The sequence below is a fragment of the Vibrio sp. HENC-03 genome (assembly GCF_000305755.2).
GTDB classification, from domain to species: Bacteria; Pseudomonadota; Gammaproteobacteria; order Enterobacterales; family Vibrionaceae; genus Vibrio; species Vibrio owensii.
Map to the genome: position 1 here is coordinate 1 of NZ_JH976131.1, position 57671 is coordinate 57671.

Here is a 57671-nt window from a genome sequence, read left to right on the forward strand (position 1 = left end):
AATTGACTGTGCTGAGTCTTTCGACTCAATGGTCACTTCGTTTCATTGAAACCTAATTTGATACCGCTTTCCGTTAAGAAAGAAACATCTAATTGGATTATCATCAACGAGTGCCCACACAGATTGATAGGTTCTTATTTTTAAAGAGCACACTCTGAAGTTCTCTTCAAAGTGGACGGCCATTTTAGCGAGATAACTTATCGTGTCAAACACTTTTTTAAGTTATTTCTCTGTGAGTTACTTTCTAACTCACTGACCTTGTTATCTCGACTTCGCTTTCTTTGCTTTCCCGTGACAACGGAGGCGCATTATAGGGAGTTCGTTTAGGAACACAACCCTATTTTTCAAAAAAACTTATCTTTTTGGTTCGTTCGTATAGAAAACAATCAAAACCCGATAAAAGTGCATCAAAAAGGGGGCTACCGCCCCCTAAACCTTGAACTTCGTCTCACTTTTCGCTGCATTAGTGAAATTATTGGTGAGCAATAATTTGGTCATTGTTCACAATCAGCTGTACTTTCTTATCTGGTAATATTTGACCAGCTAAGATTGATTTCGCTAGTGGGTTTTCGACATTTTGTTGAATGGCACGTTTTAAAGGACGCGCACCATAGACAGGATCGAAACCAACTTGAGCAATCAAATCGAGTGCTTTCTCGGACACCTCTAACTGGTAGCCTTTTTCTTCTAGGCGTTTCGCTAGACGATCTAGCTGAATAGAAGCAATCGACTTAATGTGCTCTTGACCAAGAGGATGGAAGACCACGCTTTCATCAACACGGTTTAAAAACTCTGGGCGGAAGTGTTTACTGACCACATCCATCACTTCATTCTTAATACCTTGGTAATCCAGAGTAGCAAAGTTCTCTTGGATGCGAGCTGAACCTAAGTTCGATGTCATGATCACTACAGTATTACGGAAATCAACCGTTCTACCCTGTCCATCAGTTAGTCGACCATCATCCAATACTTGCAGCAGAATATTGAACACATCTGGATGTGCCTTCTCTACTTCATCTAATAGGATGACAGAATAAGGTTTACGGCGAACCGCTTCTGTTAGATAACCACCCTCTTCATAACCAACGTAACCCGGAGGCGCACCAACTAGTCTTGCCACAGAGTGTTTCTCCATGAACTCTGACATGTCGATGCGTACCATTGCGTCTTCGCTATCGAACATAAAGCTCGCGAGTGTCTTACACAATTCCGTTTTGCCCACACCTGTTGGACCTAAGAATAAGAAGGAACCAATCGGTTTGTTCGGATCCGATAAGCCAGCTCGGCTACGACGAATTGCATTTGATACCACTTCAACCGCTTCCGCTTGACCAATCACGCGTTTGTGCAGTACCTCTTCCATGCGGAGCAGTTTTTCTTTTTCTGCTTCGAGCATTTTAGAAACGGGGATACCCGTTTGCTTAGAGAGTACTTCTGCAATCTCATTGTCCGTCACCTTGTTACGCAGCAGCGTCATCTCTTGCATTTCAGCTTGAGTAGCAAGATCGAGCTGTTTTTCAAGTTCAGGAATACGGCCATATTGCAGTTCCGACATGCGGTTTAGATCACCAGCTCGGCGTGCAAAATCCATATCCATTCGGGCTTGCTCTAACTCACTTTTAATATGTTGAGTGCCAGATAGTGCGGCTTTTTCAGCATTCCACACTTCTTCCAGCTCTGCATATTCACGTTCTTTCTCGTTCAACTCGTCGTTAAGCACGTCCAAGCGCTTTTCACTTGCTTCATCATGCTCGTTACTCAGTGCTTGCTGTTCGATCTTAAGTTGGATGATTTTACGTTCGAGTTTATCTAGAGATTCTGGCTTAGAGTCGATCTGTAGACGAATACTAGAAGCGGCTTCATCAATAAGGTCGATTGCTTTATCAGGCAATTGACGATCCGAAACATAGCGATGCGACAAACTTGCGGCAGCCACAATCGCTGGGTCGGTAATCTCTACGTGGTGGTGAAGCTCATAACGCTCTTTCAAACCACGAAGAATGGCAATCGTGTCTTCTACTGTTGGCTCATCCACTAGCACTTTTTGGAAACGACGCTCAAGTGCAGCATCTTTCTCTATATATTGGCGGTATTCGTCCAATGTAGTCGCGCCCACACAGTGGAGTTCACCACGGGCCAATGCTGGTTTTAGCATATTACCGGCATCCATAGAGCCCTCGCCCTTGCCCGCGCCAACCATGGTATGAAGCTCATCAATGAATAGAATGACGTTGCCTTCTTCTTTGGCTAGTTCATTCAATACCGACTTCAAACGCTCTTCAAATTCACCACGGTATTTTGCACCTGCAACAAGTGCGCCCATATCTAACGAAAGTACGCGGCGGCCACGTAGCCCCTCTGGTACTTCATTATTAATGATGCGCTGAGCCAAACCTTCAACGATAGCGGTTTTACCCACACCTGGTTCACCAATGATCACAGGGTTATTTTTAGTACGGCGCTGCAATACTTGGATGGTGCGGCGGATTTCATCATCACGGCCGATAACCGGATCCAACTTACCCTGCTCTGCACGTTCGGTAAGGTCTATGGTGAACTTTTCCAATGCTTGGCGTAGCTCTTCCGCGTTCGGGTCATTAACCTTTTGACCACCTCTGATCTTTTCGATCGCTTGGCTAACTTTTTGCTCGGTCAAGCCCATCTCTTTTAGTAGCTGACCAAGTGGGCCACGGTCTTCTAATGCTGCAAGCAAAAAGACTTCGGAAGAGATGTAGGAGTCCTGACGCTTTTGAGCCACTTTGTCGCACAAATTGAAAAGTGTACCCATAGAGCTAGACAGCTGAACATCACCGCCGATGCCACTGACTTTAGGCAGTCGGTCTAACATTTCGCTCAATTTAGAGCGTAGATGAGTTACGTCGACATCTAACATGGTTAGTAGTGGACGAATTGGGCTACCGTTCTGATCAAGCAATGCCACCATTAGGTGCACTGGTTCGATATATTGATGATCGCGCCCTAACGCTAGTGACTGAGCATCAGAGATAGCGATTTGAAACTTACTTGTGAATCTATCAAGACGCATATCTTTCTTCCTAACCTCAACTTAAGGAAATTCTTTTGACAGTTAGAAAGATGGATACGCAGAGAGGGAATTTCAAGGGAGTGAATTAATAAAGATAGCTTTGCAAAAATGAAGCTATGCATCTCAACACTTTTGCGTTGTAGTGATCAGTCCTCAATCCAAATAAAAGTAGCTTGTCGACCTGTCACACCATCACGGCGGTAGGAATAAAAGTCATTTTTGTCTTGGAAAGTACACAGGCCAGAGTCAAATACTTGAGTGACACCAAGTTTGTTGAGACGTTGAGTTGCAAGCTTAGACATATCCGCCAACCACTTACCTTCAACATTACGAGGTGTAAAGGCTTGATGAGCTTGTGAATCAAAATCCACAAAGGCTTGCAGAACATCTTCACCGACTTCAAATGCTTGAGGGCCAATTGCAGGACCAAGCCACGCCATTACCTCACCAGAAAACAACTCTAGTGCATTTTCAACGATACCATTTGCTAAGCCGCGCCAACCAGCATGAACAGCTGCTACTTGGGTACCTTGCGTATTGGTTAATAAAACAGGCAAACAATCCGCTGTCATGGCCGAACAAACAACCTGACTTGAAGAGGTAAAGACACCATCCGCATTCAGTACTTGCTTTGTAGGAGCGCTTGCTTGAGCTACAACAGTAGAATGGGTTTGGTTCAACCAGATTGGCGCACTAGGCATCTTTGCTTGCTGCGCCAACCAGTCACGGTTCTTTTCTACGATGGACAAGTCATCCCCAACATGCGCACCCAAATTTAGCCCTTGGTAAGGCGTCGCCGAAAAGCCGCCGACTCTGGTAGAGGCGAAGGCTTTAACGTTTTTTGGTGCTGGCCAGTTAGGAATAATTGTCTTCATATTAGAACTCGTCAGGTAGACCGAACTCTTCGGTATCTTTACGCAGCGCTTCTGTCATTTCTACCATGTCGTCAGGTACAGGAGCGTGGAACTCTAGCTCTTCACCAGTAACAGGGTGTTCAAAACGAAGCATTACCGCGTGCAGAGCTTGGCGGTCAAAGCCACGGATCATTTCCGTTAGCTCTTGTGATGCGCCAGTTGGGATGCGAGCACGACCACCGTAAGCAGTGTCACCTAATAGTGGATGCTGTAGGTAAGACATGTGTACACGGATTTGGTGTGTACGGCCCGTTTCTAGACGCAAGCGAATACGAGTATGCTCACGGAAATGTTCTGCCACACGGTAGTGAGTAACAGCATGTTTACCCATTGGGGCAACCGCCATTAGCGTACGTTTAGTAGAGTGACGACCAATTGGTTTATCTACTTTACCGCCCGCCGTCATACGACCGATTGCAATCGCTTCATACTCACGAGTGATGTTACGTTTTTGCAGCGCGCGTACTAGACGAGTTTGTGCTGGTACGGTTTTCGCTACCACCATTAGGCCTGTTGTATCTTTATCTAGACGATGCACAATACCTGCGCGAGGTACTTCGGCGATGTCTGGGTAATGATGCAACAATGCGTTTAATACAGTGCCATCTGGCGTACCCGCACCTGGGTGTACTACAAAATCACGAGGCTTGTTGATTACGATGATGTCTTCATCTTCGTAGACGATATCTAGAGGGATATCTTGTGCTTCCCAGCGTTCTTCATCTTCCAGCTCGGCTTGCAAGGTAATTTCCTCGCCACCCATTACTTTGGTGCGAGGTTTAGTGACAACTTCACCATTCACTTGTACTTTCCCTGCAAGCAACCACTCTTTCAAGCGAGAGCGAGAGAAGTCCGCGAATAATTCGGCGATAGCTTGGTCTAAACGTTGACCTAATTGGCTATCTTTTACGGTGTTGGTTAAAACAATCTGCTGAGCCATATCGAACTTTTTTAAAAACTGTGAGACTAATGCTCACGACTGTGGAAAAATAGACTATTACGTCATTGTATCTGTTACTGGAAAGAAAGTAACGGCAGCTTAAGAAATATTTAGATTCAAGGAACAGACTCCTGATATGAAACATCAGACTTTAACAGGCCTTTTAGCGGTATCCCTTCTGTTTGGCTGTGCAAGCAAAGAAGAAATCGTTCCTGATGTGCCACCTTCTGAACTGTATGCAGACGCGCAAACTTCTCTGCAAAGTGGTAACTGGCTTTCTGCCATCGAGAAATTAGAAGCTTTGGATTCGCGTTACCCGTTTGGTGCCTACTCTGAGCAGGTACAACTTGACCTTATCTACGCGTACTACAAAAACGATGACCTAGCACTAGGTCTGGCAACGATCTCTCGCTTTATGCGTTTGAACCCAACTCACGAAAAAATGGACTGGGTTTTATACATGCGCGGTTTGAGCCACATGGCACAAGACCGTAACTTCATGCATGACCTGTTCAACGTAGACCGTAGTGACCGTGACCCAGAGCCAGTAAAGAAAGCATTTGATGATTTCAAAAAGCTGCTCGATCGTTACCCGAATAGCCCTTATGCGGAAGACTCGCAAAAACGCATGGTGGCATTGAAGAACCGCCTTGCTGATTACGATCTTGCAACCGCAGACTTCTACTTACGTCGTGAAGCATGGATTGCAGCAATCAACCGTGCGCAAGAGCTACAAAAAGCGTTTCCTGATACAGAAGCCGCTCGTAAGTCACTTGAGATTCAGCTAGAAGCTTACAAGCAGTTGAAACTGGATGATTCAGTTGCCAGAACTGAAGAGCTGATAAAGCTCAACCCAGTTAACTAATCTTAAGCCGCCACAGTCCCACACTGTGGCGGTTTTGTTTTATTCCGCATTAATTTTTGTTTTATCCTTTCTCGTTATCACATTCACTTCCTTGATGATTTTTTAAGCGACACATATGCTTAAAGTTCTCCTTCACCATCAACATGGATGTGAACGTGACACTATCAAAGTTATGGACGGGACTGTTGATCCTACTCTCCGCGTCGAGTTTTGCTCTCGAGCTATCTCCTCTTAGACAGCCGCCTTACACGGGTGATCTCGATGTCATTAAAGAAAAAAACGTCTTGCGTGTGTTGGTATCTGCCGATTTGGGTTTCTATTACATAGAGGGAGGAGAACCAAAAGGGATTGGCGCCGAGTTGCTTGCGCATTTTGAGAGAGATTTACGCAAACTCAAACCTAAGATCAATATTCAAATCATTCCTGTATCTCGTGATGAGCTGCTTCCCTCCCTTGAACAAGGGTTAGGAGATTTGGTTGTTGCGAATCTCACCATTACCGACGCACGTAAGAAGTTGGTTGATTTTAGTGATCCTGCCATCACGGGCATTGAAGAATGGGTAATCACTAATAAGAAAACACCAGTGATGACCAAGCTTGATCAGCTAAGCGGCAAGGAAATATGGGTACGTGCCAGTTCAAGTTACTTCGAGAGCATTCAGGCTCTAAACAAACAACTTAATAAGAAAGGCTTACCACCTGTTGTTGTGCATTTCATAGAAGAAACACTACAAGACTACGAATTGGTAGGAATGCTCAACAATGGCTATGTCAAAGCCATCGTTCTTGATAGCCACAAAGCTAAGTTGTGGATGAGCTTTATGGACGATATCCGTGCTCATACCAAAATCCCAATCCGTAAAGGCGGTGAGATCGCCTGGGCAATGCGTCACGACAGCCCCGAGCTAATGAAAGTAGTGAACAAATTCATTCGCACAGCCAAATCTGGCACCTTACTTGGTAACGTCATTTACGGTAAGTACATCGACAACACCAATTGGTTAAACAAGGCATTGAACCCGAAAAAGATTGCTCAGCTTGAAAAGCTCTCTGCTCTGTTTTCTAAATATGGGGAGAAGTACGACTTTGATTATCTGCTGATCGCTGCAGTGGCTTATCAAGAGTCGGGGTTCGATAACAACTTAGCGTCTAGCCGTGGCGCTGTCGGTATCATGCAAATCTTACCAAGCACAGCGAGTGACCCGAACGTAAACATAAAAAACATTCGTAACTTGGAAAACAATGTTCATGCAGGCGTGAAATACATGGCGTTCCTGCGCCGCTACTACTTCAGTGATGAAGCAATCAGCAAAGAGAACAAACTCTACTTAACACTCGCAGCATACAATGCCGGGCCAGGAAACGTTGAAAGAATGCGTAAGCGCGCGACTCAACAAGGCTACGATCCCAATGTTTGGTTTAACAACGTTGAGGTGGTGACGCGTAGGAGCTTGGGGGAAACGGTGAGATATGTGACCAATGTGAATCGCTACTACGTGATTTACAAGCAACTAGAGAGCCTTGATCTCGCGAAAACGCTGGATAACGTTTTACTTGTTCCAGACGATCCCGTTTTTATGACGCCGCTGAGACGAGTCAGTCAAACCCCATAAACAGAGAAACTCTAAATAGAAAACCAAAAACGCCGCTCAACGAATTAAGCGGCGTTTTTGAATCTAACTTACTGTGCACTTTAAGAGTGATCTGATTCACACCTTTGTTCTGGTTAATTTTTAACTAACTAGAATTACAGGCCGTATAACTCCCCTAAAAACGGGTTAGTTTTCAGCTCAGTACTCTACCCAATCTAATGATTTCGAATCCGATAACAAGCAATTTTCACATAAATCTCAGCAGTTCTTGAGTGAGATCACATTCATTTTCCATCTCCAAAAAGCCGCCCAAAATAGTGATCTAAATCACATTCTTTTATCCTCAAAGCGGTAATCTGAATTCAACCCATGAGGGATGAAACAGAGGAAAAACATTTATGACAATGAACATCACTGGTAAAAACATCGAAATCACCTCTGCAATCCGTGCTCATATTGAGAGCAAATTTAAAAAGCTGGAGAAATGGCAAGTAGACATCATTGGATGCCAAGCAACTTTCAGTGAGGAACCAAACAAACAGAAGAAATTCGAAGCCGTTATCAAAGTTCCTAAAGGCCAGCTAATCGCCTCAGCAACTCACGAAGATCTTTACGCAGCTATCAATGAAGTGGAGCAAAAACTAGAACGACAACTGAATAAGCTGACCCACAAACCTGAAGCTCGACGTGCGAATAAGCCTGAGCTAGTGGAAGAAGAAGAGTAAACCGTCCAGATTGAGGAAGTAGCGCCGAAAGGCGCTATTTTTTTGCTTGACGCTCCCCGCCTGCTTGCTTATTGTGTTTAAACACTCACAAATTAAGCACTATTTATGCATTCAACAAACCTGTTTCTTTTTGACTTCTTTTTCCTTCCATAGTTGGAGGGGCTAACTCGTTTGTGAAAGAAAAGTCAAAAACAAACAGAAAGCCTCCCAAATCGGGGGGCTTTTTTTATAAGGAAAGAATTGATGACTGACCAACCTATTTCCCTGGAAGAAATTCGTTTACGTTTGAATGAGCTGGATGACGAGCTGCTAAGCCTGTTGTCAGAACGCCGCAAGCTCAGTATTGAAGTCGCTAAAAGCAAAGTTCAAACGTCGAAACCTGTTCGTGATGCAGTCCGTGAACAACAACTTCTAGTAAAACTGATCACCAACGGCCGTGATAAATACGAACTCGACGCTCAGTACATCACCAAACTTTTCCACACCATCATTGAAGATTCTGTTCTTCTTCAACAAAGCTACTTGCAGAACCTAGTTAATCCACAGCAAAGTCGCAAGCCTCTTGCTCGCGTTGCTTTCCTTGGTGCCAAGGGCTCTTATTCGCACCTTGCTAGCCGCGAATACTTCAGCCGTAAGAATACAGAACTGATTGAACTCAATTGTGAACACTTCAAAGAAGTGACTCAGACGGTGGAATCTGGTCATGCAGACTACGGCGTACTTCCAATTGAAAACACTAGCTCTGGCTCGATCAACGAAGTTTACGACCTACTGCAACACACAACGCTGTACATCGTTGGCGAACTGACTCAACCAATTGAGCATTGCCTCGTAGCAACCAAAGACATTCGTCTTGAGAACATCAAAACACTTTACTCACATCCGCAACCACACCAGCAATGCAGCGAGTTCTTAAGCCGCATGAAAGGCGTGAAGCTAGAGTCCTGCGCAAGCACTGCAGATGCGATGCAAAAGGTACAAGAGCTTAACCGTGACGACGTTGCGGCAATTGGTAATGCTTCAAGCGGTAAACTTTACGGCTTACAAGCCATTCAAGGCAACATCGCAAACCAAACAGAAAACCACACTCGCTTTATCGTTGTCGCACGTAAACCTGTAGAAGTATCGACGCAGATTCCGGCGAAGACCACATTGATCATGTCAACGTCGCAGCAAGCTGGCTCTCTGGTTCAGACACTCTTGGTTCTTCAGCGTTACGACATCAACATGACCAAACTAGAATCACGTCCAATTATGGGCAATCCATGGGAAGAGATGTTCTACGTAGACCTTGAATCTCACCTAGGTTCTAGCGAGATGCAGCAAGCGATTGATGAGCTAACTAAGATCACTAAGCACTTGAAAGTGTTAGGTTGTTACCCAAGCGAGAATGTAAAGCCCACTCAAGTAAAGCTGAGCTAAAGGACTATTGTAAGTAAAAAGAACATGGTAGGTAAAAAGATCATGGCAACCCAAAAAGTCGTTATCGCGTCCCTAAACCCAGCGAAAATCAAGGCTGTAGAGAGTGCTTTTCAAAGCGCTTTCTCAGAGCAAAGTTTTGAGTTTGTTGGTGTCAGTGTTCCAAGTGAAGTGGCAGACCAACCGATGTCTAATGATGAAACGCATCTTGGCGCATTGAACCGAGTTCGTAACGCCAAAGCAGAAATGCCAAATGCGGATTTCTATGTCGGTTTAGAGGCAGGAATTGAAGGCAAAGTCACATTTGCTTGGATGGTGATTGAGTCTGACACGCATCGTGGGGAGTCTCGCTCTGCTAGCTTGATGCTACCACCAGAAGTGCTCCAAAAACTTGAACATGCCAATGAGCTTGGCGATGTGATGGATGAGGTATTTGGTACCGACAACATCAAACAGAAAGGTGGCGCAATTGGTCTACTGACTCAAAACCAACTGACGCGCAGTTCGGTCTATCATCAAGCGTTGATTCTGGCGTTGATTCCTTTTACCAACCCTGAACATTTCCCGGCGAATCTATAACTGCACGGGGCTTATCACGAGCTTTAAAGCTCATAGCAGCGAATAGCACACATTAAAAAGGGCGAAGATTCCGCCCTTTTTGCTGCCTGTAACTCAGAGAGTTCAACTCAAAGATTATTGAGCCCCCTGCTCTAGCAATGTCTTGAGTTTGTCTTTGTCCGCATCAGATTTCGACTTTAACTCATTCGAACCACGAGTGATGGTGGCAATTCCCACTCCAAGCATTTGACTGATTTGACGCTGAGACAGCTCACCTTTGAGCAACTCATTCAGAATGTTGACGCGTGCGGTGAGCGATTCTCTTTCATCCGGCGTCATTAACATGGTCAACAACATCTCGTGTTGCTGGTTATCCACGCTAGAACGGATCAGTTCGACAATCTGTTGCCAGTCTTTGTACTCAGGTTCGTGTGACATCAAGTTACCTCACTCAATACTTGGTATTGATCTCATTTGGGGTCAAGAACGAACCATCTACACCTAAAAGGTCGCGGTAGTAAGTTTCAAACATCAAAATGTTCTGCACATAACCACGCGTCTCTTTAAATGAAATTGCTTCAATAAAGGAATAAGCGTCGACTTTTCCTTGTGTTCGATCTCGCCACATTTTTACTCGGTTAGGTCCTGCATTATAAGCAGCGAGCGCGAAAATACGATTATTATCGTAATCCTCCATCAAACCTTGTAGATAGTGGCTACCAATCTCGATGTTCTTGCCCACGTTGTAAAGGTCTTGCGTACCTTGATACTTGAGCTTGTACTTGTTCGCCGTGTACTTAGCCGTCGCAGGCATAATTTGCATTAGGCCACGAGCACCAACAGGCGAACGCGCCTCGGAATCCAATGCACTTTCTTGTCGAGCGAGGGACATCATCGTAATCGGGTCGATGTTGTGTTTCTCAGCGTAGAAGTTAAACCACCAGCGATGCGCCACCGGGAAACGTAATGGGATGTTATCCCACATCTCCGCCTGAATACTCGCAATCACGGTGAGGTTGTGCCAACGCTTAGAAGCAGCATAAGCGGCAAGTTGCGTTTTCTCTTCTTTGCTCACACGACGAAGCAAATGGGTCCATTCACTCTTCGCTGCGGCAATTTTGTCGGTCGCGATAAGCTCTTCAATACGTGCCAAAGATTTCTGGTATGGCTGAACGGCTTTCTTGTCTAACTTAACGGAACTTGATGGGTACTTAATTGACTGACCAATCGCATTGGCCGCTGCAACGCTGTAAAAGTTACGTTGGCCGACCAATTTCGACAAACGTTGCTTACCCGCAGTTGCATCGCCTAAAGCGATTTCACTACGACCTAGCCAGTATTGCCACCGAAGCGTTGCCTGTTCCTTGTCATTTAAAACCGCAATCCATTTCTGTACGCCTTTCCAATCGCCGTTTTGAATCGACAAACGAATGCGGCTTTCAATCAAGGGTAAGTTCTTACTCGACTTCGTTTTATCATCACGCCAATTTGCTAATGAGTCCGACTCAGTACGAATCAAACGGATCGCAATGTAGTCAGCCAGAGCTTGCGCTTTCTCAGGGGAGAGCTTTTGACCTTTCACAACTGCAGCATACGCATCTTGCGCTTGCTTGGTATTTTTACGAGCCAACTTCTCTAACGCATATTCACTCTGAGCGCGATTGAAGTCATTAGCAGGTTGTTTCTTAGCAAATGCAGCGACCGTTTCTGGTTTATCAAACAGCGCTTTCATTGCTTTAGCTTGCTGCTTCGCTTTGGCTGATTCTGGCAGTTTTTGCAGGTAACTCATTAAGCCACCATTACGAGCATCAAACGCCAGCAGCATACGCTGAAGAATCAGCTCATCGGTGCGCTCACCCGCTTTGTCCCACGCTGAGAACAATGGATCACACTCGTCGGCGATACTTTTGCCGCGCAGCCACATGTGCTCTGCGCCTTTAAAGGCAGCAACTTGTTTACCCTGCTCTAATTGAGCGACATAAAAAATACACTGGTAACGCTCACCACTTGGCTCCACTTTTTGGAACTCGGTAATGGTTTTCCAATCTTTCTGACGATAAAGGTTATCTAAGTAAGGGGCGCGAATTCGACGTGAGAATGGAAAAGCCTCGTGGTCATTAATAAATTCGTCTACCTGTTGTGGAGACTTACTCGATAATTGCCTCAGAAACACCCGGTAATCCACATAAGGTGTCAGTGGATAGTCGGCGATTTTAGAACGGATAGATAAGTAACCATCAATGTCGTTCTTATCTAATAAATCCTGAGCTTGCTCATAGACTTGGCGCTGTTTTTCAAGGCTCAGCGCAGCGTTTGCTGACACGCTTACCGCACATAAAGCGGCTGCGTAGCATACTCTTTTAGCCAATTCAGATACGTTGAATCTCATGTGCGTCATTTTCCCCAGACGTTTATCGCTTCACTTCTTACCACTGGTGAATACAAGGCGCGGTAAGTCATAAAGCATATGCATCTATTTACACCGTATTAAGTTCTTATTGTAAAGCGACTTGATGTAATAAATGTTGTACTCGTAAAACTTTAGAACCCTTCAAAGCAAATAGATTCCCGACAATTCATCCATCCCGATGAAGAGTGGGTATTTGAATTAAAGGTGAACAAGAAAAGTGTATACCCTAAAGTTGGGAGTTTCCGGTCAGCGATGAAGAAGAAATCACACAAGATGCTAATTTCTTGCAATCCGGTAACAAAACTCAAGGAGTTGGTATAAAATAGAGCCTTTGAATGACAGTTAATTTAGGAACGATCGGCAATGGCTGAATACGTATATACCATGTCGCGGGTGAGCAAAATTGTGCCACCTAAGCGTCAAATTCTTAAAGACATCTCTCTAAGCTTCTTCCCAGGTGCAAAAATCGGTGTTCTAGGTCTGAACGGTGCAGGTAAATCTACGCTGCTACGTATCATGGCGGGTATCGATACTGATATCGATGGTGAAGCACGCCCACAACCGGGACTAAACGTAGGTTACCTACCACAGGAACCTGTTCTGGACGAGTCAAAGACCGTTCGTGAAATCGTTGAAGAAGCCGTTGCAGATGTTGCTGGCGCACTTAAGCGCTTGGATGCGGTATACGCTGCGTATGCAGAACCAGATGCCGATTTTGATGCACTTGCAAAAGAACAGGGTGAACTAGAAGCGCTAATCCAAGCGAAAGATGGTCACAACCTAGATAACGCACTAGAACGTGCTGCTGATGCACTTCGCCTTCCTGAATGGGATCAAAAGATCCAACATTTATCAGGTGGTGAGCGTCGCCGTGTTGCTATCTGTCGTCTTCTTCTTGAAAAGCCAGACATGCTGCTACTCGACGAACCAACCAACCACTTGGATGCTGAGTCTGTTGCATGGCTAGAACGCTTCCTAGTTGATTACACTGGTACTGTAGTTGCGATTACCCACGACCGTTACTTCCTAGATAACGCAGCGGGTTGGATCCTAGAACTTGACCGTGGTGAAGGTATTCCATGGGAAGGTAACTACACGTCTTGGCTAGAGCAAAAAGATGCGCGTCTACAACAAGAAGCATCGCAAGAAAAAGCTCGTCAAAAGACCATCGAGAAAGAACTTGAGTGGGTTCGTCAAAACCCTAAAGGTCGTCAGGCGAAATCTAAAGCACGTATGGCGCGCTTTGAAGAGCTACAAAACACTGACCACCAAAAACGTAACGAAACCAACGAGCTGTTCATCCCACCAGGTGAGCGTCTAGGTGATAAAGTTATCGAAGTGAACAACCTGACTAAGTCATTCGACGGTCGTGTTCTTATCGATGACCTATCGTTCAGCATGCCTAAGGGTGCAATCGTAGGTATCATCGGTGCTAACGGTGCAGGTAAATCGACTCTATTCAAGATGCTGAGCGGCACTGAGCAGCCAGACTCAGGTACGATTGAGCTTGGTGAAACAGTGAAATTAGCGTCTGTTGAGCAGTTCCGTGACTCAATGAACGACAAGAACACGGTATTCCAAGAGATTTCTGAAGGCGCTGACATCATCAAGATCAACAACTTCGAAATCCCTGCACGTGCTTACTGTTCTCGCTTTAACTTCAAAGGCTCTGATCAACAGAAAGTTATCGGCGAGCTTTCTGGTGGTGAGCGTAACCGTGTGCACCTTGCTAAGCTGCTTAAAGCTGGCGGTAACGTACTGCTACTCGATGAGCCAACCAACGACCTTGACGTTGAAACACTACGTGCACTAGAAGAAGCACTACTAGAGTTCCCTGGCTGTGCAATGGTTATCTCGCACGACCGTTGGTTCCTAGATCGTATTGCAACGCACATCATCGACTACCGCGATGAAGGCCAAGTTAACTTCTACGAAGGTAACTACAACGAGTACATGGAATGGCTGAAGAAGACCCTTGGTCCTGAAGCAGCTGAACCACACCGCATCAAATACAAGCGCGTATCGAAGTAATTTCGGTTATAAGATGAGTGTGCGGTATATCACCTTACGCTCACCTTTGCTTGTAATTCGTACAAAGGTCGCTATCATAGCGGCCTTTGTTGTATGTGTTGCATAAATGGCTCAAATTGGCATTTTTTCAATTAAGAGCTTGACCTTTAGCAATCGTAACTCTGTGCTAGCTCGATATTTTAAGAACAAAAATTGAACAGTTTTTGTTCTGTTTGATATAGTCTTCGACTGATTTGACGACTTAATGAGAAAGCTCTATGACGGAGAGACGACGCTTTTCACGCATTATCTATCAAGTTTCAGCTTTATTGGAACAAGGTGACTTGGCATTACAAGCCACGATTCAAGATCTCTCATTACATGGCTTGTTGTTAAAAGCTGAAAATGCAAGTTCACTTGAACCGTCACGTAAGGTAGATGTTGCGTTCTCGTTTGCTCAATCAGAGCAAGTGATGCAGCTAACCGCCAACATCATATCGATTATAGATAACGAGATTAGGCTAAAGATCAACAACATAGACATCGATAGTATTAGCCAACTAAAACGATTTATAGAATTGAATGTAGGCAATAACGAGCTTCTGAATCGAGAGTTAGAGCATCTTTCAGATTTAGGGGAAGAATAAATTGAACGCCTACTTTAGTAACAATAACCATGTCTAAAAAAATCATCATGCAGATCCCGACTAAAGACGGGAATCAGCAATTTCATTTGGGTCGCCTTTCGATCCTAGCTATCTGTGCGTCAGTCGTTGCACTGCCCGCTGTTGTTGGTGGTGCTTGGTACCTGCATCAAAAGCAGATTCATGACACACAAGCACTCAATCAAACCATCGCAAAGCTAGAGAGCGAGAAAGCTGAAATCTCCGTGTTGTACGAAGAGCAGTTAGATACCAACCACTCTCTTTCTCAGTCCTTAACCGATAAAAACAACCAGATTCAATTGCTAGGCAAGCGTGTATTTGATGTTGAGTCTGTGTTGGGTTTAGCAGATGAAGAGCTGAGCACCGATGAACATGCACTGGAAGAACGCATTGATGCTGCGGCAATCGATTCTGCAGTTCGTGCGACCATGTTCCGTTTGATTCCAAACGACAGCCCAATGACTTATCAACGTATCTCCTCTCCTTTTGGCAGTCGTGTCAATCCAATCACGGGCAAACGTCATGTTCATACAGGTATAGACCTAACGTGTAAGCGTGGAGAACAGATCCTTGCGCCGGCAGACGGTGTGGTAGAAACGGTTCGTCCAGGTAACCGTGGGTATGGTAACTACCTCACGCTGCGTCACTCGTTTGGCTTTTCTAGCTCCTTTGCTCACTTGAGCAAATTCAGTGTGAAGAGTGGAGAGTTCGTCAGTAAAGGCGATGTGATTGCGAAATGTGGTAACTCTGGTAACTCAACTGGTCCGCACCTGCACTATGAAGTGCGCTTCTTAGGCCGAGCATTAAACCCACAATACTTGATGGATTGGACGCCAGAGAACTTTAACTACGCGTTCGAGAAAGAGAAGAAGGTGAAGTGGGGTCCGTTGGTTCAGTTGATTGATAACGTGGTTCGTCTGCAAATCAACCTTACTAACTCACCTTACCGTGATACCAGCATCAGCACAGTATCGAGTGAAGATAACAGTGCCACATCAACCAACTGATCATCACGAAACATACGAATAAAAAAGAGCAGCGAATAAGCTGCTCTTTTTACATTCAAAATCGATTTTTATCCACGATGGATATTGTCATTAGCCTGTTTGAGCAAGTTCTGACTTTCGTTCATGAATTGCTGCGAGTAATCACCAAACCAGTCACTCACTTGTTCGAAGCTTTCGACAAACTCAGCCTTGTCTTTACTGTCTAAAACAGACAACGCTTCACCAAAGCGTTGGTGGAAACGCTTAATCATGTCGATGTTTTCTTGTGATGAAAGAATGATGTCACCGTAGAGGTTTGGATCTTGACCAAACAGACGCCCTACCATCGCTAGCTCCAAACGGTAAATCGGCGAGCTCAGCTTTAATAGTTGTTCAATGTTCGGGTTCTCTTTGCTTAGGTGCATACCGTAAGCGAAAGAAGTGAAGTGGCGCAGCGCCTGAATCAAAGTCATGCCATGATCGTGCTCTTGCGCATCGATTTGGCACAAGCTTGCGCCCCAAATTCCAAACTGTTGCAATAGCCATTGGTATTGCTCATTACCACGACCGTCACAGTAGACAATCACCTGCTTCGCTAGGCTCGGAACATCTGGACCAAACATTGGGTGCAAACCAACAACCGGACCTTGGTGCACATTCAACATTGCTTGCAGCGGCTTAGACTTGATAGAAGTCAGGTCACAAAGAATGCAATCTTGTGGCAGGTTACCGAGCTTCTCAATCACACCTTCTGTTAGGTGAATCGGCACTGTAACTACCACCAACCCCGCATCTTTTAGGATGTCTTCGGCCTGATCCCAGTCTTTGCTGCCCAGTACTTTAACTTGGTAACCAGATAGTTTGAACATTCGACCAAACAGACCACCTAATTGACCATTACCACCAATAATGACCACTGAGCGAAGTTCTGGGTTCAAACACTTAAATCCGGAATCTTTCTCGCTGGCATAAGACTCACGCATTGTTCGACGAAGAATGTCTTCAATCAGCTGTGGAGGGATCCCCATTTTTTCAGCTTCAGCTCGTCGTGATGCCAGCATTGCGGCTTCACGATCTGGGGCATAAATTGGCAAACCGTGTTCGCTTTTTACTTCACCCACTTTCTCTACTAGCGCTAAACGCTGAGCAAGTAGCTCTAGCATTTGCTTGTCGACTGCATCAATCTGATCGCGTAATGCGTTAAGTTCAACTGCCATTGATGTTCCTTAAATCCCGTGTTGTTAGCCTTTTAGACGATTCTCTAAGAAAGGCACCAGCTCTTCGTGTGCATGACGTAATAGTGCCTCAGTTGAATCCCAATTGATACATGCGTCGGTGATAGATACGCCGTATTTCATCTCTTCAAGAGCGAGGTCAGAAGATTGGTTACCTTCATTGATATGGCTCTCAATCATCAAGCCAATAATCGACTTATTGCCTTCACGGATTTGGTGAATCACGTCTTCTGCGACCAATGGCTGACGACGGTAATCTTTACGTGAGTTTGCATGGCTACAATCCACCATCAGTGAAGCGTCAAGACCAGATTTCGCCATCTCTTGCTCACACTCGTTAACCGATACTGAATCGTAGTTAGTTTGCTTGCCGCCACGCAGAATCACGTGACCATTCGGGTTACCTTGCGTAGTCAGAAGCGCGACTTGACCTTCACGGTTAATCCCCATAAAACGGTGGCTAGAAGAAGCCGCTTGCATCGCGTTAACAGCAGTAGCCAAGCTACCATCCGTACCATTCTTAAAGCCGATTGGCATAGAAAGACCACTTGCCATCTCACGGTGTGTTTGTGACTCAGTCGTACGAGCACCGATCGCTGCCCAGCTAAAGGTATCCGCAAGGTATTGCGGGCTGATTGGGTCAAGAGCTTCTGTTGCCAGCGGGATTTCCATCTCTGCCAATTCAACCAGCAGTTCACGACCAACATGCAGACCATGTTCAATGTCGAAGCTGCCGTCTAGGTGTGGGTCATTGATTAGGCCTTTCCAACCAACTGTGGTTCGAGGCTTCTCAAAGTAAACACGCATTACAATATACAGTTGGTCGCTTAGTTGTTCTGAAAGAGCTTTTAGACGCTTAGCGTAATCCTTCGCTGCCTCTACGTCATGGATAGAACATGGTCCACATACAACGAGTAGACGATGATCTTTTTTGTGAATGATGTCAGCGATGGTTTGACGAGACTCTTGAATAAAACGACGTGCTTTTTCACTTAGAGGAAGCTTCACTTTTAGCTCCTCTGGCGTGATCAGAACTTGTTCTTCGCTGATGTTGATGTTGCTCAATTCACTTCTTTGCATAACCTTGACCTGTATATTTATGTTTACACCCAACCAATTCCTTGGTGAGGCAACTAAGCTTTATCGACAAGATAACAGGCTAAAAAAGAATTACAACCGTACACAATAAAAAACATTTAATGTAAATTTATATTTACACCTAAAGAAAAGCCGAAATGCAGAGCACTTCGGCTTTAAATGGATGTTTTAGAAAGTTTACGTCTCCCCCTGAACAAACCATTATTCAGGGGTGAGATGGCTAGCCAACCAATCGCTTCATAGCTTCAGAGGCGTCTTTCCACTCTTGCGAAAGTTTTAGCTCGCTTAGAGAAAAGCTTTGCTTCTTCAACAAGGCATCAGCTCGAGGAACAGAAGTGATTGGTAGATTATCAAGCACCTCAACTTGCGCATCGCGCTTATTGCAAACCAGCAGCATATCGCAGCCAGCGTTTAGTGCTTGTGCGCCACGCTGAGCAGGGCCACCCATGATCGCAGCTCCCTCCATGGTCAAATCATCAGAGAAGATCAAACCGTTAAAACCAAGTTGCTGGCGCAGGATTTGTTTAAGCCAATACTCAGAGCCACTAGCAGGCTGATCATCATAATTTGGGAAAATGACGTGAGCAGGCATCATCGCGTCTAAGATTCCTGCATCGATTTGCGCTTTGAAGATAGCCATGTCTTGCTCAAAGATATCGCTACGCTCATCGTACGGTGTCTCTAAGTGTGAATCAGCAATCACACCACCATGACCTGGGAAATGTTTGCCCGTCGTCGCCATACCGACACTCTTCATGCCCTGCATATACGCGGTGCTGTGACGTAAAATGGTGTCCAGATCCTCACCAAAGGCACGGCTACCAATCGCTTTACACTGGTGACCTTTATCTAGTACTGGTGCGAAGCTTAGATCGATATCATGAGCAATCAACTCAGCAGCCATCAACCAACCGCCCAGACGAGCCAGCTCTTCACTGTTTTGGTGCTTGGCGTATTCGTCTGCCGCAGGAATCAATGAGAAGCCTTCACGAAAACGCTGAACACGTCCACCTTCTTGGTCAACACCAATCAAAATCGGACGTTTCGCCGCTTTGCGGATAGATTGGGTAAGAGCTTGAAGCTGTTTGCTGTCATGGTAGTTACGCGTAAATAAAATCAAACCACCAACCGTTGGATGCTCCAAAATTTCTCTGTCTTCTGCAGTCAGTTCATAGCCTGCAACATCAACCCATAATGGTCCCATTTTTTCTCCTCAAAATCGGCTGAATATCTCGTATTCGATGAGGTTATTCGCTTCAGAATTGCTTTACAATAAGTGAATCGAAGAATTGACGGAATTGGCTGTGAATCTTAACAAACTGTATGTCGGTGTGATGTCTGGAACCAGTATGGATGGTGTAGATACCGCCCTGGTTGAAATTGAAGATAACCGTGTTCGCTTAATCGCACACGATGATTACCCAATGCCCGCTCATATTAAGCAGACGCTTTTGTCGGTTTGCACTGGGCAAGACACGAATCTAAAAGCCATTGGTGAGCTCGACCATCAACTTGGCCATCTGTTTGCCGATGCGGTTTTACAGCTACTGGATAAATCCGGCTATTCCGCAGAGCAAATCCGAGCCATTGGTAATCATGGTCAAACCGTGTTCCATCAGCCAACTGGCGACCTGCCCTTCACCACCCAACTGGGTGATGCCAACATAGTTGCAGTCAAAACTGGCATTGATACCGTGGCAGATTTTCGTCGTAAAGACATGGCGTTAGGTGGCCAAGGTGCACCGCTCGTCCCAGCTTTCCATAAAAGCATTTTTGCCATGCAAGATTCCACCACCGTGGTGCTTAACATCGGTGGAATTGCCAATATCTCGGTACTTCATCCTGAGCAAGCAGTGATCGGCTACGATACGGGTCCGGGCAACATGTTGATGGATGCATGGTGTGAACAACACACCGGACGAGGCTTCGACAAAGACGCGCGATTTGCTCTACAAGGCAACACCGATGCAGCACTACTAACTCAACTCTTAGCAGAACCTTACCTCGCTATGTCGGCGCCTAAGAGCACCGGCCGAGAGCTGTTCAATATCGATTGGCTGCATCATCAGTTAGCTGACCACAATACCTCAAAACAAGATGTGCAACGCACGCTGTGTGAATACTCGGCGAAGACCATTGCAAACGAAGTGGAGAAATTCACGTATGGCCAGCAGCCACAGCTGTTGGTGTGTGGAGGTGGGGCGAGAAACCCCCTACTGATGCAACGTTTAGCGGAACTTCTGCCGCAGTGGCAAGTCGCAACAACGGATGATAAAGGTGTCGATGGCGATTATATGGAAGCCATGGCGTTTGCTTGGCTTGCTCAGCGACATATTGACGGGCTACCAAGCAACTTACCTGAAGTAACCGGTGCGAGCCGTCTTGCTTCGCTGGGTGTGCTCTATCCTAAAAACTAAATACGTTGTGCTAGCCACAGCGAAAAAACAAATCGAAATCAGTATTCAAAAGGCTTAAACCACTATGACAAATGACGCGCTTATTGCTGCTCTTGCCCATCTAGTATCAGAAGGTCGTAACCCAGATACGATGGACATCGATTTACTGCCCTCTCTGGACATTGTTCAGCGACTTAATCAGCAAGATAAGCTCGTACCACTTGCGGTTGAGAAGGTTTTACCCGAAATCGCACTCGCGGTGGATAAGATCACCGACGCATTTAAAGTCGGCGGTCGTCTAGTTTACATGGGCGCAGGCACCAGCGGCCGTTTAGGTGTACTTGATGCATCGGAATGTCCGCCAACATTTGGCGTATCTGACAAGATGGTGGTTGGTCTGATTGCGGGTGGTCCAGAGGCGATTCTAAAAGCAAAAGAAGGTGCGGAAGATTCGCCGGTTTTAGGTGAGCAAGACCTAAAAGACATCAAATTCACAAATCTCGATGTTGTCGTCGGTATCGCTGCAAGTGGCCGAACACCTTATGTTATTGGTGGTTTGGAGTACGCCAACGAGATCGGTGCAACCACGATTGCGCTATCTTGTAATCCAGATTCGCCAATCGCCGACATAGCCGACGTCGCAATTAGCCCTGTTGTAGGCCCTGAAGCATTGACTGGCTCAACACGTTTGAAATCAGGTACCGCGCAGAAACTGGTGCTAAACATGCTAACAACCGCAAGCATGATCCGTTTGGGCAAGAGCTATCAAAACCTGATGGTTGATGTGAAAGCAACCAACAATAAACTCGTCGCACGCGCAGCGCGAATTGTGATGCAAGCGACCGATTGCAGCAAAGAACAAGCAACCGAAGTGCTTAAGCAGACGGATTATGAGGTGAAACTGGCGATCTTAATGATCCTGACCGATCTTGATATTGATTCTGCTCGTGCCCACCTACACCACCAAGACGGCTTCTTACGCAAAGCAGTGGAAAACCACCAGCCGAAATAAATCTTGAGTCCGGCAACTCAAACCTGTAGATACAAGACAAACAAAAAGGAGACCTCGTGGTCTCCTTTTTTATTTTAGATATCAAGATTTAGTCTTCATACAACCATTCATCAAACTCTTGGTTAAGCTTGTCATTTGCTTTACGTTTGATGTGATCAGGATTCGTTATGTTCTTAACGTTCTCTACTTTATTGGTGTACTTGCGAGTGGTTTGGTTTACTTCTCGCTTCACTTGGTTCTCGACATAAGTACCGTCAGTGACTTCTTTAATATTACGCTTGGTATTGTTGATGGTATTGGTAATACGATGCTTATCGTGATCGTATTTACGCTTCATCTTAATCGACTCTTTCAACACGTTGGTCGCACCAACCGTTAAGGGCAACAATGCTAATGCGACCAAAAAATACTTCTTCATGTTTTCATTTCACTTCTGATTGAATCTCAAGCCATAAGTACAGCAAAGCAATAAAATTCAAATGTCAGAAGATCAACAAGCAAAACCACAGTCTTGATTATGAAACAGATCTAGTTGCTGTATTCATTCCAGCCACGTTGCCATTCCATACGGAATTTTTGTGCCCCAGGCGTTCCCTCACATACACCTTCATAATACTGACCAGACAAGCCCATTTGGTAAGCAAAATCAGGATTACAATATTCAGTTACCCCTTCAAGGTAACCTTGGTCATAATCACCTTGCTTTACATTTCCTAACGAGCGAAGTTCTTTCATGGTACGAGAGGTATGCCCAGCGACACCATCTTGATAACCGATCTGGTACCAATCTCCGGACTGCGCCAGTTCTTCCGTTGTTGCCGCACACCCTGCTAGTAAAGCCAGCGCCAAGCCTAACGTTGCCTTTTTCATCATTCTTCCTTAACTAATTGTTTTCAAAACAAGCTTACCACTAAAGCCTGTGCTTTGCCGCTTATCTGTTGATTTCACCACTTAACTCTTGAGCTCGCCGCTCACCCTTAATAACCACCGCTTAATAGTTAATAGAACCACTCAGCCCTAAGTACGACCACTAGGCAAACGATAAAACCACTTAACCGTTATATCGACCACTCGCTTCTCTATTCGACCACTCATCCATAGAGCGAATGCACTTAGCAAAAGAGATGAATACCATACATCCTGAGCTTAAAAAATTACCCTACCTAACAAACCAAGGACAATTGCTATGATGTGGTTTCTAACCTGTGTCGCAGCCCTCATCGGCGGATACTTCATCTACGGTGCTTTCGTTGAGAAGATTTTCGGCATCAATGAGAATCGTCAAACGCCAGCTCATACTAAAACGGACGGCGTTGACTACGTTCCAATGTCAACCAAGCGTGTTTACCTTGTTCAGCTTCTGAACATCGCAGGTGTTGGTCCTATCTTTGGCCCAATCATGGGTGCCCTATACGGTCCTGCTGCAATGCTTTGGATTGTTGTCGGCTGTATCTTCGCAGGTGCGGTACACGATTACTTCTCAGGCATGCTTTCTGTTCGTAACGGCGGTGCATCAGTACCAACGATTACGGGTCGCTACCTAGGTAATGGCGCAAAACACTTTATGAACATCTTTGCCATTGTCCTATTGCTTCTTGTTGGTGTGGTATTCGTATCAGCGCCAGCAGGCATGATCACAAACCTAATCAACGACCAAACTAGCTTTAGCGTAAGCATGACAACCATGGTTGTGCTGATTTTCGCTTACTACATCATCGCGACAATTGTTCCTGTAGACAAAATCATTGGTCGTTTCTACCCATTGTTTGGTGCGCTACTGATCTTCATGTCTGTAGGCCTAATGACTGCTATTGCTTTCTCTAGCGAACACACTGTGATGGGTGACTTCCAAGTAAGCGACATGCTAACTAACTTAAACCCGAACGATATGCCTCTATGGCCTGCACTATTTATCACTATCGCATGTGGTGCTATCTCTGGCTTCCACGCAACTCAGTCTCCACTGATGGCGCGTTGTATGGAGAATGAGAAGAACGGTCGCTTCGTATTCTACGGTGCAATGATTGGTGAAGGCGTTATCGCGCTAATCTGGTGTGCTATCGCTCTGTCTTTCTTCGGTACGCTTGATGGTCTTGCAGAAGCAGTGAAAAACGGTGGTCCTGGTAACGTGGTATACAGCGCTTCATTCGGTCTACTGGGTGTATTCGGTGGTGTGATTGCTTTCCTTGGTGTTGTTATTCTGCCAATCACATCAGGTGACACAGCATTCCGCTCAAGCCGCCTGATTCTTGCTGAGTACTTCGGTATGGAACAGAAAACACTGCGTAACCGTCTTCTAATGGCTCTACCATTGTTCGTTATCGGTGGCATTCTGACTCAAGTAGACTTCGGTATCATCTGGCGCTACTTCGGCTTCGCAAACCAAACAACAGCAGTAATGATGCTTTGGACTGCATCGGCTTACCTACTACGTCACAACAAACTGCATTGGATTACGACTATCCCAGCAGTATTCATGACAACCGTGTGTGTAACTTTCATTCTAAACAACAGCACGCTAGGTTTTGGTCTGCCAATGCAAATCTCAACCATCGTAGGTATTGTGTTCTCACTAGCGGTAACGGCTTACGTTATCAAGATTTCTAAAGGCAAAGGTGAGACTGAGCTAGCAGATGACGAGAAGCCACAAGCAGCCTCAGAAACCGCATAATGAATACCTTCGCTTGCTAACCGATTCATTATCGATATCTGGATAAAACCAAGAGCCTGCCCTTCGCAGGCTCTTTTTGTTTCTCTTCGAAGATTTAATTCACTTACAATAAAAACATCATTTTTAGGTTAGGTTCGTTATGGAACTGGTCATCTCCCTTCTACAACAAATGTGTGTTTACTTAGTGCTGGCTTACATGCTGAGTAAAACGCCGATCATTCTGCCCCTGCTGAGCATCTCTTCACGCCTCAGCCATCGGCTCATTTGTTATGTGCTCTTTTCTGGCTTTTGTATCCTAGGCACCTACTTCGGCTTACAGATTAACGACGCCATCGCCAACACTCGTGCTATTGGTGCGGTAATGGGCGGATTATTTGGCGGGCCTGTTGTCGGCTTTGCGGTTGGCTTTACTGGCGGCATCCATCGCTACACCTTAGGGGGTTTTACAGACTTAGCCTGTGCTATATCGACCACAGCAGAAGGCTTAATTGGCGGTTTATTGCATGTTTACCTGATTAAACGCAACAAAGGCGCAATGCTGTTTAATCCAAGCGTGGTGTTCAGCGTGACCTTCGTAGCAGAGATCGTACAGATGATTCTGTTGCTTGCCGTTGCCAAACCATTCGACCAGGCCTATGAACTCGTTTCAGCGATTGCAGCCCCAATGATCATCGCGAACTCCGTTGGTGCCGCTCTGTTTATGAGTATCCTGCAAGATCGTAAAACCATTTTTGAAAAGTACTCAGCGACCTTTTCACGCCGAGCATTAAGCATTGCCGACCGCTCAGTTGGTATTCTCAGCACCGGCTTTAACAGCGAGAACGCCGATAAGATTGCCCGAATCATTTATGAAGAAACCAAAGTAGGCGCGGTCGCCATTACTGACCAAGAGAAGATTCTGGCTTTCGTTGGCATCGGTGATGATCACCATAGGCCAAATACTCCGATCTCATCGCAAAGCACACTCGATTCAATGGAGAAGAATGACATTATCTACCTCGATGGCAGTGAGCGCCCTTACCAATGCTCATTAGCGAAAGATTGTAAGTTGGGCTCTGCGCTGATCATTCCTTTGCGCGCAGGGAAGGAGGTAGTGGGAACCATCAAACTCTATGAGCCAAAACGCAAGCTGTTCTCTACTGCGAACATGTCAATGGCGGAAGGCATCGCTCAGCTTCTTTCCAGCCAAATCTTGTATGGCGATTATCAGCAGCAACAAACTCTATTAGCTCAGGCAGAAATCAAACTGCTGCACGCTCAAGTGAACCCACACTTTTTGTTCAATGCACTTAATACCATCAGTGCCATTACTCGTCGTAACCCTGATAAAGCACGAGAACTGATCCAAAACTTGTCGCACTTCTTCCGTAGTAACTTAAAACAGAACATCAATACGGTGACGCTGAAAGAAGAGTTAGCACATGTGGATTCTTACCTTTCTATTGAGAAAGCGCGTTTTACTGATCGATTGGAAGTCGAGATCGACATTGAACCAGAATTGCTCGATATCAAGCTACCGAGCTTTACTCTCCAGCCTTTAGTTGAGAATGCCATCAAACATGGTATTTCCAATATGCTAGAAGGTGGCAAGGTAAAGATTTACAGCCAAACACACCCGCAAGGCGCACTGATAACCGTTGAGGACAACGCAGGAAGCTACCAGCCGCCAAAAGAGAATCATTCTGGTTTAGGCATGGAAATTGTCGACAAGCGCTTATCGAATCAATTTGGGCGTGATTCAGCGCTAAAAATTACCTATCAGCAGCACCAATTTACTAAAATGAGTTTTATCATTCCCCACTCGCGATAAGCACAGTTAAAACGCATAAAGGTAATTTTGGATGTTAACCGCTCTCGTCATTGATGATGAACAGTTTGCCCGTGAAGAGCTGGCAGAACTATTGGCTGAAACGGGTCACATAGAAGTGATTGGCGATGCGTCAAACGCCATTATGGGGCTTAAGAAAATCAATGAGCTGAAACCGGATGTGGTGTTCCTAGATATCCAAATGCCTCAGGTGACGGGCATCGAGCTTCTGGGCATGTTAGATCCAGAGACCATGCCCTACGTGGTATTTGTGACCGCTTACGATCAATATGCGATTCAAGCTTTCGAGGACAATGCGTTTGATTACCTACTGAAACCCGTCGATCCATGTCGTTTGACGAAAACAGTAAAACGCCTTAATAAAGTCATGAGTCAATCCGCGCTCACTCAGCAACTGTCTGCCATCGCCCCAGAGTGCCTAGACCAGATTCCTTGCATTGGACACAACCGCATTGTGATCATGGCAACCGAAACGGTTGAGTGCGCTTACAGTGACATCAGTGGAGTACATGTACGTTCCACCAGCCAAACGGCGAGCACACAGCTCACGCTAAAAACCTTGGAAGAGAAAACCCCATTGGTACGTTGTCATCGACAGTATCTGGTTAGCATCAAAGCCATCAGCGAGATCAAGCTATTAGAAAACGGATTGGCCGAAATCATTACCAAAACAGGTTTTGAGATCCCGGTGAGCCGTCGTTACCTAAAGGTGCTCAAAGAGCTGCTAGGTATCAGTCACTAAGCGCAAATTCTGGCGAAATCGTGTAGAAATTCCCAATAAAAAAGGCGACCTTGTGGTCGCCTTTTTGGTGTTTGATTCGTCTTAATCGACCTGCTTGATTTGCAGTTCTTTTGGTACTTCGAAGAACATGTTCTCTTCACGGCCAAGCACTTCATCAACCGCTTCTGCGCCAACCAACTCTTTGATGCGATCTAAGATTTGGTTCACCAACTCTTCTGGTGCAGATGCCCCCGCCGTCACGCCAACTTTTACTTTACCCTCAAACCACTCAGGCATGATGTCTTCTGGGCAGTCTGTTAGGTAACCTGGTGTGCCTAGCTTTTCAGCCAGTTCTTTTAAACGTGTTGAGTTCGATGAGTTTTTAGAACCCACAACAACCATCACATCAACATCGGCAGAAAGCTCGCGTACCGCATCTTGACGATTTTGCGTCGCGTAGCAGATGTCGTCTTTACGTGGACCTTGAATGTCTGGGAATACACGGCGTAGCTCTTCAATTACGTCAGCGGTTTCATCAACAGACAGTGTCGTTTGGCTCACGTAGTGCAGATCCGATGGATCTTTCACGATCGCTTTTAGCTTCTCAACATCGGCTGGCGTTTCCACAAGGTACATACCGCCTGTATCACTTGAATACTGACCCATCGTGCCTTCCACTTCTGGGTGACCAGCGTGACCAATCAGTACCACTTCCATATTGCGACGACTTGCACGTGCCACTTCCATATGTACTTTGGTTACCAGCGGACAGGTCGCATCGAATACCGTTAGGTCACGAGACTTCGCTTCTTGACGAACAGCTTGAGATACACCATGAGCGGAGAAAATCACAATGTTGTTGTCTGGCACTTCGTGCAGTTCTTCAACGAAGATAGCACCACGCTGTTTTAGACCTTCAACCACAAAACGGTTATGCACCACTTCATGTCGAACATAGATAGGTGGCTGGTACATCTCTAGCGCACGCTCTACGATGCTAATCGCGCGGTCAACACCAGCACAGAAACCACGTGGGTTAGCTAACAGGATTTTCATTTCATTGCTCATGGAAGTTATCTTTTATTTGGTTCGCTATTCTACTGACAAAATTTCGACTTCGAAAGTCACGTCTTGTCCCGCGAGTGGATGGTTGAAGTCCACAGTTACTGAGTCGCCAGCAATCTCAGTAATGATGCCCGGGATTTCCATTCCATCAGGACCGCTGAATGCCATGATTGTGCCGACTTCAACTTCCGCTTCGCCAACAAATTTAGTGCGGTCCATATGGTGGATATGGTCTGGGTTTGGCATGCCAAAAGCGTCCGCCGCTTTTAGTTCAATTGCCTTTTGTTCGCCTACTTGTAAGCCTAGTAGGCATTGCTCAAAGTTCTCACTCAAGCTGCCATCGCCCATAATGAACTTAGCAGGCTTGCCCATATTATGTGTGCTGTCCGCTACAGAGCCATCTTGCATTTTGATGGTGAAGTGCAGCGTTACTGCTGAATCTTGATTTATTGTTGTCACGTTACTGCTTCCTTGTTCTTGGGTTTCCTGCGCTCTATCTGATCACGTACTGTGATTGCTTTTTATTGTACGAAGATGCGCGGATTGGGCTCCAACATAATAAAAAGCGTCGTCCGAATCAACGGACGACGCTTAGGGTTATTCGATATATCGCAAAAGATTACTTGTCAGCGTCCTTTTTGCGGAAGCCATCAAGAATGATCATTGCTGCACCAATACAGATAGTTGTATCTGCGAGGTTGAATGCTGGCCAGTGGTAATTACCCCAGAAGAAGTCTAGGTAATCAACAACAAAGCCATGAACAACACGGTCAAACACGTTGCCCACTGCACCACCAATAATCAGTGCGTAAGCGATGTTGTTCCATTTTTCTTTGGCTGGAAGCTTGCTCATCCAGTAGGTCAAAAGACCTGTCACAACAAACGCGATACCTGTGAACAACCAGCGCTGCCAACCTGCTTGATCGCTCAAGAAGCTGAATGCTGCACCGTAGTTATGAACATAAAGTAGGTTGAAGAATGGCAGCACCTCAATTCGGTTTGCCCATCCGTAGCCCATGTTGTCCATCACCACCAATTTGATGCCAATATCTGCAATAAATACCAGAATTGCTAACCAAAGCCAGCGAACTCCAGATTGCTTTAACGTCAGTGCTTTTTCACTCATTACTTTACCTACAAACAGCCCCAGTAAATACTGGGGCTGTTAATTTTAAAAAAAGTTCAGTCGTTCTAGGCAATTACGCGAATTTACGTACTTCACCTTCGCCGTCTACGTTAGACACACAACGACCACAGATCTTCTCGTGACCTTCGATTGTGCCTACGTCTGGCGTGTGGTGCCAACAACGGTCACACTTCTCGCCTTCAGCTGCTGCTACTTCAACAAACAAGCCTTCGATATCTGTCGCTTGTGCTGCATCCGTCTTCTCACCTAGAGGCTTAACTTTCGCAGCAGATGTTAGTAGAACAAAGCGCAGTTCATCTTCAAGCTTGTTGATCTTCGCCGCTAGTGCGTCATCAGCAAATAGAGTCACTTCAGCTTGTAGTGCACCACCGATGGTTTTCTCTTTACGCGCATCTTCTAGAAGTTTGTTTACTGCACCACGAACCGCTTGGATCTCAGTCCAGAATTCGTTGTTCAGCTCTTCACCTTCAGCAAGACCGAATAGGCCGTCGAACCACTCACCAGTGAATACGAACTTGTCGCGTTGACCTGGCATTTCGTTCCAGATTTCATCTGCAGTGAACGACATGATTGGTGCCATCCAACGAACTAGCGCTTCTACGATGTAGTAAAGTGCTGTCTGACAGCTACGTTGAGCATTGCCGCCACGTTTCGCTGTGTACTGACGGTCTTTAATTACGTCTAGGTAGAAAGAGCCCATTTCGATTGAACAGAATTGCATTAGACGCTGAGTTACACCGTGTGTGTTGTACTCTTCGTATGCTTTAACGATCTCTTCTTGTGCTGCTAGTGCACGACCAACCGCCCAGCGATCTAGCGCAACCATCTCTTCAACAGGAACGATGTCTGTTTCAGGGTTGAAGCCGCTTAGGTTAGCAAGGAAGAAACGCGCTGTGTTACGGATACGACGGTACGCATCTGCGCTGCGTTTTAGGATTTCATCAGAAACCGCAACTTCACCAGTGTAGTCTGTTGAAGCAACCCATAGACGAAGAATGTCAGCACCTAGCTTGTTAGTTACGTCTTTTGGCGCAACCACGTTACCGATAGATTTCGACATCTTACGACCGTGACCGTCAACCACGAAACCGTGTGTCAGTACTTGTTTGTAAGGCGCTTCGTCTTTCATCGCAATAGATGAAATTAGAGAAGACTGGAACCAACCACGGTGTTGGTCAGAACCTTCTAGGTATAGATCTGCACTGTTGCCGTTGTACTCTTCACGAGCATCAACAACAGAGAAGTGAGTCACACCTGAATCGAACCATACGTCTAGCGTATCTAGTACTTTTTCGTATTGGTCAGCGTCAGCACCTAGTAGTTCAGCTGCATCGACATCCCACCATGCTTGGATGCCTTTCTCTTCAACTAGCTTAGCGACTTTCTCGATCAGCTCTAGCGTGTTTGGATGAAGTTCTGCTGTTTCTTTATGAACAAACAGAGCAATTGGCACACCCCAAGTACGTTGACGAGAGATACACCACTCAGGGCGACCTTCGATCATGCCTTCGATACGGCTTTGACCCCACTCAGGCATCCACTCTACGTTTTTGATTGACTCTAGTGCTTTAGCACGTAGGCCAGCTTGGTCCATAGAAACGAACCATTGAGGCGTAGCACGGAAGATGATTGGAGTCTTATGACGCCAACAGTGTGGGTAGCTGTGCTCGTAAGCGTGGTGGTGTAGTAGTGCACCTTTTTCTTTCAGTACTTCTACTACCGCATCGTTCGCTTTAAATACGTGCTGACCAGCAAATAGCTCTGTATCTGGTAGGTAAACACCGTTTGAACCAACTGGGTTTGCTACTTCTAGGTTGTACTTATTACCAACCGCGAAGTCTTCTTGACCGTGACCAGGTGCAGTGTGAACAACACCAGTACCTGAATCAGTTGTAACGTGATCACCAAGGATCGCCGGTACAGTGAAATCGTAGAATGGGTGTTGGAATTGAGAAAGCTCAAGATCCGCGCCTTTAGCAAAGCCAAGGTTGTGGAAGTGCTCGATACCAGCACGGTCCATTACGTCTTTCGCCAGCTCAGCAGCAACGATGATACGCTCAGCGTTGTCGCCTTCTGTTTGGATAAGTACGTACTCTAGATCATCACGTAGACATACTGCGCGGTTTGCTGGCAGTGTCCAAGGTGTTGTTGTCCAGATAACGATAGATACGTCACCGTGACCTTCATGACCTTCTGTCAGTTCAAACTTAGACAATAGTGCCGCTTCGTCAGCCGCTTTAAAACGAACGTCGATAGATGGCGATACTTTATCTTTGTACTCAACTTCTGCTTCAGCAAGAGCTGAACCACAGTCTGTACACCAGTGAACTGGTTTAAAACCTTTCAGTAGGTGACCTTTGCTTGCGATCTTACCAAGTGCACGGATGATGTTCGCTTCAGTTGCGAAATCCATAGTGCGGTATGGCTTGTCCCACTCACCCATGATGCCAAGACGCTTGAAGCTCTCTTTTTGACCTTCAACCTGACCCGCAGCGTACTCACGACATTTCTCGCGGAACTCGGCTGCTGTCACTTTTTGACCTGGTTTGCCGACTTTCTTCTCTACCATCAATTCGATTGGTAGACCGTGGCAGTCCCAGCCTGGGATGTAAGGTGCGTCAAAACCTGAAAGTGTTTTGGATTTAATAATAATGTCTTTAAGAATCTTGTTTAGTGCGTGACCAATGTGAATGTCACCGTTCGCATAAGGAGGGCCATCGTGCAGTACGAATGACTTTTTGCCTTTTTTAGCTTTACGGATTTCACCGTAAAGATCTTCTTTGTACCAACGCTTAAGCATTTCTGGCTCACGATTAGCCAGGTTGCCGCGCATTGGAAACCCTGTTTCAGGTAAGTTCAGGGTATCTTTATACTCACTCATCGATTCTTAATTCCGTTATATTGGGCGAAAATTAGACATTATGTTGAACGGTGGAATAAACCGCTCAACGCTTAAGCTGACGCAGCCACACCCTTGCTGCTTCAGCATCCAATACGATTTGCAGTTTAAGTGCTTCAAACGACTCAAACTTTTGCTCGTCTCTAAGTTTGTGCAAAAGTTTCACTTCTAGCTGTTTACCATATAAATCAGCATGAAAGTCGAATAAGTGTACTTCTAACTGTTGGCGAACACCATTTACTGTTGGTCGTTGACCAATGTTAGCGACACCACCAATCGGCTTATCTCCTAAGCCAAGCGCTTGAACAACATAGACTCCGGAAACCGGAGAAACACAGCGCTTCAACGGAATATTTGCCGTTGGGAACCCAATGGTTCGACCTAGCTTTCTTCCGTGTGAAACACGACCGCTGATACTGTAATCTCTTCCCAGCATCTCCTGCGCGGAATGCAAATCATCACGAGCCAGTGCTTTGCGAATCGCAGTGCTACTCACTCGTAATTGCTGTAAACAAAAGCTTTGGGTACTTACGACTTCAAAGCCGTACTTTTCCCCTGCTTCTTGTAACATCGCAAAATTACCTGTTCGACCTTTGCCGAAACAGAAATCATCACCAATGACAAGAAACTTAACACCCAATCGGCCAACCAACAAGTCACGGATAAACTCTTCCGCCGTTAGGTCAGCAAAATGACGATTGAAGTTAACGCAAAGCAAGCGATCAATGTCGAGCTTACTCAGCTGAACAAATTTATCACGCAGTCGCGTTAACCTCGCAGGTGCCTTATCTCGAGCAAACAGCTCCATAGGCTGAGGTTCAAAGGTCATCACAACCGAAGGCAACGAAAGTTTCTCCGCTTGCTCAGACACTTGCTGCAATACTTGTTGATGGCCTCTATGTACGCCATCGAAATTGCCAATAGTCAGCACGCAACCATGATGGCGCGACTTGATATTGTGAATGCCTCTGATCAGTTCCATTGGATACTGCTTTATGCCTCTGTTTTTACTTTGCACTGTGTGAAACTGACGGATTATATACCAATCAACCTTATTCTGTCCCAGCTTTTAGGTCTTTTAAACGTACGCCGAGTAAAAACACAACGGCTAGGTAAACGACAGCACCAAGTCCAATCAACATTCCTAGCACGCCACTACGGTGAGCAAAGCTCCAATCCAACCACACAGACATGTCTTCAAGTTGCCATAGGATAGCCGCAACCATCGCTGCACCAGCTATCACCAAACGTATAATAAAGAAGACAGTTCGCTTAGTGATTTGGTACACACCGGCAATGTGCAAGCCGCGGTATAGCAGCGCCATGTTTACAAAAGCAGAAAGCGCCGTCGCAATAGCAAGACCAACGTAACCGTAGAAGTATGCAAAGATCGCGTTGAAGACCATATTCGTCACCATTGCAATGATGCCGTACTTCACTGGGGTTTTGGTGTCTTGACGCGAGTAGTAACCTGGCGCAAGCACTTTAATCAGCATGAAGTTAAGCAGACCTGATGCATACGCCAATAAAGAGAGAGAGGCTTGATGTACGTCTTGCGGAGAAAACTCACCGCGCATGAATAGCACCATCAACATTGGCTTCGCTAGTACCATCAAACCAAGCATTGCAGGAATACCTAGTAAGGTAACCATACGTACGCCCCAATCCATGGTGTGTGCGAAACCTTCACTGTGTGCGTCTACGTGTTTACGTGATAGTGCAGGAAGAATCACCGTGGCAATCGCGATACCAAACAGACCTAATGGGAATTCCAATAAGCGATCGGAATAGTACAACCAACTGATCGAACCGGTTTGTAGGAAACTGGCAATAAAGGTATCAAACAGTAAGTTGATTTGGCTTACCGACACACCAAACAGAGCAGGAATCATTAGGGTACGGATCTTCACCACACCCGGATCGCGCCAGCCCCATTTAGGCTTAACCATCACTCCCGCTTTAATAAGGAAGGGAATCTGGAATAGAAACTGAACAAGGCCACCTAGCAATACACCAATCGCAAGACCGATTTCTGGTTGCGACATCTGAGGCGAAATAAACCATGCCGCCAAAATGATCATCACGTTGAGGAAGACAGGCGTAAAAGAAGAGACCGCAAACTTACCTAAGGTATTGAGGATCGCACCAGAAAGCGCAACAAAAGTGATGAACCATAAATAAGGAAAGGTAATCTTGAGCATGACGCTAGCAAGTTCGAACTTCTCAGCTGCCGGGCCGCCATGCATCCAGTCTAGGAACCAACCAAAACCAAACAGCGCGGTCACTACACCGGACCCCAAAACCCCGAGTATGGTAACAATAGAAACAATCACGCCTAGCGTACCGGCCGCACGAGCAATCAACTCACGGGTTTTATCCATATCCCCTTGTGCGTGACTTTCGGTTAGTACTGGCACAAAAGCTTGAGAAAACGCGCCTTCAGCAAACAGACGGCGTAAAAAGTTAGGGATTTTATTGGCAAAGAAGAAGACGTCGGCACTCGCGCCTGCACCCATCAAGTTTGCTACTACCACATCACGAACTAAACCTAGGACGCGCGAAATTAATGTCATGGCACTGACGATCATGCCAGACTTGAGCAGTCGTTTACTCACTGTAACCTCGGAATATCACCAAAAGATAGCCAACCCTATTCCTCTAAGCCTTTGAAAGCTACAAATGGGCGTTAAAAATATATCCGTTTATTGTTAGATCTAGGCGGATAATTATTAGCAATGGTCTAAAAATGCTGTTAGAATCCCCGCCATCTTAACCGCGATGACCTTTGTTACCAAAATTTGTTTTGGTTTCGATTGGTTTTTGCACAAATCATTTGACATTTAGGCGCAAATGAGGGATAGTCCTCGCCCTTAAATTGTCATAGAAATAAGTTTTTGGGAGTTAGACCCTTGGCAAATAGTAAATCTGCTAAGAAGCGCGCTATCCAAGCTGAGAAACGTCGTCAGCACAATGCTAGCCGTCGCTCAATGATGCGTACTTACATGAAGAAAACTGTTGCTGCTATCGAAGCAGGCGACAAAGAAGCTGCAACTGCTGCATTCGCTGCAGTTACACCTATCCTAGACCGTATGGCGACTAAAGGCCTTGTTCATAAGAACAAAGCAGCACGTCATAAGTCTCGTTTCGCTGCACAAATCAAAGCTCTTTAATAGAAACTTGATTTTACAGTGAAGAAAAAACCGGCTCTTGCCGGTTTTTTTATATCTAAAATTCGTGTAGCTCGAATTCAAGACAATAAAAAAGCTGGCAATGCCAGCTTTTCTTGTATGTGACCTGTCATCACATGGCTTCTGCACAATAAAGACCATGAAGTGTTTGAATTAATGCCTTCACTTCATCACTCTTTAATGTGTAGTACACCGTTTGTGCTTCTTTTCGTGTCGCAACCAATTCATCGCGTCGAAGCCAAGCTAAGTGTTGAGACAATGCCGACTGGCTCAACTCTAGTTTTGCGCAAAGTTCTCCAACCGAAAGCTCTTGGTTATGCAGCATGCACAGGATTTGTAGGCGTCTCTCATTTGCCATTGCTTTGAGCAACACGACAGCTTTAGCGGAGTTTTTCTCCATTTCTTGTAGATTCATCTGCAGGACCTCTAGCTACAACTTACTTTCCCCAACCCTGGCCAGTTTGTTGTGTTACAAAGATTTTATAATTTCGAGTTATAATTTTGTCGATAGTAATCTATTTATTTGCGCAACGGAACGTGTTCATTCAAACATTTGGCTAAAATCTGCATCGCAAACGTTCTTTACTGCTGGGTGTTGGATCATTCGCTCAGCAAAGATGACGTAATACTCTTCTTTAAGGTCGTCTACATGACCGATCAGCTGCAAATTACGGTCATCTTCAATCTCCGACATATAAACCGTCGGTGCCAAGAAAATCACATCATCACGGTAACGAGCAAAAGCTTTCATTAGCGCTACGTCATCAAACTCACCGAGAACATCAGGTTGCAATCCTTGGCGATCAAACCATTGAAGAACTTTACGTCCCATTGCGGTTCGGCTAGCAGGAATGAGTAGTTTTTTCTTTTCAAGGATTTCAGGGAACTTCACATCGGCGATTTCAGAGGAAGCAAAAAAGCTCATACTGCTTTCGCCAAGCTTTTTACTGTACAAGCCAGGGCTTTGTGTCGAATCTACCGGGCAATCGGAAAGTATCATGTCGAGCTTATGTTGCGACAAACGTTCTAGTAGTAGCTCGTGCGTCGACTCGTAACAGCGTAAGTGAATGCTGTTATCTTCTGGAACTGTCGTCATTAATACTTTGCTAACGAGTCGCTTTGACAATGCATCGGCGACACCGACTTCAAATAGGATATTGGAATGCTGGCTATAGTTGACGATATCAAGCATCTCGTAGCTCAAACCAAACATACGATCCGCATATTTAAATACCAATTGTCCAAGCTCTGTTGGCTCAACCGTTCGCCCGTTTCGCTTGGTCAACTTCCCCTTCATACGGTCTTCAAGTGCTTTAATTTGCCCTGTAACAGTTTGCGGCGTGAGAAATAATGCATCTGCTGCTTTTGTTACTGACCCTTGTTTGCACACCATCCAGAAGTAATAAAGGTGATTGTAATTTAAATGTGACATAGCCAAGCCCTATAAAGAAGATGACACTTTTTATATCAAATGTGACAACGACAAACAATAAGTTCGACAAAACCTACATAAAACTCGAATTAAAAGAGTTTTACCGAATATATCAGTTTCACACTGTCATAAAACTTGAAGCCAAACGCACTTTTTTAATCTTCTCTTAAAACTCGTTAACAAAACAAAAGCCACATAAAATAAAATAAAATCAATAACTTATTTTGTTGTGAATTTTTCTTCACGAACAACTATTAAAAAGAATAATAAAAATTCCCCATAGAAACCGAACTGTAATATTACTGAAATATTTCATCTCTAACATCGCCCTCAGTTTCAACAACAGACCAAATAAACGAACTGAAAGGTCCACGGAGAAAATTATGATGAACCAAGCTACTTCTACAGCAGCACCAATCTCGAGCACGACTCGCTGGTTACGCTGGGCTAACTTGGCATTCATGTTGTATCTGCTTCTTCTAGCAGTATCTATGGTTGGTAGCGGCTTCAAATGGGCAACTGGCGATCAAGCTAAAGTACTCTTTGAATTTGCGTCTCACCCAGTCGCAGGTCTAATGATCGGTTTGGTGGCTACGGCACTGATCCAATCTTCAAGTACCGTAACTTCTATTATTGTAGGTTTGGTTGCAGGTGGTCTACCTGTAGAAACCGCTATTCCTATGGTAATGGGTGCTAACATCGGTACAACCGTAACAAACACACTTGTTTCGCTTGGCCACGTACGTTGTAAAGAAGAATTCAAACGTGCATTCGCTAGCGCAACAATCCACGACTTCTTCAACCTACTTGCGGTACTGATCTTCCTACCATTGGAAATGATGTTCGGCATCCTAGAGAAAATTTCTCACTGGTTGGTATCACCTCTACTAAAAACAGGTGATATGAGCATGGGTGGTTTTGACTTCATCAAGCCAATCACTAAACCTGTAGTAAGCGCGATCAAAGAGCCTCTATCTACATTTGGTGACACAATGGGTGGTGTAGCACTGATCGCTCTAGGTATCGGTACTATCTTCGTAGCTATCACTGTTATGGGTAAGCTAATGAAGAGCCTAATGGTTGGTCGTGCTCGTGACATCCTTAAGAACGCAATCGGTCGTGGTCCTATCCACGGTATCGTATCGGGTTCTGTAGTAACTGTTCTTGTTCAGTCTTCATCTACGACAACAAGTCTAATGGTTCCACTAGTAGGCTCAGGTGTTCTAAAAGTACGTGACATCTACCCGTTCACTCTAGGTGCAAACATCGGTACATGTATCACGGCTCTACTAGCAGCAACAGCGGTATCTGGCGAGTTCGCGGTATTCGCACTACAGATTGCACTAGTACACCTAACATTCAACATTCTGGCGACACTGTTCATCTTCGGTATCCCGTTCCTACGTGAGATTCCAGTGAAATGTGCTGAAGTGATTTCAGAAATGGCTATTAAGAACAAAGCAGTTGTAGCAGGTTACCTACTAGCAGTATTCATCGTGCTACCAGGCTCTATCCTTGCTCTGACAGCATAATAATAAGATTACCATCGCTTATTTTAGGCTCCACTTCGGTGGGGCCTTTTTTCGTTTTGGAGAAGCGAGAAGCGAGAAGCGAGAAGCGAGAAGCGAGAAGCGAGAAGCGAGAAGCGAGAAGCGAGCTTATTTTGTTTTTCTGGGGACAAGTCCCGTCAACACCTTTCGGATCCAAACGGCTTTCATGACCCCTTCAGCATTCACCTCTCGATTCCTAGATCGAAGCGCTCTCGTTTCTTAATCACGCAGTAAACTGTGGTAAAAGAGATTCCCGACGACGCTCCTTCGTCGCTTTCGGGAATGACGCCGTTTGATTTCAGAGTGCTTGAACGTCATCCTCAAGAGCGAGGCACGAGCGAGTTGGGGATCTTTTATTCCCTCTCAAATCTCGGAGCGAAGCGTTCTGTGAGGCAAAGCCCGCTCCCTCCTATCCCCACCCTTCGGGCGTAAAAAAGCCGCCCATAAAGGCGGCTTAGAAAATTCAATATACTCGTTAAACTGAGAACGGGTACTGAATTGGGTCGTGATGCTCGTAACCTTCTACCCAGAAGTCATCTAGGGTTACCCATGTTTCCAAATCTTCTAGCGATTTGATTTCTGGGTTGATGTGGAAAGTTGCAGCTTTTAGTGGCTCACGCTTCAACTGGATATCACGCATTGGCGCAAGCTGATCTTCGTAGATGTGTGCATTCACAATCTTGTGGTACGCCTGACCAGGTTTCTTGCCCGTGATTTGCGCCATGATTGCCAAGAACACATACACTTGAACCATATTGAAGTTCAGACCCAGCGGAACGTCACAAGAGCGCTGTGTGCTGTTTAGGTACAGCGTGTCACCTAACAGTGAGAAGTGATGGCTGTACATACATGGACGCAAACAGCCCATGTGGAATTCGCCAGGGTTGTAGAAGTTTAGGATTTCACCACGGTCATCAACGCCGCGCGTTAAATCATCCACAATCTTACGCAGCTGGTCGATATGACCGCCATCTGGCTTCGCCCATGAACGACCTTGAACGCCGTATACACGTCCCATGTCGTCTTCACCCTTACGGAATGGGTTGTTCAACCATGCTTCATTTAGGTTTGCGTTCGCATCCCATGTTTTCGTACCTAGCTTACGGAAATCTTCAGCGTTGTCGTAGCCACGGATATAACCAAGTAGCTCAGCAACTGCCGCTTTCCAAAAGCTCTTACGTGTCGTTACTAATGGGAATTGGTTGTTAGCAACATCGTAGGTCAAGTCTGCGTTGATCACCGTTAGGCAGCGTTTGCCTGTGCGTTCGTTTTCAACCCAAGTGCCTTGGTCAACGATACGCTGACACAAATCTAAATACTGTTTCACACCAATTCCTTACTTCGTTTCTGCTTGGACTTTGTCTTGGTAAAGACCACGTTTGTACGCCCAAACCATCATTAGAACACCCAGAATGATCATCGGTGAGGATAGGATTTGTCCCATCGAAATGTAACCACCAAATAGACCAAGCTGTGCATCCGGTTCGCGGACAAACTCAACTAGGAAACGGAATGTACCATATCCAGCTAAAAATAGCCCTGATACCGCACCTAAAGGACGAGGCTTTTTGATGAACCAGTTCAGAATGAAGAACAGCACAATGCCCTCTAGGAACATCTCATAAAGCTGAGATGGGTGACGAGGCAATGGGCCGCCATTCGGGAAGATGATCGCCCATGGTACGTCTGTTACGCGTCCCCAAAGTTCGCTGTTCATGAAGTTACCCATACGGCCCATGCCAAGGCCAAATGGAACCAATGGCGCTACAAAGTCTGCTACACCAAAGAAAGTGCGACCATTCTTATGTGCGTACCAGAACATGGCAGTGATAACACCTAACAGACCGCCGTGGAATGACATACCACCAGTCCAAACTTTGAATAGGTATAACGGGTCTGCTAAGAACAAATCAAAGTTGTAGAAAATCACATAGCCAACACGGCCACCAATCACTACCCCAAGGAAACCCGCAAACAACAAGTCAGAAACTTGCTCACGCGTCCAACCACTACCCGGCTTATCTGCACGACGATTTGCCAACCATAGTGCGAACATGAAGCCGACTAGGTACATCAAACCGTACCAACGAACAGAAACAGGACCAATAGAGACTAAAACCGGATCAATATTGGGAAATTCAAAGTATCCCTGAGACATAAATCATTCTCTTCTTATTACTAATAAAACAGGTGGACTTTACAGCAGCATGGTCGCTGCAACGAACATCAAGAACACAGCAAAAATCTTCTTCAAGACCGCTGTTGGAAGGTTGGTTGCCATCTTCGCGCCGACTTTCGTCGTGAGCATCGACGTCATAGCAATCGCCGCTAAAGCTGGCAGGTAAACATAACCCACACTGTAGTCAGGTAACCCTTCTACCTTGTAGCCATGTAAGATGAATCCAATCATGCCTGAGATGGCAATCACGCAGCCGCACACCGACGAGGAGCCAACCGCTTTACGCATTTCAATACCATGCTTGTTTAAGAAAGGTACCGACAGCGAACCACCGCCAATACCAGCAAGACTTGAAACCACACCAATACCCGTTCCGTACATTACAGTAACCGGACTACTCGGCATTGGCTTCTCACTTTTGGTTTTAATGGAGCGAAACATCTGTATTGCCAGACACAACACAATCACACCAAAGACTTTAGGCAGATAATGAGTTGGGATCCATTCCGCGATATTGGCCCCCACAAAACCACCAATCACCACGCCAGGCATCAGCCATTTGACAACGAACATATCGACGTTACCAAGCTTGAGGTGATTAAGCGCCGATGAGCCAGAAGTGACGATGATGCTCGCTAATGACGTTGCTAACGCCATGTGCATGCTCATCTCTGGAGAGATACCAGCAAGAGGAAGAAGATAAAGTAGTGCAGGTACAACAATTAGCCCGCCTCCGATACCAAGAAGCCCAGCCATCACGCCTACAAAAGCGCCCAGCGCGAGCAATAATATGAATAAAGAGATGGTCACAATTACCTACTTCTTACCTGCACGAATAAAGCCGGCAAAACCTTGTTGAATAAAGAAATCATGCATCATTTGATGGATTTCTTGCCCGTAAGAGCATGACATGGCTTTTTCGACGAGTTTTTCTAATTCTTTTTTCTGGCTATGGCGAATCAAATATTTCACCTTAGCTACGTTTGAGGTGTTCATACTTAAACTGTTGTAACCTAAGCCCAACAATAAGAGCGCACCAAATGGGTCACCTGCTAGCTCACCACAAATACACACAGGTACTTGATACTGGTGGCAAACATCATGAATTTGTTTTAACGCCAACAACACCGCAGGATGCATGGATTCATAGACATCCGCAACACGGGAATTGTTCCGATCGACGGCCAACAAATATTGCGTTAAGTCGTTGGTACCGACAGAAACGAAGTCCACACGGTGCGCAATAGCGGGTAGCAAGTACACCATTGAAGGCACTTCGATCATTACCCCAACTTTTGGTGCTTGAATACGTTCATCCAACAGTACAACTTCACTGTAGGCTTGATTGATAAGCGTAATCGCATCATCGAGTTCTTTAATACCAGACACCATCGGCAACAGAATACTCAAATTGCCACTTTCAGCACTCGCCCTTAGCATCGCACGCAATTGAATCAAGAAGATGTCCGGATGATCCAACGTAAAGCGAATACCACGCCAGCCTAAGAATGGGTTGTCTTCATCAATTGGCAGATACGGTAATGGTTTATCGCCGCCAATATCCAAAGTACGCATAACCACGCGCTGATTAGCGTAGCTATTGAGGATAGCTTGATACTGATGATACTGCTCATCTTCTGATGGAAAGTGATGCTGAAGTAAAAAAGCGATTTCAGTTCGGTACAAACCCACACCATCCACACCAGAGTTGATGGCGATATTGCTATCCGCACTCAAGCCCGCGTTGAGCATGACTTCAATATGGCAATCATCTTGAGTGATCGCTGGCAATGCCAAATCTTTGTTCACCATGGCGAACAATTCAGACTCTTCACTAACTAAGCTGCGATACTCGCGCAGAAGCTGTCTGTTTGGCTCAAGATAAATCTCGCCAGTGTAGCCATCTACAATCCCTTTCTTGCCATTGACAACGCTGGTATTGATGTTCGCGCCCATAATGGCAGGCACACCTAACGCACGAGACAAAATCGCGGCGTGAGAGTTTGCTGCGCCTTCAAGTGAGACAACAGCAAGTAGATGCTGCTTTGGAATCGAAGCAAGTAATGTGGCGGTGAGTTCATTCGCAACCAAGATAACCGGACGGTCAATGGAAGCATGTTCTTGTTCACTGTTGTGCAAGAAGTACAACAGGCGTTGCCCTAGTTCACGAATGTCTTGTGCACGCTCACGCAGGTAAACATCAGACATTCGAGCAAAACGGTTGGAATAGGTTTCGACAACCTGACGCAGTGCCCAGTCCGCACGATCACCTTTCTCGATCTGCTTCTTAAGATCACCACGCAACATAGGATCGTTCAGCAAGTGAGTGAAGAGATCGAAGATCGCTAACGCGTCTTTGTTAATTTCACTATCGAATTTCTTCCGCATACGGCGGAAATCACCCAACGCTCGCTCGACGGCAACCGCAAGTAATTCATGTTCACGTTCTTTATCTAATGTCGATGTTGGAAATACGTCGTTTAGGTTTGGCTGCGTATCATCAAACCAAAACTCGCCGATTGCGACGCCAGTCGAAGCTGGAAGCCCCTTGATGACAGTGGGCTTAGAAGCGAGCTGCCAGTGACCTAAATTTTGGGCATGTGCAATCAACACTGCAAGCTGCGCAGACAAGGTCACAAGGAAAGACTCTTCCATCTCACTAAACAAACGTGGGGTTTTCTGCTGGATAACCAAAACGCCAAGCACTTGTTTACGATGAATGATCGGCGTACCGAGGAAGGAGTGGTACACCTGCTCACCCAACTGAGGGAAGAATTTAAAATCAGGGTGAGTAGAAGCCTCAGCAAGGTTTAATGGCTCTGCACTTCGCTTTACCAAACCGACTAAGCCTTCATTGAAGTTGATATGGATGCTATCACCTTCAAAAATCAGGCCTTGAGTTGCCATTAACTCAAGGCGCTGCATTTCGTCGTTAGCAAGATAGATAGTACAACATTCAGTGCATAGGGCTGCGCAAGTCTCTTTTACTAATATGTCGAGCGCCAGATGGACGTCATCGACTCTGGAGACTTTCTCAACTATTTCCCTTAGCTGACTGAGCATGTTGATCCTCTATCTACGTTGCTTTTTTCTTTTCCCTTTCGTCTTACGCTCTCGAAAAGGCATGGCTAAAGATGCAAACTCTTTCATTGCGCGACGGTAAACATCTCGCTTGAAAGAAACAACTTGCCTAACTGGATACCAGTAACTTACCCAGCGCCAACCATCAAATTCAGGGGATTTCCCACGCTGCATATTGATGCGGGATTCGTCGCATTCCAATCGCAGCAGAAACCATTTCTGTTTTTGGCCGATACAAACAGGCTTGGAGTCCCAACGCACCAATCGCTTTGGTAGCTTATATCTTAACCAATGACGACTTGTTGCGATGATCTTAACGTCTTTTTTCGTCAGACCGACTTCTTCATATAACTCCCTGAACATGGCTTGTTCAGGTGTTTCACCTTCGTCAATCCCACCTTGTGGAAATTGCCATGAGTGTTGCCCGTATCGTTTAGCCCAGAAGACCTGACCATGGTTATTACATATCACAATACCAACATTGAGTCGGTAACCATCGCCATCTATCACTGGCTAACCTCTATGAATAATTTTTTATTACCGTGATTTTTCCACATATCCCCATTACTAGCAAACTTACTGATGTGATATGAGCAAGATTTATTACCTTTCGGCCAGTTTTGGATATCTTTTGAACAAATATTATTTTATCAACACAAGACTGAGACATAGCCCACATTTATTCACCTTTTCTGTGAATAACTTTGTGAAGAAAACGCTATCAACAAAGAATTTTGTTCAAAACCATTATTGGCAACATTTATAAAGACTTAAACAAAAACACATAAGAACATGATTAATAAAGATTTAAATGTAAAACTGATGATTTATTGATCTTATTTTTCCTGATGATCTTTTCATCAAATACAGATCGGTCAAAGATCGCACAATCGGTTATTTATCCACATTGGACAGGTAAGACTTCATGATATCTTAATAAAATCAAGTCTCAATCACGTATCAAACCCCTGTTTATTCATCCAGCTCAGCTAGAGATCCTATTGGTCACTTCCTAATCTGTGGATAAGTTATGGATTGATCATTCTTAATCCAGCTCGATGAAATCTTCGACAGAGGATTTTATTCAAATTTGTTAGACTAGATGTTTTCCAACACCACCTTGTCATTATGAAACCAGAACCACAATCCGAAGCAGAACTGATGGAACGCGCGCACGACATTGCGGGCTTAAGCTTTACAGAGCTTGCCGAAGAGGCAGGCATGACTGTTCCTGAAAACTTGAAACGCGATAAAGGCTGGGTTGGGCAATTACTGGAATGGCACTTAGGTGCGCCAGCTGGCAGTAAACCGCAACAAGATTTCGCTAAACTTGGGATCGAGCTAAAAAGCATTCCGATCAGTTATTCTGGCAAACCATTAGAAACAACCTTCGTCTCTGTTGCGCCACTGACAGGAGTGCAAGGCTTAACATGGGAAACCAGTCACGTGCGTAACAAGCTATCTCGTGTGCTTTGGGTTCCAGTGGAAGGAGAACGTGAGATTCCGTTAGCTGAACGCCACGTCGGTAGCCCTTTGATTTGGTCACCGGATCAAGAAGAAGAGCTAATTCTGAAAAACGACTGGGAAGAATTGATGGAATTGATCGTTTTGGGTAAGTTTGATCAAATTTCCGCCAGACACGGCGAAGCGCTTCATCTGCGCCCTAAAGCCGCAAACGCAAAAGCACTGACGGAAGCTTACAGTTCAAATGGCAAGCCGATAAAAACCCTGCCCCGCGGTTTCTACCTCAGGACACAATTCACCGAGCAGATACTATTGAAGCACTACATCAACGCTCAATCAGAGTGATCAATGCGTTACCAGTGACAATTCAATATCGCAGTAAGAGGCTGTACCTTCGCTACCAAACTCATCGTATGCGTTGTGCAGTCTCAAATACGCTTTATCAATCCCCAACCTCAGCAGCTCTTCTTTCACCAAATCTAACGATCCAAAATGAATCGGATCTTCGCCGTCTTTGATTGGCTCTAGTTGGTGTTTGTACTCCACTGCTAACAGATAGTCAGAGACATCAGAACAACCTATCACAAAGACCTTCGGAGTTTTATAGGAGTCTTTGTGGTGGCCATGCAACCACATGTCGAGTTGATGCTTCTGCATAATGCACCTCCTTCACAAGATCCTTTAAGTCTAGTTACCGTATTGATAAGTTTCGAGTTAACTACAAAGCGAAACTTAAATCATTTGCGACAGCAACTAAAAATCCCCTATATTGGAATGACTTATTCAGTCGGTAACTCTTCAAGGATGTGAAATGCAATATACAAAACTACCGCACTCATCACTCGAGATCAGTAAGATCTGCCTTGGCACTATGACGTTTGGTGAGCAAAATACCGAACAAGAAGCTTTTCAACAGCTCGACTTTGCCCTCGATCATGGGGTGAACTTCATCGATACTGCCGAGATGTATCCCGTGCCACCGAAAGCAGAAACACAAGGACTCACCGAGCAGTACATTGGCAATTGGTTAGCGAAAAGCGGTAAACGCGAGAAAGTGGTTTTAGCAACGAAAGTCGCTGGTCCGCGCAACGTCCCATACATTCGTGAAAACATGAGCCTTAACCGTCGCCATATTCACACTGCGATCGACGATAGCTTAAAACGCCTGCAAACCGATTATGTCGATCTATACCAATTGCATTGGCCACAGCGTCAGACCAACTGCTTTGGCCAGCTCAACTACCCTTACCCAGATAAGCAAGAAGAGGTCACACTGATCGAGACCCTTGAAGCTCTCACGGAGTTAGTCAACGCAGGTAAAGTGCGTTACATAGGTGTCTCAAACGAAACGCCATGGGGCGTGATGTCACTGCTACGTTTGGCAGAAAAACATGATTTACCGAGAATCGTCTCCATTCAGAACCCATATAACTTATTGAACCGCAGCTTCGAAGTCGGCCTGTCAGAAATCAGCCATTACGAAGGCGTTCAGCTACTCGCATACTCACCGCTGGCGTTTGGCTGCTTAAGTGGTAAATACCTCAACGGAGCAAAACCAGAAGGTGCGCGTTGCACAATTTGGGAACGCTTTGCTCGCTACTTCACACCACAAGGCGTTAAAGCGACAGAAGCATACGTCAACCTAGCGCGTGACCACGGTTTAGACCCTTCACAAATGGCGCTTGCCTTCGTGAATCAGCGTCCATTTGTTGGCTCTAACATCATTGGTGCGACTAACCTAGAACAACTGAAGTCCAATATTGACAGCATCAATGTTCATCTAAGTGAAGAGTTGCTTAATGACATCCAAGCGATTGGTACGACTTACTCGAACCCTTGCCCATAGTGAGCGCCGAGCAAACAATACAATACCAAACGTAATAACGAAAAAGGCTGACCATGATGGTCAGCCTTTTTTCTTAGCCCAAATTGAATCGAATGTGTGTGGGAGTTTCAACTTGGGCTTTCGATTACGTCAGTATTCGCGAAGTTAACACACGACGAAGGTGACGAACTCGACGTTCAACTTTTACCGCATCAGGTACGCTAGCTTGTGTTGAACGGCCATCTTTATCCAGGCCAATGTCTTTTAGTAAGTGCTCGTTAGTCCATGGAATATCATGAGAACTACGACGAACCATACGTTGCCATTGCTTTTCTTCACGTTTCAGATCGGCTTTCAAAAGCACCGTGGCCAGTTTTAGATAGATAGAGTGACGCATAATTTTTCTCCAAATAGCGATAGATAATCGACTGGGAAAAATAGTGGGATAATTAAACAGAGGGATTCTGTTGAGACTAAGCCGCTACTTTTCCGCAGCCTAGTAAAATAGAAAGGTTACGGATTAATTTAATCTAATGAGCCAGTAAAATCTGGTTTGGTCGCATCAAAGGTTGAGCGAGCATCAGACATACGATCAGCGCAAGCAGTGGTGTTAACAACGTAATGTTTCATCTTGCGCCTCCTAGCTAAAAATTAATCCGTGATTGATGTGGTATAACTCTTTGAGTTACGGCTAAATTGTAAGCAACAGAGGATATTTATCAAACAATTTTTATCCTTTCGATTAAAAACAAACCAATAGGCTAAAATTAGGTTGCATATAGTTTTTTGAATAACATATTCAACTAAGGAATATATAAAATATCGAGTTTTATAAATATCAGGACGTTGCGTACAAAAAAGGAGCGCATCAGCACTCCTTTTTTCTCAAGCTTGTTATTGATTAAACCGTTTGGTCTGAAATCAAATTGTGTTTATTCAGCAGTCGATACATGGTTGCACGTGATACACCCAGCTCTTTTGCTGCGTTAGAGACTTGGCCAGAGTGCGACTCTAATACCACCAGCAACGCATCTCGTTCGCTCTTTTCACGAATAGACTTCAAGCTACGTTTCGAGTCATTTCGTTGAGGAAGATCTAAATGATGCTCTTCAATCAGTACGCTATCAGACATCAAAACCGCACGTTTCACTTGGTTCATCAACTCTCGTACGTTGCCTGGCCAGAAGTAACGAGTCAGCGATTTCAAAGCGTCTTCAGAAAAGCTCTTAGCTTGCGAGTTGTACTCTTTTGAAAACTCTTGAAGATAGAAACGTGCCAGCATGCCGATGTCGCTTGCTCTTTCTTTTAGGCTCGGTACGTTAATGCGCAGTACATTAATGTAATGGTAAAGCTCTTCGTTAAAGTCACCATCAATCAGCGCCTTTTCAACATCTGAAGAGTTAGCAGCAAGAACACGAACATTAACGTTCTTCGCACCATCACGAGTTTCAATTGTGCCTTCTTGCAAGAAACGTAGCAGGTTCATCTGCTGTTCTTTTGAAATGGTTAGGATGTCATTGAAAAGAACCGTACCGCCATCCGCTTGCTCAAGCAGGCTTTGGCCCATGTCTTCATCGGCTTGAATGCCAAACACTTCTGCTTGGAAGCGTTGTTCATTAAGCGCACGACAGTTGATTGACAAGAACGGCTTATGCGAACGTGACGACACTTTGTGAATTGCGCGAGCGACAGCTTCTTTTCCCGTACCACTTTCGCCATAGATAAGAATACTCACATCCGTTGGACCGATACGCTTTACTTGGTCACGCAGGCGTTTCATTGGGATAGATTCGCCAATCAGCCCCATATCTAGGCTGTTACCGAAGCTCGGCCATACTTTCTTCTCTAGTTTTAGCATGCCCAATTGGTGACCAATGGTGCTGAGTAGCTGCGCATCTGGAATTGGCGCAGTAAAGAAGTCGATACAGAAGTTCACGATGAACTGACAGATGGTATCAGTTCCGAGTTGAGATTCTCGGATGAACGCTAACCAGCGCACGTGTTTATGAGAACTCACTAAGTTTGCTAAACCATTAAGGCTGAACTCATCATGGCTGAGGTCAACTATACCGATGCATGGTCCAATATCTTCTAACAATGTGTTGGCTTTACGTAAGTCACCCACTTGGTGACACTTCCATCCCACTTGTTCTAGTACTGATAACCAAGGTTCATAAGTACCGCCAACTACGACTAGCGATCCCGGAATGGAATCCATCTTAAACTGCCCAGCCATTCTCTAACCCTTATTGATTGTTGATAGAAATTTCGCTCCACAAACCCATCTTTGCGAACGGGTAACATTATCGAGACTACGACTGACGAAGTCTGTCTCAATATTAAGACTATGCAACAGATTGAGATTTGGCGAATGCTTATTTACCTTTCCTATCCAAACTTAAATGCAAATAGTTGAATTAGTTCAAATTAAAGATACAAAAAAACCACCCGCAGGTGGTTTTTTCATTACTCAGCGAGGAGATTACGCTTGTGGGCGCATCGCTGGGAATAGGATCACGTCACGGATAGTGTGCGTGTTAGTCAGCAGCATAACTAGGCGGTCGATACCGATACCTTGACCTGCTGTTGGCGGTAGGCCGTGCTCTAGAGCTGTGATGTAGTCTGCATCGTAGAACATTGCTTCGTCGTCACCAGACTCTTTCGCTTCAACCTGTGCTTTAAAGCGTGCATCTTGGTCTTCTGCATCGTTAAGCTCTGAGAAACCATTCGCTACTTCACGGCCACCGATGAAGAATTCAAAGCGGTCTGTGAAGAATGGGTTGTCATCGCTACGACGAGCCAGTGGAGAGATATCTGCTGGGTAGCCAGTGATGAACGTTGGCTGCATTAGCTTAGGTTCTGCTGTTTCACCAAAGATCTCTTCAAGAAGCTGACCACATGTCCAGAAAGGTTCTACTTCAACGTGAACAGATTTCGCGATAGAAACCATTAGGTCACGGTTTTGAATGTCTTCTTCTGTTAGCGCTTGGATTTGCGCGTGGTCTGGGTTGTAGTGCTTGATAGCTTCGAACATGCTCATGCGAGTGTAAGTGCCACCAAACTCAACCGTGTCTTCACCGTAAGGCATTGACGTTGAACCTAGAACTTCTAGAGCAACAGAGCTTAGTAGTTCTTCAGTTAGGTCCATCAGATCTTTGTAGTCTGCGTACGCCATGTAGAATTCCATCATTGTGAATTCTGGGTTGTGACGTGGAGAAAGACCTTCGTTACGGAAGTTACGGTTGATTTCGAATACGCGATCGAAACCACCAACAACTAGACGCTTCAGGTATAGCTCTGGCGCAATACGTAGGTACATTGGCATGTCTAGTGCGTTGTGGTGCGTGATGAATGGACGCGCACTCGCACCGCCAGGGATAACGTGCATCATTGGCGTTTCAACTTCCATGAACTGTTTAGAGATCATGAAGTTACGGATTGCAGACATTACTTTAGAACGTACTACGAACGCTTGACGAGAATCTTCGTTAACGATTAGGTCAACGTAACGTTGACGGTAACGCATCTCTTGGTCAGTTAGACCGTGGAACTTCTCTGGAAGTGGACGTAGTGCTTTAGTTAGCAACTCGTACTCTTCCATGTTCACGTATAGGTCACCTTTACCAGACTTGTGAAGTGCACCTTTCACACCGATGATGTCACCGATATCTAGGCCTTGGTATTGGTCTTTCAGTACTTTTTGTACCGCTTTGTCAGCGTAAGCTTGGATACGGCCAGAAGTTTCTTGAATTACCAAGAATGGACCACGTTTAGCCATGATACGGCCAGCGATTGCTACTACGTGGTTAAGCTCTTCTAGCTCTTCCTTCGTCTTTTCACCGAACTCTTTCTGAAGGTCGCCCGCTAGTGCGTCACGACGGAAGTCGTTTGGATGGCCGTTCGCTTTGCAGCTCTTTCGGATTGCATCCAGTTTAGCGCGGCGTTCAGCAATTAGCTTGTTCTCTTCTTGTGCAGAGGCTTCTTGTACAGTTTCGTTTTGAACAGCATCAGTCATTTTCGATGTATCCTGTTTTTTGTCGGTGAAAAGCTTTATAGACCTGATTTCAGGCTAGCTTCAATAAATTTGTCCAGATCGCCATCAAGAACCGCTTGAGTATTGCGGTTTTCAACGCCCGTACGGAGGTCTTTAATGCGTGAGTCATCCAATACGTAAGAACGGATCTGGCTACCCCAGCCAATGTCAGACTTAGCGTCTTCATTAGCTTGTTTTTCCGCGTTTTGCTTTTGCAATTCAAGCTCAAATAGCTTCGCTCGAAGCTGTTTCATTGCCTGATCTTTGTTCTTATGTTGAGAACGGTCGTTCTGACATTGCACTACTGTGTTCGTTGGAACGTGCGTAATACGTACCGCAGATTCAGTGGTGTTAACGTGCTGACCACCAGCACCGGACGCACGGTAAACGTCGATACGTAGGTCAGAAGGGTTAATGTCGATAGCGATGTTTTCATCAATCTCTGGGTAGATAAACGCAGAAGCAAATGACGTGTGACGACGGCCGCCTGAATCGAATGGCGATTTACGTACTAGGCGGTGAACGCCTGTTTCTGTACGTAGCCAACCGTAAGCGTACTCACCAGAAATCTTAACTGTCGCGCCTTTAAGGCCGGCAACTTCACCTTCAGATACTTCGATAACCTCTGCCTTGAAGCCTTTTGCTTCAGCCCAACGCAGGTACATACGTAGCATCATGTTGGTCCAGTCTTGTGCCTCGGTACCACCTGAGCCTGCTTGCAAGTCAATGTAGCAATCAGAGCTGTCGTGGTCGCCAGAGAACATACGACGGAATTCAAGCTGTTCTAGCTTCTGTTCCAACTCAGCAAGTTCTGGTTCGATTTCGTCAAACGTTTCTTGATCTTCTTCTTCAACCGCAAGCTCTAGAAGACCATCAACGTCTTCTACACCTTGTTCTAGTTGAACGATAGTTTCAACAACCGCTTCTAGTGATGCACGCTCTTTGCCCAGTGCTTGTGCACGTTCTGGCTCGTTCCATACATCCGGCTGTTCAAGTTCTGCGTTGACTTCTTCTAGACGCTCTTTCTTAGCGTCATAGTCAAAGATACCCCCTCAGGACATTCGTGCGCTCAGACACGTCCTGCAGACGGTTTTTAATTGGATTGATTTCAAACATGTTGGCTCAACATTTTAGAATAGAATTTAACCGAGAAATTCTACTCAAAAATGTGACGGAGATACAGGAAAATTTCGGCTGGGAAATCAGATTGCAATTAGAGAGAGCACGGTCATGAAATTTTTGCCCCACTTAAAGGCGACCGTACTCTATAAGAAGTGATTTTCTCGGTATTACTTGGCTTCGATGTGATCAATCATTAGCTGTAATGATTGATTACCACGAAATTCATTCACATCCAACTTATACGCGAGACGTACTGTTTTGACCGATGCATCCGGCCAACGACGCAAATCGACGTTAAACGCAATGCCATCGATCATGACGTTTGTTGGATGACCTTTGAAAAGTGGTTCTAGCATCAGCTTAAGGTGCTTCTCACCGACCAGTTTCTGGTGCAATACTTTGAACTCACCATCAAAGATAGGTTCTGGGAACGCTTGACCAAAAGGACCACCAGAGCGCAATTGCTCCGCAACGTGCATTGAAAATTCTTCAGGCTTGAGCTCACCATCGGACATGATCACGCCTTTTAGCGCGGCTTCATCCAACTCTTTCTTCACGACGTCATCGAACAAACGGCTGAAACGCTCAAAGTCTTGCTCTTTGATGGTTAAACCTGCCGCCATTGCATGACCACCAAATTTGATGATCAAACCTGGGTTTTGCGTATCGATAAAGTCCAACGCATCACGCATGTGTAAGCCAGGAATTGAACGACAAGAGCCTTTGATCGTCCCTTCTCCACCATCAGCAAAAGCAATAACAGGACGGTGGAACTTCTCTTTGATGCGTGAAGCCAGAATACCAATCACACCTTGGTGCCAATCGCGTTGGAATAACGCTAAGCCGTAAGGCAGTTCACTGTTTTCACCAAACTGAAGACGCTCACAAAAAGCCATCGCTTCTTGCTTCATGCCTTCCTCAATCTCTTTGCGAGTTTGGTTCAAACCGTCTAATTCACTGGCCATACGACGAGCAGCATGGATGTTGTTACACATCAGCAGTTCAACACCGAATGACATGTCATCAAGGCGACCTGCGGCGTTAATACGTGGGCCTAAGGCAAAACCAAAATCTGATGCGACTAAACGACGAGCATCGCGCTTCGCCACTTCGATCAACGCTTGAATCCCCGGACGCGCTTTACCTGCACGGATGCGCTGCAAACCTTGGTGTACAAGAATGCGGTTGTTCTCATCAAGTGGAACAACGTCGGCGACCGTACCAAGTGCAACAAGGTCAATCAGTTCCATCAATTTAGGCTCTTGCATGCCTTGCTGCGCGAACCAATTTTGTTTACGCATGTGCACACACAGCGCCATCATCAGATAAAAAGCAACGCCTACCCCAGCTAACGCTTTCGATGGGAAAGCACAACTATCTAGGTTCGGGTTCACCATGGCATCCACATCCGGTAGCACTTGTCCCGGTAAGTGGTGGTCAGTCACCAGTACAGTAATGCCGTTTTCTTTGGCGTAACGGACACCTTCAATCGACGAGACACCGTTGTCTACCGTCATGATCATCTCAGCGCCCAGCTCTAACGCTTGATCTACTACTTCCGGACTGAGGCCGTAGCCATCTTCAAAGCGGTTAGGCACTAGGTAATCGACATTATTACTGCCAAGCATACGCAATGCGAGAACAGACAAAGCCGAGCTGGTTGCGCCATCAGCGTCAAAGTCGCCTACGACAATAATGCGTTTTTTCTCATCGATCGCTTGGAATAAGAGCTCGACTGCCTTATCAATACCACCAAGTTGTTGGTAAGAGTGCAAGCCACGCGCAGAGGTCTCTAGCTGTGCTACATCCGTAATACCACGGTTGATGTAAATACGCTTAAGAATGGTGGGAATAGAATCGGGAAGAAGAGAAAGATCCGGTTCGGGACGTCGTTGAATTTCTATCATGTTTGAAAAGAGCCAGCAAATATCACTGGCTCTACTCCTTAAAGGATTATTGTTGCTCTAAACGTTTTAGCAGATCTGCCGGTGGAAGGTAACCACCTACTAGCTCACCGTTTGGTAGGAAGATCGCTGGTGTACCAGAAATACCAAGCTCACGACCTAGGTTGTAATGCGCTTGGATTGTCTCTTTACACTGCTTAAGATCTTTCGCTGGGTTATCAAACGTGCGATCTACTTTTGCGTTGTGCATTGCTGATTTCGGATCTTCTGCACACCAAATTGTCGCCATCTGTTCAGCAACTGGACCTGTTGCTCCTTGACGAGGGTAAGCCATGTAGCGAACCGTAATGCCTAGGTCATTGTAACCTTGCATTTGGCTGTGTAGGCGCACACAGTAACCACAAGTGATGTCAGTGAATACCGTCACAACGTATTTCTCGTTGTCCGCTTTGTATTCGATCACGCTATCAGAGAACTTCGCGATTTTTGCTGCATTCAAAGGTGCTTGACGTTCAGCAATTACGTCTTTGTAACCGCCGTTATCATCGATGGCGTAAAGTGTACCGGCAATAAAGTGGTTACCATCGTTTGATGCGAACAGCACACCACCATTGGTTTGAATTTCTAAAAGACCAGCAACGTCTGATGGTTGGATATCAAGAATAGACACACCCAACTTAGAAAACTTCGCTTTTAGCGCTGCTTCATCAAAGTTCTGTTTTGCCGCTGGCGCGACTTGTTGTGCAGGAGTTTCCGTTTTTGCCTGACTTTCTTCAGCACCACAAGCGGCAACGAAAAACGGTAAAGTCAGCAGAGTTAGTCGGCGTAATACGCTCATTAAATTCACCTTAAAATAAAATCCTTTCATCCAATGAGATAATGGATGAACCAAACCATCATTATGCTCTTGGGTGGTGTTGACTGTGGATCTGTTTCAATCGCTCAGTCGCCACGTGAGTATAAATTTGCGTGGTCGATAAGTCACTATGCCCCAACAGCATCTGTACGACCCTGAGATCTGCGCCATAGTTCAATAAGTGCGTTGCAAAAGCATGGCGCAATACGTGCGGTGACAATTGGTCAGTATCAATACCCGCAATCACAGCGTAGTACTTAATACGGTGCCAAAAGGTTTGGCGGGTCATTTGTCTTGCACGTTTGCTTGGGAATACCACGTCCGACGTAGTCTCTCCCAATAGAGCAGACCGACCTTGCTGGATAAAAGTTTCAATCCAGTCGACCGCGTTTTCTCCCATAGGAACGAGGCGTTCTTTACCACCTTTACCGGTCACGCGCACTACCCCTTGGCGTAAACTGACGTTTTCCATTGTCAGACTGACCAACTCTGTCACACGCAAACCCGTAGCATAAAGCAGCTCTAACATGGCTTTATCACGCAGTTCGACCGGATCGTTTGGGTCTGGCGCATCAAGCAGTGCGTCCACTTGTTCTTCACTGATGTCTTTAGGTAGACGCTGTGGCAACTTTGGGCTTACCAACAATGCACTCGGATCATCTGCGCGTACTTTTTCACGGTGAATGTATTGGAACAAACGGCGAATCGCCGACAGCATGCGCGCGCGGGATGTTTGCTTGTAATCTAAATCGACTAGGTAGCTTTGGTACTCTTGCAAGCCAGACAGGCTGATGAAATCAAGTCGGTAGCTGTGTTGCTCCATCCACGCGAGCAGTTTCATTAAATCATTTCGGTAGGAAGCTAACGTGTTCTCCGATAGACCACGCTCCATCCACATCGCATCTAAGAATTGCTCAACAAGACCAAAATCTTGTTGATTGACAGGCTGTTGTGCCGTCATGAACGCTTCCTTATCTGTTTATATTTACAGTATTGAGAGTAAGGCAAGTGCCCAACCAATACCATAAAAAAATCATCTCCCTCGGGATATTCGCTGCAATCTTCCCCGTTTTATGGTTAGAATCTGCCACAACAGCAACACAAAAAACGACGAATATAATGAAAATCGGACTCTTTTACGGCTCAACAACCTGCTACACAGAAATGGCAGCAGAGAAAATTCGCAATATCATTGGTGAAGACCTTGTCGACATTCACAACGTGAAAGAGACACCGCTGTCACTGATGGCAGACTACGATTTACTGCTGATTGGTATCTCAACTTGGGACTTCGGTGAAATCCAAGAAGACTGGAGTGCAATCTGGGAAGACATTGCAACCACACCACTAAAAGGCAAAGTGGTAGCCCTGTTTGGCTTGGGTGACCAAGAAGGCTACGGCGAATGGTACCTTGATGCGATGGGCCTACTGCATGACGAACTAAAAGCAACGGGCGCGCAGTTTATCGGTTACTGGCCAAATGAAGGTTATGAGTTCGAGGCATCGAAAGCACTAACAGAAGATGGCAGCCAATTTGTCGGCTTAGCGCTGGATGAAGATTCCCAATACGAACTGAGTGACGAACGCATCGAAAAATGGTGTGAGCAAGTGTTGGTTGAGTTTCACGACACGCTATAAGTCAGCATCAACTGTCAAAACCACAGACAAACAAAAAGCCCGGTGAATCGCTTCACCGGGCTTTTTTAATCTTGCGAGTCAGCAATTATGCCGCTTCTTCTGTCAACTCAGGTTGAGAAGATTTAGCAACAAAGAACATGCAAACAATCGCTGCAAACGTTGGTAGAACCCAACCCATGCCCACTTCGAACAGTGGCAGCATGTTAAATGCTGAAACGTCTAGACCTGCTACTTTCGCTGCATCAATCAATGCAAACAGCAGTGATACTAGCAATACAGAGCGGTACGCTACACGCGGGTTTGGTAGCTTGCTGCGTACGAATGTTAGCGCAACCAAGGCTACTGCAACTGGGTATAACGCAAACAGCACAGGAACTGATAGTGAAATTAGCTGAGACAGACCTACGTTTGCAATCAGTGCACAAGCAGCACCGTTGATGATAACCCACTGCTTGTATGTCAGTTTCGTCTTAGAGCTGAAGAAATCTGAACATGCAGAGATAAGGCCGATAGCCGTAGTCAAACATGCAAGCAATACGATGATTGAAAGTACGATCTGACCGTAAGGGCCAAATAGTGCTTGAACGTACTGGCTTAGTACTGCACCACCGTTGTCTGCACCTGCTGCGATAGTTGCACTCGTCGCACCTAGGTAGAACAATGAGATGTAAACGAACGCAAGACCTGCTGCTGCAATACAACCTGCACAGATTAGGTATTTCGTCGTCGCTGCGCGCTCAGTGATGCCTTTGCTACGAAGTGCGTCTACCATTAGCATACCGAACATCAACGATGCGAACGTATCCATGGTGTTGTAGCCTTCAAGGAAGCCTTTGGTCAGCGGTTGAGTTAGGTACTCGCCGTGTGCACCCATCATTTCACCTTGCGGGTCAACGAATACCGCAATCGCTAGAACGATAAGGCCAAGGAAAAGCACAGGCGTTAGCACTTTACCAATCAAGTCAATCAAACGACCTTGGAACCAAGCGAAAGTCATTGCTACCGCGAAGAACAAGATTGAGAATGACGTCAGATGCGCTTGAGAGGCATCTAGGAAGAATGGTTTCACTGCCATCTCGTAAGCCACAAGGCCAGTACGAGGCGCAGCAAATGCAGGACCGATGATGATGAAGATCAACGCCGCCATCAGAACCGCTGCTTTCTTAGGAAGATCTTGAGTCAAGTGATCCCAAGAGC

At 45.6% G+C, this 57671-nt stretch carries 50 protein-coding genes and 1 other annotated feature (1 of these 51 running past the window's edge); of the genes, 18 read left to right on the forward strand and 32 right to left on the reverse strand.

Features of this window, described 5'->3' with window-relative positions; translation table 11 throughout:
- Positions 1–472 precede the first annotated feature (472 nt).
- The 3 genes from clpB to rluD all read right to left on the reverse strand — a co-directional run bounded on the left by clpB (position 473) and on the right by rluD (position 4900).
- On the reverse strand, positions 473–3046 hold the full coding sequence (gene clpB / locus VCHENC03_RS02875) for an ATP-dependent chaperone ClpB (RefSeq protein WP_005440616.1): 2574 nt from the start codon (positions 3044–3046) through the stop codon (positions 473–475).
- 146 nt (positions 3047–3192) lie between these two features.
- On the reverse strand, positions 3193–3921 hold the full coding sequence (pgeF, locus tag VCHENC03_RS02870; RefSeq protein WP_009707675.1) for a peptidoglycan editing factor PgeF: 729 nt from the start codon (positions 3919–3921) through the stop codon (positions 3193–3195).
- A gap of 1 nt (position 3922) precedes the next feature.
- Complete coding sequence (gene rluD / locus VCHENC03_RS02865; protein ID WP_005440614.1) at positions 3923–4900, reverse strand: 23S rRNA pseudouridine(1911/1915/1917) synthase RluD; 978 nt, start codon at positions 4898–4900, stop codon at positions 3923–3925.
- A 136-nt stretch (positions 4901–5036) separates the two neighbouring features.
- Here rluD and VCHENC03_RS02860 point away from each other — a divergent pair, with 136 nt between their 5' ends.
- The 5 genes from VCHENC03_RS02860 (at position 5037) to yjjX (ending at position 10080) form a co-directional block, all read left to right on the forward strand.
- The gene (locus VCHENC03_RS02860; RefSeq protein ID WP_009707676.1) at positions 5037–5765 is read left to right on the forward strand and encodes an outer membrane protein assembly factor BamD; all 729 of its coding nucleotides are present in this window, start codon (positions 5037–5039) and stop codon (positions 5763–5765) included.
- 143 nt (positions 5766–5908) lie between these two features.
- On the forward strand, positions 5909–7378 hold the full coding sequence (locus VCHENC03_RS02855; protein ID WP_032803072.1) for a lytic transglycosylase F: 1470 nt from the start codon (positions 5909–5911) through the stop codon (positions 7376–7378).
- 377 nt (positions 7379–7755) lie between these two features.
- A complete protein-coding gene (gene hpf, locus VCHENC03_RS02850; protein WP_005447957.1) occupies positions 7756–8082 on the forward strand; it encodes a ribosome hibernation-promoting factor, HPF/YfiA family in 327 nt (108 codons plus the stop codon).
- 108 nt (positions 8083–8190) lie between these two features.
- Positions 8191–8312 (forward strand) — a sequence feature (Phe leader region).
- Between the two features lie 13 nt (positions 8313–8325).
- Positions 8326–9504, forward strand: a complete 1179-nt coding sequence (gene pheA, locus VCHENC03_RS02845; RefSeq protein ID WP_009707679.1) for a prephenate dehydratase — start codon at positions 8326–8328, stop codon at positions 9502–9504.
- Between the two features lie 42 nt (positions 9505–9546).
- The gene (yjjX, locus tag VCHENC03_RS02840; RefSeq protein ID WP_009707680.1) at positions 9547–10080 is read left to right on the forward strand and encodes an inosine/xanthosine triphosphatase; all 534 of its coding nucleotides are present in this window, start codon (positions 9547–9549) and stop codon (positions 10078–10080) included.
- Positions 10081–10194: 114 nt separating this feature from the next.
- Here yjjX and trpR read toward each other — a convergent pair whose 3' ends face one another.
- Positions 10195–10497 carry a trp operon repressor gene (trpR, locus tag VCHENC03_RS02835; protein ID WP_005440603.1) on the reverse strand — a complete coding sequence of 101 codons (303 nt, stop codon included), beginning with the start codon at positions 10495–10497 and terminating at the stop codon, positions 10195–10197.
- A 13-nt stretch (positions 10498–10510) separates the two neighbouring features.
- On the reverse strand, positions 10511–12457 hold the full coding sequence (locus tag VCHENC03_RS02830) for a transglycosylase SLT domain-containing protein (RefSeq protein ID WP_032803074.1): 1947 nt from the start codon (positions 12455–12457) through the stop codon (positions 10511–10513).
- 375 nt (positions 12458–12832) lie between these two features.
- On the opposite strand from VCHENC03_RS02830, the gene ettA reads away from it, so the two are divergent.
- The 3 genes from ettA to VCHENC03_RS02815 all read left to right on the forward strand — a co-directional run bounded on the left by ettA (position 12833) and on the right by VCHENC03_RS02815 (position 16151).
- Positions 12833–14500 carry an energy-dependent translational throttle protein EttA gene (ettA, locus tag VCHENC03_RS02825; protein WP_005425335.1) on the forward strand — a complete coding sequence of 556 codons (1668 nt, stop codon included), beginning with the start codon at positions 12833–12835 and terminating at the stop codon, positions 14498–14500.
- Between the two features lie 257 nt (positions 14501–14757).
- Positions 14758–15126: a PilZ domain-containing protein gene (locus VCHENC03_RS02820; protein WP_009707682.1), complete on the forward strand. Its 369-nt coding sequence runs from the start codon at positions 14758–14760 to the stop codon at positions 15124–15126.
- A 29-nt stretch (positions 15127–15155) separates the two neighbouring features.
- Positions 15156–16151, forward strand: a complete 996-nt coding sequence (locus VCHENC03_RS02815) for a M23 family metallopeptidase (RefSeq protein ID WP_009707683.1) — start codon at positions 15156–15158, stop codon at positions 16149–16151.
- A 68-nt stretch (positions 16152–16219) separates the two neighbouring features.
- Here VCHENC03_RS02815 and tyrA read toward each other — a convergent pair whose 3' ends face one another.
- From tyrA to nagZ, 3 genes are all read right to left on the reverse strand, one after another.
- Positions 16220–17347, reverse strand: coding sequence for a bifunctional chorismate mutase/prephenate dehydrogenase (gene tyrA / locus VCHENC03_RS02810; protein ID WP_009707684.1), 1128 nt, complete (start codon positions 17345–17347; stop codon positions 16220–16222).
- A gap of 24 nt (positions 17348–17371) precedes the next feature.
- A complete protein-coding gene (locus VCHENC03_RS02805; RefSeq protein WP_005425327.1) occupies positions 17372–18445 on the reverse strand; it encodes a 3-deoxy-7-phosphoheptulonate synthase in 1074 nt (357 codons plus the stop codon).
- A 238-nt stretch (positions 18446–18683) separates the two neighbouring features.
- Entirely contained in the window at positions 18684–19667 is a 984-nt protein-coding gene (nagZ, locus tag VCHENC03_RS02800; RefSeq protein ID WP_009707685.1) for a beta-N-acetylhexosaminidase, read from the reverse strand.
- A 100-nt stretch (positions 19668–19767) separates the two neighbouring features.
- Between nagZ and VCHENC03_RS02795 the strand changes: the two genes are divergently transcribed.
- Both VCHENC03_RS02795 and murQ read left to right on the forward strand, forming a co-directional pair.
- On the forward strand, positions 19768–20880 hold the full coding sequence (locus VCHENC03_RS02795) for an anhydro-N-acetylmuramic acid kinase (RefSeq protein WP_032803076.1): 1113 nt from the start codon (positions 19768–19770) through the stop codon (positions 20878–20880).
- Positions 20881–20944: 64 nt separating this feature from the next.
- Positions 20945–21871, forward strand: a complete 927-nt coding sequence (murQ, locus tag VCHENC03_RS02790; RefSeq protein ID WP_009707687.1) for an N-acetylmuramic acid 6-phosphate etherase — start codon at positions 20945–20947, stop codon at positions 21869–21871.
- A gap of 88 nt (positions 21872–21959) precedes the next feature.
- Here the strand turns inward: murQ and VCHENC03_RS02785 are convergent, their stop codons facing one another.
- Positions 21960–22289, reverse strand: a complete 330-nt coding sequence (locus tag VCHENC03_RS02785; protein WP_005440588.1) for a hypothetical protein — start codon at positions 22287–22289, stop codon at positions 21960–21962.
- A 110-nt stretch (positions 22290–22399) separates the two neighbouring features.
- Entirely contained in the window at positions 22400–22741 is a 342-nt protein-coding gene (locus tag VCHENC03_RS02780) for a DUF2799 domain-containing protein (protein ID WP_009707688.1), read from the reverse strand.
- A gap of 316 nt (positions 22742–23057) precedes the next feature.
- Between VCHENC03_RS02780 and VCHENC03_RS02775 the strand changes: the two genes are divergently transcribed.
- From VCHENC03_RS02775 to btsR, 3 genes are all read left to right on the forward strand, one after another.
- A complete protein-coding gene (locus VCHENC03_RS02775; protein ID WP_005440585.1) occupies positions 23058–24542 on the forward strand; it encodes a carbon starvation CstA family protein in 1485 nt (494 codons plus the stop codon).
- Between the two features lie 139 nt (positions 24543–24681).
- A complete protein-coding gene (locus VCHENC03_RS02770; protein ID WP_005440583.1) occupies positions 24682–26352 on the forward strand; it encodes a sensor histidine kinase in 1671 nt (556 codons plus the stop codon).
- 31 nt (positions 26353–26383) lie between these two features.
- Complete coding sequence (gene btsR / locus VCHENC03_RS02765) at positions 26384–27112, forward strand: two-component system response regulator BtsR (protein WP_009707689.1); 729 nt, start codon at positions 26384–26386, stop codon at positions 27110–27112.
- An 81-nt stretch (positions 27113–27193) separates the two neighbouring features.
- On the opposite strand, the gene ispH is transcribed toward btsR, so the two are convergent.
- The 6 genes from ispH to murJ form a co-directional block, all read right to left on the reverse strand.
- Positions 27194–28159: a 4-hydroxy-3-methylbut-2-enyl diphosphate reductase gene (gene ispH, locus VCHENC03_RS02760; RefSeq protein ID WP_005440578.1), complete on the reverse strand. Its 966-nt coding sequence runs from the start codon at positions 28157–28159 to the stop codon at positions 27194–27196.
- A 24-nt stretch (positions 28160–28183) separates the two neighbouring features.
- Positions 28184–28615 carry an FKBP-type peptidyl-prolyl cis-trans isomerase gene (fkpB, locus tag VCHENC03_RS02755; RefSeq protein WP_009707691.1) on the reverse strand — a complete coding sequence of 144 codons (432 nt, stop codon included), beginning with the start codon at positions 28613–28615 and terminating at the stop codon, positions 28184–28186.
- Between the two features lie 160 nt (positions 28616–28775).
- Positions 28776–29282: a signal peptidase II gene (gene lspA / locus VCHENC03_RS02750; protein ID WP_005440576.1), complete on the reverse strand. Its 507-nt coding sequence runs from the start codon at positions 29280–29282 to the stop codon at positions 28776–28778.
- Positions 29283–29355: 73 nt separating this feature from the next.
- Positions 29356–32184 carry an isoleucine--tRNA ligase gene (gene ileS / locus VCHENC03_RS02745; protein ID WP_009707692.1) on the reverse strand — a complete coding sequence of 943 codons (2829 nt, stop codon included), beginning with the start codon at positions 32182–32184 and terminating at the stop codon, positions 29356–29358.
- A gap of 64 nt (positions 32185–32248) precedes the next feature.
- The gene (gene ribF, locus VCHENC03_RS02740; protein WP_009707693.1) at positions 32249–33184 is read right to left on the reverse strand and encodes a bifunctional riboflavin kinase/FAD synthetase; all 936 of its coding nucleotides are present in this window, start codon (positions 33182–33184) and stop codon (positions 32249–32251) included.
- Between the two features lie 70 nt (positions 33185–33254).
- The gene (murJ, locus tag VCHENC03_RS02735; RefSeq protein ID WP_009707694.1) at positions 33255–34817 is read right to left on the reverse strand and encodes a murein biosynthesis integral membrane protein MurJ; all 1563 of its coding nucleotides are present in this window, start codon (positions 34815–34817) and stop codon (positions 33255–33257) included.
- A gap of 294 nt (positions 34818–35111) precedes the next feature.
- Here murJ and rpsT point away from each other — a divergent pair, with 294 nt between their 5' ends.
- On the forward strand, positions 35112–35372 hold the full coding sequence (gene rpsT, locus VCHENC03_RS02730; protein WP_005440571.1) for a 30S ribosomal protein S20: 261 nt from the start codon (positions 35112–35114) through the stop codon (positions 35370–35372).
- Positions 35373–35502: 130 nt separating this feature from the next.
- Here rpsT and VCHENC03_RS02725 read toward each other — a convergent pair whose 3' ends face one another.
- A complete protein-coding gene (locus VCHENC03_RS02725; RefSeq protein ID WP_005440568.1) occupies positions 35503–35805 on the reverse strand; it encodes an ArsR/SmtB family transcription factor in 303 nt (100 codons plus the stop codon).
- A gap of 126 nt (positions 35806–35931) precedes the next feature.
- Positions 35932–36822: a transcriptional activator NhaR gene (nhaR, locus tag VCHENC03_RS02720; RefSeq protein WP_009707695.1), complete on the reverse strand. Its 891-nt coding sequence runs from the start codon at positions 36820–36822 to the stop codon at positions 35932–35934.
- Between the two features lie 386 nt (positions 36823–37208).
- Between nhaR and VCHENC03_RS02715 the strand changes: the two genes are divergently transcribed.
- The gene (locus tag VCHENC03_RS02715) at positions 37209–38354 is read left to right on the forward strand and encodes a Na/Pi symporter (RefSeq protein ID WP_027726695.1); all 1146 of its coding nucleotides are present in this window, start codon (positions 37209–37211) and stop codon (positions 38352–38354) included.
- Between the two features lie 493 nt (positions 38355–38847).
- Here the strand turns inward: VCHENC03_RS02715 and VCHENC03_RS02710 are convergent, their stop codons facing one another.
- From VCHENC03_RS02710 to rppH, 5 genes are read right to left on the reverse strand one after another with little or no spacing between them, the layout of a single operon-like run.
- Positions 38848–39699 (reverse strand): thymidylate synthase, encoded by an 852-nt coding sequence (locus tag VCHENC03_RS02710; protein WP_005434888.1) that lies wholly within the window; start codon positions 39697–39699, stop codon positions 38848–38850.
- Positions 39700–39708: 9 nt separating this feature from the next.
- Positions 39709–40530, reverse strand: a complete 822-nt coding sequence (gene lgt, locus VCHENC03_RS02705; protein WP_005434890.1) for a prolipoprotein diacylglyceryl transferase — start codon at positions 40528–40530, stop codon at positions 39709–39711.
- 39 nt (positions 40531–40569) lie between these two features.
- Positions 40570–41361, reverse strand: coding sequence for a sulfite exporter TauE/SafE family protein (locus VCHENC03_RS02700; RefSeq protein WP_005434891.1), 792 nt, complete (start codon positions 41359–41361; stop codon positions 40570–40572).
- A gap of 6 nt (positions 41362–41367) precedes the next feature.
- The gene (ptsP, locus tag VCHENC03_RS02695) at positions 41368–43614 is read right to left on the reverse strand and encodes a phosphoenolpyruvate--protein phosphotransferase (RefSeq protein ID WP_027726738.1); all 2247 of its coding nucleotides are present in this window, start codon (positions 43612–43614) and stop codon (positions 41368–41370) included.
- Positions 43615–43623: 9 nt separating this feature from the next.
- Entirely contained in the window at positions 43624–44142 is a 519-nt protein-coding gene (gene rppH, locus VCHENC03_RS02690) for an RNA pyrophosphohydrolase (RefSeq protein WP_005434895.1), read from the reverse strand.
- A 618-nt stretch (positions 44143–44760) separates the two neighbouring features.
- Here rppH and mutH point away from each other — a divergent pair.
- Positions 44761–45441 (forward strand): DNA mismatch repair endonuclease MutH, encoded by a 681-nt coding sequence (gene mutH, locus VCHENC03_RS02685; protein ID WP_009707697.1) that lies wholly within the window; start codon positions 44761–44763, stop codon positions 45439–45441.
- On the opposite strand, the gene VCHENC03_RS02680 is transcribed toward mutH, so the two are convergent.
- On the reverse strand, positions 45442–45753 hold the full coding sequence (locus VCHENC03_RS02680) for a DUF6482 family protein (RefSeq protein ID WP_005434899.1): 312 nt from the start codon (positions 45751–45753) through the stop codon (positions 45442–45444).
- A 154-nt stretch (positions 45754–45907) separates the two neighbouring features.
- On the opposite strand from VCHENC03_RS02680, the gene VCHENC03_RS02675 reads away from it, so the two are divergent.
- Positions 45908–46942, forward strand: a complete 1035-nt coding sequence (locus VCHENC03_RS02675; RefSeq protein WP_009707698.1) for an NADP(H)-dependent aldo-keto reductase — start codon at positions 45908–45910, stop codon at positions 46940–46942.
- Positions 46943–47066: 124 nt separating this feature from the next.
- On the opposite strand, the gene VCHENC03_RS02670 is transcribed toward VCHENC03_RS02675, so the two are convergent.
- The 7 genes from VCHENC03_RS02670 to xerD form a co-directional block, all read right to left on the reverse strand.
- Positions 47067–47318, reverse strand: coding sequence for a hypothetical protein (locus tag VCHENC03_RS02670; RefSeq protein WP_005434903.1), 252 nt, complete (start codon positions 47316–47318; stop codon positions 47067–47069).
- A gap of 504 nt (positions 47319–47822) precedes the next feature.
- Positions 47823–49157 (reverse strand): cyclic-di-GMP-binding transcriptional regulator VpsR, encoded by a 1335-nt coding sequence (gene vpsR / locus VCHENC03_RS02665; RefSeq protein WP_005434905.1) that lies wholly within the window; start codon positions 49155–49157, stop codon positions 47823–47825.
- Positions 49158–49403: 246 nt separating this feature from the next.
- On the reverse strand, positions 49404–50936 hold the full coding sequence (lysS, locus tag VCHENC03_RS02660) for a lysine--tRNA ligase (protein WP_005434906.1): 1533 nt from the start codon (positions 50934–50936) through the stop codon (positions 49404–49406).
- Between the two features lie 35 nt (positions 50937–50971).
- Positions 50972–52070 (reverse strand): peptide chain release factor 2 gene (gene prfB, locus VCHENC03_RS02655; RefSeq protein ID WP_096030938.1). Its coding sequence is split into 2 segments (ribosomal slippage): positions 50972–51994 and positions 51996–52070, totalling 1098 coding nucleotides; the frame shifts between segments, so codons are not numbered across the junction.
- A gap of 173 nt (positions 52071–52243) precedes the next feature.
- Positions 52244–53983 (reverse strand): single-stranded-DNA-specific exonuclease RecJ, encoded by a 1740-nt coding sequence (gene recJ / locus VCHENC03_RS02650; RefSeq protein WP_009707700.1) that lies wholly within the window; start codon positions 53981–53983, stop codon positions 52244–52246.
- A gap of 46 nt (positions 53984–54029) precedes the next feature.
- Positions 54030–54818, reverse strand: a complete 789-nt coding sequence (dsbC, locus tag VCHENC03_RS02645; protein WP_009707701.1) for a bifunctional protein-disulfide isomerase/oxidoreductase DsbC — start codon at positions 54816–54818, stop codon at positions 54030–54032.
- A gap of 61 nt (positions 54819–54879) precedes the next feature.
- Positions 54880–55797, reverse strand: a complete 918-nt coding sequence (gene xerD, locus VCHENC03_RS02640; protein ID WP_005434910.1) for a site-specific tyrosine recombinase XerD — start codon at positions 55795–55797, stop codon at positions 54880–54882.
- Positions 55798–55955: 158 nt separating this feature from the next.
- On the opposite strand from xerD, the gene fldB reads away from it, so the two are divergent.
- Entirely contained in the window at positions 55956–56474 is a 519-nt protein-coding gene (gene fldB / locus VCHENC03_RS02635) for a flavodoxin FldB (protein WP_005447890.1), read from the forward strand.
- A gap of 85 nt (positions 56475–56559) precedes the next feature.
- On the opposite strand, the gene brnQ is transcribed toward fldB, so the two are convergent.
- Positions 56560–57671, reverse strand: the 3' portion of a protein-coding gene (gene brnQ, locus VCHENC03_RS02630; protein ID WP_009707702.1) for a branched-chain amino acid transport system II carrier protein. 202 nt of this gene lie beyond the right edge of the window; only the last 1112 of its 1314 coding nucleotides appear in the window; its start codon lies off the right edge, out of view; it ends in the stop codon at positions 56560–56562.

Bases quoted from the DNA above. Each gene is read 5' to 3' on its own strand.
- fldB (WP_005447890.1), top strand. From the start codon at position 55,956: ATGAAAATCGGACTCTTTTACGGCTCAACAACCTGCTACACAGAAATG.
- clpB (WP_005440616.1), bottom strand. From the start codon at position 3,046: ATGCGTCTTGATAGATTCACAAGTAAGTTTCAAATCGCTATCTCTGAT.
- recJ (WP_009707700.1), bottom strand. From the start codon at position 53,983: ATGATAGAAATTCAACGACGTCCCGAACCGGATCTTTCTCTTCTTCCC.
- VCHENC03_RS02775 (WP_005440585.1), top strand. From the start codon at position 23,058: ATGATGTGGTTTCTAACCTGTGTCGCAGCCCTCATCGGCGGATACTTC.
- hpf (WP_005447957.1), top strand. From the start codon at position 7,756: ATGACAATGAACATCACTGGTAAAAACATCGAAATCACCTCTGCAATC.
- VCHENC03_RS02815 (WP_009707683.1), top strand. From the start codon at position 15,156: ATGTCTAAAAAAATCATCATGCAGATCCCGACTAAAGACGGGAATCAG.
- ettA (WP_005425335.1), top strand. From the start codon at position 12,833: ATGGCTGAATACGTATATACCATGTCGCGGGTGAGCAAAATTGTGCCA.
- VCHENC03_RS02860 (WP_009707676.1), top strand. From the start codon at position 5,037: ATGAAACATCAGACTTTAACAGGCCTTTTAGCGGTATCCCTTCTGTTT.
- lspA (WP_005440576.1), bottom strand. From the start codon at position 29,282: ATGAGTGAAAAAGCACTGACGTTAAAGCAATCTGGAGTTCGCTGGCTT.
- pgeF (WP_009707675.1), bottom strand. From the start codon at position 3,921: ATGAAGACAATTATTCCTAACTGGCCAGCACCAAAAAACGTTAAAGCC.
- yjjX (WP_009707680.1), top strand. From the start codon at position 9,547: ATGGCAACCCAAAAAGTCGTTATCGCGTCCCTAAACCCAGCGAAAATC.
- ispH (WP_005440578.1), bottom strand. From the start codon at position 28,159: ATGAGCAATGAAATGAAAATCCTGTTAGCTAACCCACGTGGTTTCTGT.
- VCHENC03_RS02770 (WP_005440583.1), top strand. From the start codon at position 24,682: ATGGAACTGGTCATCTCCCTTCTACAACAAATGTGTGTTTACTTAGTG.
- tyrA (WP_009707684.1), bottom strand. From the start codon at position 17,347: ATGGCAGTTGAACTTAACGCATTACGCGATCAGATTGATGCAGTCGAC.
- VCHENC03_RS02805 (WP_005425327.1), bottom strand. From the start codon at position 18,445: ATGCAAAGAAGTGAATTGAGCAACATCAACATCAGCGAAGAACAAGTT.
- VCHENC03_RS02855 (WP_032803072.1), top strand. From the start codon at position 5,909: ATGGATGTGAACGTGACACTATCAAAGTTATGGACGGGACTGTTGATC.
- VCHENC03_RS02670 (WP_005434903.1), bottom strand. From the start codon at position 47,318: ATGCGTCACTCTATCTATCTAAAACTGGCCACGGTGCTTTTGAAAGCC.
- pheA (WP_009707679.1), top strand. From the start codon at position 8,326: ATGACTGACCAACCTATTTCCCTGGAAGAAATTCGTTTACGTTTGAAT.
- ribF (WP_009707693.1), bottom strand. From the start codon at position 33,184: ATGGAACTGATCAGAGGCATTCACAATATCAAGTCGCGCCATCATGGT.
- VCHENC03_RS02715 (WP_027726695.1), top strand. From the start codon at position 37,209: ATGAACCAAGCTACTTCTACAGCAGCACCAATCTCGAGCACGACTCGC.
- nhaR (WP_009707695.1), bottom strand. From the start codon at position 36,822: ATGTCACATTTAAATTACAATCACCTTTATTACTTCTGGATGGTGTGC.
- murQ (WP_009707687.1), top strand. From the start codon at position 20,945: ATGACAAATGACGCGCTTATTGCTGCTCTTGCCCATCTAGTATCAGAA.
- mutH (WP_009707697.1), top strand. From the start codon at position 44,761: ATGAAACCAGAACCACAATCCGAAGCAGAACTGATGGAACGCGCGCAC.
- ileS (WP_009707692.1), bottom strand. From the start codon at position 32,184: ATGAGTGAGTATAAAGATACCCTGAACTTACCTGAAACAGGGTTTCCA.
- btsR (WP_009707689.1), top strand. From the start codon at position 26,384: ATGTTAACCGCTCTCGTCATTGATGATGAACAGTTTGCCCGTGAAGAG.
- VCHENC03_RS02785 (WP_005440588.1), bottom strand. From the start codon at position 22,289: ATGAAGAAGTATTTTTTGGTCGCATTAGCATTGTTGCCCTTAACGGTT.
- VCHENC03_RS02675 (WP_009707698.1), top strand. From the start codon at position 45,908: ATGCAATATACAAAACTACCGCACTCATCACTCGAGATCAGTAAGATC.
- vpsR (WP_005434905.1), bottom strand. From the start codon at position 49,157: ATGGCTGGGCAGTTTAAGATGGATTCCATTCCGGGATCGCTAGTCGTA.
- lysS (WP_005434906.1), bottom strand. From the start codon at position 50,936: ATGACTGATGCTGTTCAAAACGAAACTGTACAAGAAGCCTCTGCACAA.
- VCHENC03_RS02680 (WP_005434899.1), bottom strand. From the start codon at position 45,753: ATGCAGAAGCATCAACTCGACATGTGGTTGCATGGCCACCACAAAGAC.
- VCHENC03_RS02830 (WP_032803074.1), bottom strand. From the start codon at position 12,457: ATGACGCACATGAGATTCAACGTATCTGAATTGGCTAAAAGAGTATGC.
- VCHENC03_RS02725 (WP_005440568.1), bottom strand. From the start codon at position 35,805: ATGAATCTACAAGAAATGGAGAAAAACTCCGCTAAAGCTGTCGTGTTG.
- VCHENC03_RS02820 (WP_009707682.1), top strand. From the start codon at position 14,758: ATGACGGAGAGACGACGCTTTTCACGCATTATCTATCAAGTTTCAGCT.
- trpR (WP_005440603.1), bottom strand. From the start codon at position 10,497: ATGTCACACGAACCTGAGTACAAAGACTGGCAACAGATTGTCGAACTG.
- xerD (WP_005434910.1), bottom strand. From the start codon at position 55,797: ATGACGGCACAACAGCCTGTCAATCAACAAGATTTTGGTCTTGTTGAG.
- VCHENC03_RS02780 (WP_009707688.1), bottom strand. From the start codon at position 22,741: ATGAAAAAGGCAACGTTAGGCTTGGCGCTGGCTTTACTAGCAGGGTGT.
- dsbC (WP_009707701.1), bottom strand. From the start codon at position 54,818: ATGAGCGTATTACGCCGACTAACTCTGCTGACTTTACCGTTTTTCGTT.
- lgt (WP_005434890.1), bottom strand. From the start codon at position 40,530: ATGTCTCAGGGATACTTTGAATTTCCCAATATTGATCCGGTTTTAGTC.
- ptsP (WP_027726738.1), bottom strand. From the start codon at position 43,614: ATGCTCAGTCAGCTAAGGGAAATAGTTGAGAAAGTCTCCAGAGTCGAT.
- rluD (WP_005440614.1), bottom strand. From the start codon at position 4,900: ATGGCTCAGCAGATTGTTTTAACCAACACCGTAAAAGATAGCCAATTA.
- nagZ (WP_009707685.1), bottom strand. From the start codon at position 19,667: ATGGGACCATTATGGGTTGATGTTGCAGGCTATGAACTGACTGCAGAA.